At 60.4% G+C, this 57,671-nt stretch carries 50 protein-coding genes (2 of these 50 only partly in view); 6 read left to right on the top strand and 44 right to left on the bottom strand.

Going from position 1 to position 57,671, the window contains the following annotated elements:
- Together tyrS and ACESSC_RS00815 are read right to left on the bottom strand one after the other, a co-directional pair.
- A protein-coding gene (tyrS, locus tag ACESSC_RS00820) for a tyrosine--tRNA ligase (protein ID WP_346963639.1) crosses the window boundary here: on the bottom strand, positions 1-1,187 show its 5' portion. It extends 25 nt beyond the left edge of the window; 1,187 of the gene's 1,212 nt are visible here — the first part of the coding sequence; it begins with the start codon at positions 1,185-1,187; its stop codon lies beyond the left edge, outside the window.
- A 96-nt stretch (positions 1,188-1,283) separates the two neighbouring features.
- Complete coding sequence (locus ACESSC_RS00815) at positions 1,284-3,200, bottom strand: U32 family peptidase (RefSeq protein ID WP_373160852.1); 1,917 nt, start codon at positions 3,198-3,200, stop codon at positions 1,284-1,286.
- A gap of 220 nt (positions 3,201-3,420) precedes the next feature.
- On the opposite strand from ACESSC_RS00815, the gene ACESSC_RS00810 reads away from it, so the two are divergent.
- Positions 3,421-5,637, top strand: a complete 2,217-nt coding sequence (locus ACESSC_RS00810; protein WP_373160850.1) for a transglycosylase domain-containing protein — start codon at positions 3,421-3,423, stop codon at positions 5,635-5,637.
- 184 nt (positions 5,638-5,821) lie between these two features.
- Here ACESSC_RS00810 and ACESSC_RS00805 read toward each other — a convergent pair whose 3' ends face one another.
- The 23 genes from ACESSC_RS00805 to yqeB all read right to left on the bottom strand — a co-directional run bounded on the left by ACESSC_RS00805 (position 5,822) and on the right by yqeB (position 20,408).
- A complete protein-coding gene (locus ACESSC_RS00805) occupies positions 5,822-6,259 on the bottom strand; it encodes an arginine repressor (protein WP_006235280.1) in 438 nt (145 codons plus the stop codon).
- 132 nt (positions 6,260-6,391) lie between these two features.
- On the bottom strand, positions 6,392-7,432 hold the full coding sequence (locus ACESSC_RS00800; RefSeq protein ID WP_373160848.1) for a glycosyltransferase family 2 protein: 1,041 nt from the start codon (positions 7,430-7,432) through the stop codon (positions 6,392-6,394).
- Between the two features lie 161 nt (positions 7,433-7,593).
- Positions 7,594-8,418: a tRNA pseudouridine(38-40) synthase TruA gene (gene truA, locus ACESSC_RS00795; protein ID WP_117629206.1), complete on the bottom strand. Its 825-nt coding sequence runs from the start codon at positions 8,416-8,418 to the stop codon at positions 7,594-7,596.
- 92 nt (positions 8,419-8,510) lie between these two features.
- On the bottom strand, positions 8,511-8,978 hold the full coding sequence (gene rplQ, locus ACESSC_RS00790) for a 50S ribosomal protein L17 (RefSeq protein ID WP_006235277.1): 468 nt from the start codon (positions 8,976-8,978) through the stop codon (positions 8,511-8,513).
- Positions 8,979-9,008: 30 nt separating this feature from the next.
- On the bottom strand, positions 9,009-9,950 hold the full coding sequence (locus tag ACESSC_RS00785; RefSeq protein WP_006235276.1) for a DNA-directed RNA polymerase subunit alpha: 942 nt from the start codon (positions 9,948-9,950) through the stop codon (positions 9,009-9,011).
- A 32-nt stretch (positions 9,951-9,982) separates the two neighbouring features.
- On the bottom strand, positions 9,983-10,579 hold the full coding sequence (gene rpsD / locus ACESSC_RS00780; RefSeq protein ID WP_006235275.1) for a 30S ribosomal protein S4: 597 nt from the start codon (positions 10,577-10,579) through the stop codon (positions 9,983-9,985).
- Between the two features lie 19 nt (positions 10,580-10,598).
- A complete protein-coding gene (gene rpsK / locus ACESSC_RS00775; protein WP_006235274.1) occupies positions 10,599-11,003 on the bottom strand; it encodes a 30S ribosomal protein S11 in 405 nt (134 codons plus the stop codon).
- Between the two features lie 14 nt (positions 11,004-11,017).
- Positions 11,018-11,392, bottom strand: coding sequence for a 30S ribosomal protein S13 (gene rpsM, locus ACESSC_RS00770; protein ID WP_022094275.1), 375 nt, complete (start codon positions 11,390-11,392; stop codon positions 11,018-11,020).
- A 14-nt stretch (positions 11,393-11,406) separates the two neighbouring features.
- A complete protein-coding gene (gene rpmJ, locus ACESSC_RS00765) occupies positions 11,407-11,520 on the bottom strand; it encodes a 50S ribosomal protein L36 (RefSeq protein ID WP_006363204.1) in 114 nt (37 codons plus the stop codon).
- A 150-nt stretch (positions 11,521-11,670) separates the two neighbouring features.
- Positions 11,671-11,889, bottom strand: coding sequence for a translation initiation factor IF-1 (gene infA / locus ACESSC_RS00760; protein ID WP_035137443.1), 219 nt, complete (start codon positions 11,887-11,889; stop codon positions 11,671-11,673).
- 104 nt (positions 11,890-11,993) lie between these two features.
- Positions 11,994-12,782 (bottom strand): type I methionyl aminopeptidase, encoded by a 789-nt coding sequence (map, locus tag ACESSC_RS00755; RefSeq protein WP_006235270.1) that lies wholly within the window; start codon positions 12,780-12,782, stop codon positions 11,994-11,996.
- Entirely contained in the window at positions 12,779-13,405 is a 627-nt protein-coding gene (locus tag ACESSC_RS00750) for an adenylate kinase (RefSeq protein ID WP_055252238.1), read from the bottom strand. The genes map and ACESSC_RS00750 overlap by 4 nt, the downstream gene beginning before the upstream one ends.
- 18 nt (positions 13,406-13,423) lie before the next feature.
- Positions 13,424-14,710: a preprotein translocase subunit SecY gene (gene secY / locus ACESSC_RS00745; RefSeq protein ID WP_089573561.1), complete on the bottom strand. Its 1,287-nt coding sequence runs from the start codon at positions 14,708-14,710 to the stop codon at positions 13,424-13,426.
- Positions 14,704-15,153, bottom strand: a complete 450-nt coding sequence (gene rplO, locus ACESSC_RS00740) for a 50S ribosomal protein L15 (RefSeq protein ID WP_006235267.1) — start codon at positions 15,151-15,153, stop codon at positions 14,704-14,706. Before rplO ends, secY begins: the two co-directional genes overlap by 7 nt.
- A gap of 3 nt (positions 15,154-15,156) precedes the next feature.
- The gene (gene rpmD, locus ACESSC_RS00735; protein ID WP_006235266.1) at positions 15,157-15,339 is read right to left on the bottom strand and encodes a 50S ribosomal protein L30; all 183 of its coding nucleotides are present in this window, start codon (positions 15,337-15,339) and stop codon (positions 15,157-15,159) included.
- Positions 15,340-15,341: 2 nt separating this feature from the next.
- Complete coding sequence (gene rpsE, locus ACESSC_RS00730; RefSeq protein WP_055252236.1) at positions 15,342-15,866, bottom strand: 30S ribosomal protein S5; 525 nt, start codon at positions 15,864-15,866, stop codon at positions 15,342-15,344.
- Between the two features lie 14 nt (positions 15,867-15,880).
- Complete coding sequence (gene rplR, locus ACESSC_RS00725; RefSeq protein ID WP_006235264.1) at positions 15,881-16,249, bottom strand: 50S ribosomal protein L18; 369 nt, start codon at positions 16,247-16,249, stop codon at positions 15,881-15,883.
- Between the two features lie 75 nt (positions 16,250-16,324).
- Entirely contained in the window at positions 16,325-16,861 is a 537-nt protein-coding gene (gene rplF / locus ACESSC_RS00720) for a 50S ribosomal protein L6 (protein ID WP_117564182.1), read from the bottom strand.
- A 33-nt stretch (positions 16,862-16,894) separates the two neighbouring features.
- Positions 16,895-17,293 (bottom strand): 30S ribosomal protein S8, encoded by a 399-nt coding sequence (rpsH, locus tag ACESSC_RS00715; RefSeq protein ID WP_006235262.1) that lies wholly within the window; start codon positions 17,291-17,293, stop codon positions 16,895-16,897.
- Between the two features lie 119 nt (positions 17,294-17,412).
- Positions 17,413-17,598 carry a type Z 30S ribosomal protein S14 gene (locus ACESSC_RS00710; RefSeq protein ID WP_022094280.1) on the bottom strand — a complete coding sequence of 62 codons (186 nt, stop codon included), beginning with the start codon at positions 17,596-17,598 and terminating at the stop codon, positions 17,413-17,415.
- A 79-nt stretch (positions 17,599-17,677) separates the two neighbouring features.
- The gene (gene rplE, locus ACESSC_RS00705; protein ID WP_006235260.1) at positions 17,678-18,235 is read right to left on the bottom strand and encodes a 50S ribosomal protein L5; all 558 of its coding nucleotides are present in this window, start codon (positions 18,233-18,235) and stop codon (positions 17,678-17,680) included.
- Between the two features lie 325 nt (positions 18,236-18,560).
- The gene (locus ACESSC_RS00700) at positions 18,561-19,604 is read right to left on the bottom strand and encodes an XdhC family protein (RefSeq protein WP_349103051.1); all 1,044 of its coding nucleotides are present in this window, start codon (positions 19,602-19,604) and stop codon (positions 18,561-18,563) included.
- Positions 19,605-19,613: 9 nt separating this feature from the next.
- Positions 19,614-20,408, bottom strand: a complete 795-nt coding sequence (gene yqeB, locus ACESSC_RS00695; protein WP_089573559.1) for a selenium-dependent molybdenum cofactor biosynthesis protein YqeB — start codon at positions 20,406-20,408, stop codon at positions 19,614-19,616.
- Between the two features lie 102 nt (positions 20,409-20,510).
- On the opposite strand from yqeB, the gene yqeC reads away from it, so the two are divergent.
- Positions 20,511-21,248: a selenium cofactor biosynthesis protein YqeC gene (gene yqeC / locus ACESSC_RS00690; RefSeq protein ID WP_349103053.1), complete on the top strand. Its 738-nt coding sequence runs from the start codon at positions 20,511-20,513 to the stop codon at positions 21,246-21,248.
- A gap of 79 nt (positions 21,249-21,327) precedes the next feature.
- Here the strand turns inward: yqeC and hydA are convergent, their stop codons facing one another.
- The 6 genes from hydA to dpaL all read right to left on the bottom strand — a co-directional run bounded on the left by hydA (position 21,328) and on the right by dpaL (position 28,704).
- Positions 21,328-22,695, bottom strand: a complete 1,368-nt coding sequence (gene hydA / locus ACESSC_RS00685; protein ID WP_373160842.1) for a dihydropyrimidinase — start codon at positions 22,693-22,695, stop codon at positions 21,328-21,330.
- A gap of 9 nt (positions 22,696-22,704) precedes the next feature.
- The gene (locus ACESSC_RS00680; RefSeq protein ID WP_373160840.1) at positions 22,705-23,319 is read right to left on the bottom strand and encodes a nucleotidyltransferase family protein; all 615 of its coding nucleotides are present in this window, start codon (positions 23,317-23,319) and stop codon (positions 22,705-22,707) included.
- 177 nt (positions 23,320-23,496) lie between these two features.
- Positions 23,497-24,447 (bottom strand): carbamate kinase, encoded by a 951-nt coding sequence (arcC, locus tag ACESSC_RS00675; RefSeq protein ID WP_373160838.1) that lies wholly within the window; start codon positions 24,445-24,447, stop codon positions 23,497-23,499.
- A 14-nt stretch (positions 24,448-24,461) separates the two neighbouring features.
- Positions 24,462-25,664, bottom strand: coding sequence for a knotted carbamoyltransferase YgeW (ygeW, locus tag ACESSC_RS00670; RefSeq protein ID WP_055252229.1), 1,203 nt, complete (start codon positions 25,662-25,664; stop codon positions 24,462-24,464).
- Between the two features lie 201 nt (positions 25,665-25,865).
- Positions 25,866-27,251, bottom strand: coding sequence for a YgeY family selenium metabolism-linked hydrolase (locus ACESSC_RS00665; protein ID WP_118259144.1), 1,386 nt, complete (start codon positions 27,249-27,251; stop codon positions 25,866-25,868).
- Positions 27,252-27,489: 238 nt separating this feature from the next.
- Positions 27,490-28,704, bottom strand: a complete 1,215-nt coding sequence (gene dpaL, locus ACESSC_RS00660) for a diaminopropionate ammonia-lyase (RefSeq protein ID WP_055252227.1) — start codon at positions 28,702-28,704, stop codon at positions 27,490-27,492.
- A gap of 277 nt (positions 28,705-28,981) precedes the next feature.
- Between dpaL and ACESSC_RS00655 the strand changes: the two genes are divergently transcribed.
- Together ACESSC_RS00655 and ACESSC_RS00650 are read left to right on the top strand one after the other, a co-directional pair.
- Positions 28,982-29,635 carry a helix-turn-helix transcriptional regulator gene (locus ACESSC_RS00655; RefSeq protein ID WP_117564173.1) on the top strand — a complete coding sequence of 218 codons (654 nt, stop codon included), beginning with the start codon at positions 28,982-28,984 and terminating at the stop codon, positions 29,633-29,635.
- Between the two features lie 123 nt (positions 29,636-29,758).
- On the top strand, positions 29,759-30,742 hold the full coding sequence (locus tag ACESSC_RS00650) for a hypothetical protein (RefSeq protein WP_373160837.1): 984 nt from the start codon (positions 29,759-29,761) through the stop codon (positions 30,740-30,742).
- 37 nt (positions 30,743-30,779) lie between these two features.
- On the opposite strand, the gene ACESSC_RS00645 is transcribed toward ACESSC_RS00650, so the two are convergent.
- From ACESSC_RS00645 to ACESSC_RS00605, 9 genes are all read right to left on the bottom strand, one after another.
- Positions 30,780-32,102, bottom strand: coding sequence for an ATP-binding protein (locus tag ACESSC_RS00645; protein WP_373160836.1), 1,323 nt, complete (start codon positions 32,100-32,102; stop codon positions 30,780-30,782).
- A 288-nt stretch (positions 32,103-32,390) separates the two neighbouring features.
- Complete coding sequence (locus ACESSC_RS00640) at positions 32,391-34,514, bottom strand: GmrSD restriction endonuclease domain-containing protein (RefSeq protein WP_373160834.1); 2,124 nt, start codon at positions 34,512-34,514, stop codon at positions 32,391-32,393.
- A 547-nt stretch (positions 34,515-35,061) separates the two neighbouring features.
- Complete coding sequence (locus ACESSC_RS00635; protein ID WP_373160832.1) at positions 35,062-35,766, bottom strand: hypothetical protein; 705 nt, start codon at positions 35,764-35,766, stop codon at positions 35,062-35,064.
- Positions 35,763-37,136 carry an ISL3 family transposase gene (locus ACESSC_RS00630; RefSeq protein ID WP_373160830.1) on the bottom strand — a complete coding sequence of 458 codons (1,374 nt, stop codon included), beginning with the start codon at positions 37,134-37,136 and terminating at the stop codon, positions 35,763-35,765. The genes ACESSC_RS00635 and ACESSC_RS00630 overlap by 4 nt, the downstream gene beginning before the upstream one ends.
- A 6-nt stretch (positions 37,137-37,142) precedes the next feature.
- Entirely contained in the window at positions 37,143-40,568 is a 3,426-nt protein-coding gene (locus ACESSC_RS00625; protein WP_118225868.1) for a DEAD/DEAH box helicase family protein, read from the bottom strand.
- 2 nt (positions 40,569-40,570) lie between these two features.
- Positions 40,571-41,881, bottom strand: a complete 1,311-nt coding sequence (locus ACESSC_RS00620; RefSeq protein WP_117655014.1) for a restriction endonuclease subunit S — start codon at positions 41,879-41,881, stop codon at positions 40,571-40,573.
- On the bottom strand, positions 41,878-43,953 hold the full coding sequence (locus tag ACESSC_RS00615) for a class I SAM-dependent DNA methyltransferase (protein WP_117655015.1): 2,076 nt from the start codon (positions 43,951-43,953) through the stop codon (positions 41,878-41,880). Before ACESSC_RS00615 ends, ACESSC_RS00620 begins: the two co-directional genes overlap by 4 nt.
- A 218-nt stretch (positions 43,954-44,171) precedes the next feature.
- Positions 44,172-46,535: a hypothetical protein gene (locus ACESSC_RS00610; RefSeq protein WP_373160828.1), complete on the bottom strand. Its 2,364-nt coding sequence runs from the start codon at positions 46,533-46,535 to the stop codon at positions 44,172-44,174.
- Positions 46,536-46,907: 372 nt separating this feature from the next.
- Complete coding sequence (locus tag ACESSC_RS00605; RefSeq protein ID WP_373160826.1) at positions 46,908-47,642, bottom strand: 3'-5' exonuclease; 735 nt, start codon at positions 47,640-47,642, stop codon at positions 46,908-46,910.
- 83 nt (positions 47,643-47,725) lie between these two features.
- Between ACESSC_RS00605 and ACESSC_RS00600 the strand changes: the two genes are divergently transcribed.
- Together ACESSC_RS00600 and ACESSC_RS00595 are read left to right on the top strand one after the other, a co-directional pair.
- Positions 47,726-47,851: a hypothetical protein gene (locus ACESSC_RS00600; protein ID WP_255413237.1), complete on the top strand. Its 126-nt coding sequence runs from the start codon at positions 47,726-47,728 to the stop codon at positions 47,849-47,851.
- 639 nt (positions 47,852-48,490) lie between these two features.
- The gene (locus ACESSC_RS00595; protein WP_373160824.1) at positions 48,491-49,489 is read left to right on the top strand and encodes a hypothetical protein; all 999 of its coding nucleotides are present in this window, start codon (positions 48,491-48,493) and stop codon (positions 49,487-49,489) included.
- A gap of 469 nt (positions 49,490-49,958) precedes the next feature.
- Here ACESSC_RS00595 and xdh read toward each other — a convergent pair whose 3' ends face one another.
- From xdh to ssnA, 4 genes are all read right to left on the bottom strand, one after another.
- Complete coding sequence (xdh, locus tag ACESSC_RS00590; protein WP_373160822.1) at positions 49,959-52,736, bottom strand: selenium-dependent xanthine dehydrogenase; 2,778 nt, start codon at positions 52,734-52,736, stop codon at positions 49,959-49,961.
- Between the two features lie 12 nt (positions 52,737-52,748).
- Complete coding sequence (locus ACESSC_RS00585; protein ID WP_055252516.1) at positions 52,749-53,228, bottom strand: 4Fe-4S binding protein; 480 nt, start codon at positions 53,226-53,228, stop codon at positions 52,749-52,751.
- Positions 53,229-53,239: 11 nt separating this feature from the next.
- A complete protein-coding gene (gene ygfK / locus ACESSC_RS00580; RefSeq protein WP_373160820.1) occupies positions 53,240-56,239 on the bottom strand; it encodes a putative selenate reductase subunit YgfK in 3,000 nt (999 codons plus the stop codon).
- Between the two features lie 150 nt (positions 56,240-56,389).
- Positions 56,390-57,671, bottom strand: the 3' portion of a protein-coding gene (gene ssnA / locus ACESSC_RS00575) for a putative aminohydrolase SsnA (protein ID WP_373160819.1). Its footprint extends 74 nt past the window's final position; only the last 1,282 of its 1,356 coding nucleotides appear in the window; the start codon falls outside the window, past its right edge — the gene reads right to left on this strand; its stop codon occupies positions 56,390-56,392.

Here is a 57,671-nt window from a genome sequence, read left to right as displayed (position 1 = left end):
TTGCCCACGGAGAGGGTGTCGCCCAGCTTGAGGGCGCTGGGGTCGATGTTGTAGCTCTTGGGAGCCACGGCCTTGCCGTTGATCTTGACGCCGCCGCCGTCGATGTCGCGACGGGCCTGGCCGGCGCTGGCCGAAAGGCCCAGGTCCTTGAGCAGGCCGGCGAGGTAGATCTGGCCCTCGTCGTTAACAGTCAGCTCAATGTGCTTCTCGGGGAAGTCGGCGAGCTGGCCCTCCTTGAACACGCGGTCGAACTCGGCCTGAGCCTCGTCGCCTGCACCGGCGCCGTGGTAGGTGTCGCACAGGTCGCGGCCCAGAGCGCGCTTGAGCTCATAGGGATCGGCGGAGCCGTCGGCCAGGGCAGCGTCGATCTTGTCGACCTCGGCCGGGGTGAGCGAGCTCGCCAGGCGGTAGTACTTGCCGATCATCTCGTCGGGGATGGACATGGTCTTGCCGAACATATCCTTGGGCGCGTCGGTCAGGCCGATGTAGTTACCGTAGGACTTGGACATCTTACGGACGCCATCGGTGCCCTCGAGCAGCGGCATGGTGAGCGCGATCTGTGGCTCCATGCCCATCTTCTCCATGAGCTCACGGCCGGCAAGCAGGTTGAAGAGCTGGTCGGTGCCGCCCATCTCCACGTCGGCCTTGATCTGCACGGAGTCGAAAGCCTGCATCACGGGATACAGGAACTCATGCAGGGCGATCGGCGTCTGAGACTGGTAGCGCTTGGTAAAGTCGTCGCGCTCGAGAATACGGGCGACGGTGAACTTGGAGCACACCTGCAGCAGACCGGCCAGATCCATCGACAAGATCCAGTCACCGTTGTGCACGATGGTGGTCTTCTCGGGATCCAGGATCTTCATGGCCTGGCTCACGTAGGTCTCGGCATTGGCCTCGATCTGCTCCTGCGAAAGCTGCGGACGGGTGGAATTCTTGCCCGAAGGGTCGCCAATCAACGCGGTACCGTTGCCGATGATGAGGGTGACGTTGTGGCCCAGGTCCTGGAACTGACGCATCTTGCGCAGCGGCACGGCGTGGCCCAAGTGCAGGTCGGGGCTGGTGGGGTCGACGCCGAGCTTGATGTTGAGGGGCTCGCCCTTCTCAAGCTTCTTGCGAAGGTCGGCCTCGGGAACGATCTGCGCGGCGCCCGAGGTGATGATACGCATTTGCTCGTCAACAGACAGCATTGGGTATCCTCCTTTTGCTATAGCACCCTCGCCGAAAACGGCGGTGCTGGAAGTCCATAAACTCTCTTATGATAACAAACTGACGCGACGCAGCATCTACGACAGGAAAATCCTCGTCCTGCCGCATGCGTCGATGGCAACTGGCAGACGCGTACCGTCACGCTCGACCAGATATCGCACCTGCCGACGACGCAAGCAGTCGCGGCAACGGACCTGCCCCGTCGCATCGGTGGCACAGACGCCCTCGGCGGTCAGCAGGCAGTGCTCGCACACCATGAGCTCGGGACGGTCGGCGTCGACCGGACCCAAGACGCCGGGTTCAGCAGCCAGCTCGGCGATACGCTCCCTGTCATTGCTGAGCAACTCGGCAGGCAAGTATACCCACCTCGCGCCAAGCCCGCGCAGCCAGGCAAGCGTGGCCCGATTGGCGCAGAACACCGGCGCCGCCACGTCAAACGTCGTGCCCAGCTCGCGGGCCATCGCCACCTGTCCCAGATTGCGGCAGACGACGCGCCCGGCACGTTGCATAAGCGCTCGAGTCCGCTCGGCGTCGCCTGCACGGCACACTTCGTCGAGCACCACCGTCGCATCGGACAGATCCCACTCATCGCGCGGATCCAAATCCATCAGCTCCCAGGCAAAGACCATACGAGCAAAAGCCTCATGCTTTGCCGGCTCCGCCGGTCCCGCCAACTCCGTCGGTACATCGCCATCTGCCAGAACGCCCTCAAACGGCAGCACCTCAACGGACTGCTCAGCAGGCGCGACTGCATCTGCCTCGACCCGCATGCGCTCCAACACCGTTGCCGTCTGCCCCAGCACGCCGGCACTGCGAATCAGATAGACCTCGCAGCCCGCGTCCACCTTGCGTTTGCAATGCACGACGATGCGCTCTCCCGCAGCGGCATCCACGGGGCAAGGCACCTGTGGCCAGCGCTTGGGCACATCGGGACGCGCGTCGGCACCCGGGTAAAATCGGATCTCGAGCGTATCGCCCGCCGCCACGGCGGCATCAAGCTCAACCGTCACCTCTTCGTGACCCACCGCCACCAAGTGGCCCACGCGCACGCCCTGGTTGATCGCGCGCTCAAAGCTCATGAGCTCGGCGCCCGAACGACCCCGCAGATACGCATCGGTAAAGCCGCGGTTGAACGACCTTCCCAGCTCGCGCTCAAGCGCCGGCACCGCATCGGCATCCCATGTGCCGTCGCGCAGCATATTGAGCGCCCGACGCCACACCCTCACCACGTTAAAGACGTAGTCGGGATTCTTCATGCGGCCCTCGATCTTGAGCGCTGCCACGCCGGCGGCAACAAGCTCGGGCAGATGCGCGATGCCCAGATAGTCACGCGGACAAAGCAGGCGATCCCCTTCGACAGCGACAACACTCTGCCCCGCCTCGTCCACCAGGTCATAGGATAGACGGCACGGTTGCGTGCAATCACCGCGCATCGCAGAGCGGCCACGTCGAAGGGCAGAGAACCCGCACGCACCCGAGTATCCAATGCAAATAGCGCCGTGGCAGAACACCTCGATGGGCACGCCAGTAGCACAAAGCGTCTCAATCTCTGCAACGCTCAGCTCGCGCGCAGTCGTCACGCGCTCAACGCCCAACTCCTTGGCAGCCAACTGCACGGCACCCTCGCTATGAGCGCCCGCCTGAGTGGACAGGTGAATCTCGACCCCCGAAATCGCCGCACGTAGCGCGCAAGCCAGCCCGGCATCGGCCACAATCAACGCATCGGCACCCAACGCGTGCGCATGCGCCCCCAACGCCACGGCGTCGGCAAGCTCATCATCGAACACGAATACGTTGAGCGTCACGTACACACGCACGCCATGGGCATGGGCCACGGCACAACCGCGCGCGAACTCATCATCGTTAAAGCCATGCGCGCTCACTCGAGCGTTGAATCCGTCCAGCCCCGCATAGATGGCATCGGCACCCGCCGCAATCGCCGCGAGCATCTGGTCGAGCCCGCCAGCAGGCGCCAGCAGTTCGGGCAGCGCCACTCCAGCCGCCGCCAACTCGCTTTCGCATTGTCCGCTCGGTTCCATCGGCCGAATCGCCATCGGTAAACTCCTCACCAAGGTATGCATTCACTCTGAAAAATGCCGTCATCCAGCATACACGAGGCCCCGCGTGCCTCGTTTGGTTTATCGTGTAATAACTTATGTCCATCCTGCCCGACGCATACCCGCCGCCTGGCACGACATACTTGGAGGTCAATATATGGGTCCTCGCCAACGACAGGGACACGGTCGCTCTAAGACGCACGCCCTGCCCGTCATCCTGCTCTCGCTTTTGGGCTTTTTGCTCATCGCGGGCGTAGCATTTGGCATCGGCATGATCGGCAACGTCAACCGCTGGCTGTCCGACCTGCCCGACTACACCGACGCCAACGCCTATCTGGTCAGCGAGCCTACCGAAATTGTTGACTGCAACGGCAACAAGATCGCCAGCTTCTATACGCAAAACCGCAAGTCCATCACCAAGGACCAAGTGTCCCCGTACGTGCTGCAGGGCACCGTTGACGTTGAGGACGAGCGCTTCTACGAGCACGGCGGCATCGACCTCTGGGGCATTGCACGCGCATCGGTGGCAACCCTCACCGGCGGCCACGAGGGCGCATCGACCATCACCCAGCAGCTGGTTCGCAACACCATCTTGCAGGAGGAACAATTCGACTCGACCATCGAGCGTAAGGTGCGCGAGGCCTATATCGCCATCAAGATGGAGGATATGTACTCCAAAGACGAGATCCTCATGATGTACCTCAACACCATCTACTACGGCCATGGAGCATATGGCATCGAGGCCGCCGCCGAGACCTATCTGTCCAAAACCGCCGCCGACCTCACCCTGAGCGAGGCCGCGCTGCTGATCGGCCTTCCCAACTCGCCCTCGCAGTACGACCCCACGGTTAATCCCGACTTGGCGCTGTCCCGCCGCAACAAGGTTCTGGACAACATGCTGCGTCTGGGCCACATCACGCAGGAAGAGCACGATGCCGCGCAGGCTGAGCCCATCACGCTTAACGTGACCGAGATTTCGGGCAGTGGCGTCGATGTGTACTCTCAGCCCTACTTTGTCGCCTACGTTAAGCAGCTGCTTGAGCAGGAGTTCTCCACCGACGTGCTCTTTAAGGGCGGTCTGACCGTCAAGACCACCATCGACCCCACCATGCAGCAGGTGGCCGAGGAGGCCGTGCGCTCGCAGCTCGACACGCTTTCGCTCGACGGACTGGACATGGGCATGGTCGTCGTTGACCCCAAGACCGGCTACATCAAGTGCATGGTGGGCGGCTACGACTACAACGCCGACGAGAATCACGTGAACCACGCTACGGCAAAGCGCCCCGTGGGCTCCACGTTTAAGGCCTTTACGCTGGCAACTGCCATCCAAAACGGTATGAACCCCAACGTCACCCTCAACTGCAACTCGCCGCTCAAGGCCAAGGGCACCACGACCGAGGTGCAAAACTACGGCAACCAGAGCTATGGCAACATCACGCTCAAGCAGGCAACGGCATACTCATCCAACACCGGCTACATTCAGGTGGCCGAAGCCATCGGCAATGACAAGATCATGTCGCTCGTCAAAAAGCTCGGCATCGACCCCGCCAAGGACAACATCGAGGACGTTCCCGTCATGACGCTCGGCACCGGCTCGATCTCGCCACTCGAGATGGCCGCCGCCTACGCGACGTTTGCCAACGGCGGCTACTATCGCCAGCCGATCGCCATCACCGAGATTGATTCTCGTACCGGTTCGGTGCTGTACCAGCACACCGACAATCCCTCACAGGTGCTTACCGAGGGCGAGGCCGCCGCGGTCACCGATGTTCTGTCCGGCGTCATGAAGGGCAGCGGTACGGGTGCTGCCGGCGCCCTGAGTGTCAACCAGCCCTATGCCGGCAAGACGGGCACCACCGACAACACCACCAACCTTTGGTTCTGCGGCTATACCCCGCAGCTGGCGTGCGCCCTGTGGACCGGCTATTCCGCGGGCGAGATCCCCATCCAAAAGTACGGCACGGACCTGCTGGGCGACAGCACCAACCTGCCTGTCTTTAAGCGGTTTATGAACACCGTTCTGACCGGTACCGAGCGCGAGGAGTTTGCGACCGGAACGGCGCCCACCTACAAGAACAACAGCGTCTGGAAGTTCTACGGCACCAACAACACCAAGAAGTCGGAGAACGACGACAAGGACGAGGACGAAGAGGAAGAGGAAACCACCACAACAACTACCACGACGACCACGACCACCGAGACCACGGGCGGCGACACCACCGGCGGCACCGGTACGACCGGTGGCTCGACGGGCGGCTCCACTGGTGGCTCGACGGGCGGCTCCACTGGTGGCTCGACCGGCGGCGATGGCGGCACGCCTACGCCTACGCCCACTCCCGACCCCTCGCCCACGCCTGACGATACGGTCGGCTAAGAAGTACGCGACTAAAGCCAACAAGGCCCCGAGCAGCTTATTGAACTGCTCGGGGCCTTTTAGTTTGAAGCGACCTGGTGGGCGGTCTTTATACCGGCAAACAAAAAGGGGTACCGACCAACGTCGATGCCCCTTACAAGCCACTATGTCAGCGCACGCAATGCCGAGCGCACGGCCCGCACACCTACTTGCGAGAATTGCTCAGCTTATTGATCAGCGCCTCGAGACGCTCGCCGTCCTCGGCCGTCTGGGCAATAACCAAAATCGTATCGTTGCCGGCAAGCGAGCCAAGCACATCGGGCAACTCTGCCGCATCAACGGCGGCGGCGATGCCGGAAGCCGTGCCAGGCTGAGCCTTGATCATAACCAGATTATCGGTACGCAGAACGCCCGTTACGAGCTCGGAAACCATACGCTGCAGGTGCAGGTCCTCTGCCAGAACATAGATGCCCTCAGGGAGCTTACGCAGCCCCATATCGGCAATATCGCGAGAGACAGTCGCCTGCGTGCAATCAAAGCCCATAGCACGGAGCTCATCGACCAGCACGCGCTGCGTGCGGACATCCTTATTGCGCACAATATCTCTAATGGCATCCTGGCGCCCATTGCGTTTTTTAGCCATACAAACCCTCTCTCCAAAAGATGGCGGAGACAATCAATCAGTGATTGAATAGTTTAACGCTATTTGAAGGCTTTTGTGTATAAGAACGCATTTCGAAACAATTCTATGCAAGTTTGTTTCGTAATGAGCCGTTTAGGCGGTTTTTGCGCCCGTCCGGTTAAGAAAAGCTGCCAGATGCGTACACATCACGCAGCGCGCGGGCTTGGCGCTGGCGATCGGCCCAAACAACAGACCGAGTCCCCGATGGTTATCCTTGAGCGCGGCGACCATCTGACGGGTTCGAGGCGCCTCGAGCATATCACGCATGCGGGCGGAACGCTCGATTGACGACACTCCATGCGGGCTCAGACACAAATTCTCGATGCAGGCGACCAGTCCGGCAAAGTAGAACTTTTGGCTTGCCAGCTTGAGCCGACCACCGCTATCTGCTTCCGAGAGTGAGTCCGCAAGCTCGTCGAGCGCCCGGGCGTCATCGGATACCTTGGCATACATGGTGGGATCAAAGGCATCTGTAAGCTTAGGCGCCGCCGCGTGGAAACAAGCGTCGCCGCATCCGGAGACGCGCTGTGCCTGCGAGAGCGCGCACGCCATAAACCCAACCGTGCGAAACGTCTTATCGCACAAAAGACATGCCTCAAACAGTGAACGGCTGTACATCACGCCAGAGACTTGAGCAACCAAGCCGCCTAAAATCAACTGGGGCAGCCCAGTCACCATAGAAGACTCGTCTTCTATGGCAATAGAGGCAGCATCCAAGACGCGCGAATGACGCTCGCGATGCGCATCGTATCGATCGAGCGACACCGAGGGGAGCACAATGTCTGCCGCAGTATCGCACGCGATATCGACCATCTTGGAAAGGGCCTGCGGAGCAAACCACTCATCGGCGTTCATGGCGATGATTTGAGAGCCGCGCGAGGCATCAAAACCGGCACGAAGACAAGCGCCGCGCTTCGCGTCCTCGACGTCAATCAAATCAATATGGATGTCCCTGTCGGCAGCAACTTGAAGCGAATGGCGCACACCGGGCACAGCATCGCGGCAGACAACGACAATCTGCAAATCATAGAGGTCTTGGTTCTGGATACTCTCGAGCGCACGCATCGCATAGCTGGGCGAACCTTCTACCACAAGGATCACCGAAAGTCGCGGATGCGAACAACGTCGAACCAAGTTTTCCATCCTCTCGATAACACCAAATCAAACTGTCGTTCATGGTACACCCGAGCTATAAAAGCAACGAGCCGCCTAACATGTTGCACGCCAAGAACAGATGTTGCACACGCGCAGCTCACACATAGTATGTGCAAGGCACAGACGCGCCGAGCACTCCCCTAGTCGAGAACGACAAGCTCGTCGGGGCCGTAATCCACACCCATAAACGTAAGGCCGCAGGCAGGCGCCGTGGGACCCGCAGCGGTTCGGTCACGGGCGTCAATAACCTCGCGCATCCACTGGGGATCGCGACGATGCATGCCAATCTCCACGAGCGTTCCTACAATGGTACGCACCATCGAGTGCAAAAACGCATTGCCCTCGATAGTGAAGGTCAGGATATCCTCGCCAAAAGCGACCTCGTGGCCAAACTCCGCACGCATCACGCAGCGGTGCGTGGGCTTGCCCACAGCAGAGGCAACCTTGCAAAAGCTCTTAAAGTCCTGCTCGCCCAAAAGCGCAGGGCAGGCGGCCGCCATCGCATCGACGTCGAGGGGATAGCGATGCCACCACACCGCACCGCGCGAGAGCACGGGGCGCGCATCGCGATCGGCAATACGGTACGTATACGTACGGGACCGCGCGTCAAAGCGGGCAGAAAAGCCCCTACGGGCCTTGTAGACCTCGTTTATGGCGATATCTTTGGGCAGGAGGGCATCCATAGCCCTCAGCCACCTACGGCGCGTCAGAGCAAGCTCAGCGTCCGTTACGGGCACGCTAATGTACTGGGCCACCGCATGCACGCCGGCATCGGTACGACCCGCACACGTCAGATCGATCGGGCGGCGCAGCAGCGTCTCGATAGCGCGGCGCAACTCGCCCGCAACGGTCGTCTGGCCCGGCTGCTCGGCAAATCCGCTATAGGACGAGCCATCATAGGCAACACAGAATACAAGCGTGGCATCGAGCTCAGGAATCGAATTGAAATCAGACGGCGCGGTCATGGGCGCTCCCAACAAACAATCAACGGTATCGCGACAAAAAAAGAGGGGTACGCGAACGTACCCCTCGAATATAGCCTATGCAGACGGATTGTCTACTCAGCGGTCTCCTCAGCAGGAGCCTCCTCGACGGCCTCGACCTTCTTGGGAGCAGCGGCCTTCTTGGGGGCCGGAGCAGCCTTCTTGGCCTTAGGCGTGCAAGGCTCGGTGACGAGCTCCATGATAACGATAGGAGCGTTGTCGCCCTTACGGTTGCCGAGCTTCATGATGCGGGTGTAACCGCCGTTGCGGTCCTGCCACATGCCCTGGGCAGCCTTGTCGAAGATCTCGGCAACGAGCTGCTTATCGCCGAGCTTGGCGATGGCCAGACGACGAGAGTGCAGGTCGCCCTTCTTGGCCCAGGTGATGATCGGATCGACGACCGAACGCAGCGCCTTAGCGCGGGTCTCGGTGGTCTTGATGCGGTCGTTCTCGAAGAGGGCCTTGGCCAGGCTCTTCTTCATGGCCTTGGTGTGGCTCGCATCGGTGCCGAGCTTCAGGCCCTTCTTAACGTTGTGACGCATGGTCTAGTTTCTCCTCAAATATGCGAAGCATTAAGCCTTCAGGCTCAGGCCCATGGACTCAAGCTTGTCCTTCACTTCCTCGATCGACTTAACACCGAAGTTACGGATGTTAAGCAGATCGTTCTCCGAGAACTCAACGAGCTGACGGACCGAGTGAATGCTGGCGCGCTTAAGGCAGTTGTAGGAACGGACGGAAAGGTCCAGATCCTCGATCTGCTTGTCCAGCTCGGCGTTGTCGTTGGTGACCTCGGGAGCGAAGATCGAAGCCTCCTCCTCGACCTCGGGGGTCTCGGCAAGGTTCATAAAGGCGGCCATATGCTGGTTGATGATATTGGCAGCCTGGACCACGGCGTCGCGCGGGGCGATGGAGCCGTTGGTCTCGATCTCGAGGACAAGGCGGTCGTAGTCGGTGTGCTGACCGACACGGCAAGCCTCAACGAGCTTGGCGCAACGGGAAACCGGCGAGTACAGCGAGTCGACGTGGATCACACCGATGGGATCGTTGTCGCGCTTGTTGGCCTCGCCAGAAACATAGCCGCGGCCATAGCCGATGCGCATGCTCATGGTGAGATGGCCACCCTCGGTGAGCGTAGCGATGTGCTGCTCGGGGTTGACCAGCTCAAACTCGGACGGAATAAAGAAGTCCGCACCGGTGACCTCGCAGGGGCCGTCAACCGAGATGGTGGCGGTCGCCTCGTCGGTCGTGCCGAGAGCCCTGAAGACAAGACCCTTGACATTCAGGACGATGTCGGTGACATCCTCGACCATGTTAGGGATGGTCATGAACTCGTGCTGCGCACCATCGATCTGAATAGCCTCGACGGCGGCACCCTCGAGCGAGGACAGAAGAACGCGACGAAGGGAGTTACCCAGCGTATCGCCGTAGCCACGCTCGAGCGGCTCGACGGAGACACGAGCAGACGTCTCGTTGATCTCTTCGACCTGAACCTGAGGCCTAATGAATTCTGACATGTATTACCTCCAGCCTCAGCAGCCCGGATGGACTACTTAGAGTAGAGCTCGACGATGAGCTGCTCGTTGATATCACCGCTGATCTGCTCACGCGTCGGCAGAGCGAGCACGTTACCAGACAGCTTCTCGATATCGACCTCGAGCCAGCCAGGGACCTCAAAGCGCTCGGAGGAAATCAGAGCCTCCTTGATGGGGAGGAGGTCACGGAACTTCTCGCCGACAGCGACGACGTCGCCGGCCTTGACGCGGTAGGACGGAATATCCACGCGCTTGCCGTTCACGGTGAAGTGACCGTGACGGACGGACTGACGAGCCTCTTTGCGGGTGCGGGCGAAGCCAAGACGGAAGACGACGTTGTCAAGGCGAGACTCAAGGATGATCATGAGGTTCTCACCGGTGACGCCGTTCATCTTACGGGCCTTGTTGAAGTAGCCGTGGAACTGCTTCTCCAGAACGCCATAGATGAACTTGACCTTCTGCTTCTCGCGCAGCTGCATGCCGTACTCAGATTCCTTGCGACGGCGCTTGGGCTGACGGATAGATTCCTTCTTGCTGCTGTAACCGAGCTCAGCGGGATCGATCCCGAGCTGACGGCAGCGCTTAAGAACAGGAGTCCTGTCGATTGCCATATTGATACGATCCTTTCAGTTACACGCGGCGACGCTTCTTGGGGCGGCAGCCGTTGTGCGGAATGGGGGTCTTGTCCTGGATGCTCGAGACCTCGAGGCCAGCAGCCTGGAGGGAGCGAATGGCGGTCTCACGACCGGAGCCGGGGCCCTTGACGAAGACGGAAACCTTCTTCATACCGTGCTCCATGGCCTGCTTGGCAGCAGCCTCGGCAGCCATCTGGGCAGCGAACGGCGTGGACTTACGGGAGCCCTTGAAGCCCACCTGGCCAGCCGACTTCCAGGAAATGACGTTGCCCTGGGGATCGGTGATCGAAACGATCGTGTTGTTGAACGTAGAACGAATGTGAGCCTGGCCCACGGAAATGTTCTTACGGTCCGCGCGCTTCAGACGGGCAGCGCGAACGTTCTTCTTAGCAGTAGCCATCTATCTAGCGCTCCTTATTTCTTCTTCTTAGCACCGATCTGACGCTTCGGGCCCTTGCGGGTACGAGCGTTAGTGTGGGTGCGCTGGCCGCGGACCGGGAGGCCCTTGCGGTGACGAAGGCCGCGGTTGCAGCCGATGTCCATAAGGCGCTTGACGTTCTGGTTGCGCTCACGGCGGAGGTCGCCCTCAACCATGATCTGGTTCTTATCGATATAATCACGGATGGCGTTAACCTCATCCTCGGTGAGGTCCTTAACGCGCGTATCCACGTTAACGTTGCACTCGACGCAGATCTTCGTCGCAGTGGTGCGGCCGATGCCGTAAATGTAGGTCAGACCGATCTCAACGCGCTTCTCACGCGGGAGGTCGACACCATTAATACGGGCCAACGTAGTCTCCTCTCTTAACCCTGACGCTGCTTATGACGGGGGTTCTCGCAAATGACGAGGACCTTGCCATGGCGCCTAATGATTTTGCACTTATCGCACATCTTCTTGACCGAAGGACGTACCTTCATCGTTCTTCCTTTCGGTAGCGCTCAAACTACTTCCCTACTATCTACTCGCCCAGCCGCAGGCGTTTAAAACTATGGCTGGTCTTCACACACAATCCGACCGTAGGTTGAGCTAAGCCTGCAGTCGGAAATGGAGTGCGTGTATGCATGCCGCTATTTGTAGCGATAGGTGATGCGGCCGCGGGTCAGGTCGTACGGGGAAAGCTCCACGACAACCCTGTCACCGGGGAGAATACGGATGTAATTCATTCGGATCTTGCCAGAAATGTTGCACAGAACCGAATGACCGTTCTCGAGCTCAACCTTAAACATGGCATTGGGCAACGGTTCCTTTACCGTACCCTCGAGCTCAATTGCGTCTTCCTTCTTCACAAGCAATCATCTTTCTCTAGAAAACGACAGCGATTGAGTATTCTACAACACGTATGCACGCATCGTAATAACTTCGTAATGGCTCCACAACTAAGTGGAACTTGTTACATTTCTCCGCCTTGGAGCGAACACCAAGCACCCTGGGCATCCGTGGTGAGAATCACCGGACCGTCATTGGTAATGGCGACGGTGTTCTCGTAGTGCGCGGCGGGCAGGTGGTCGTTGGTCGTAACAATCCAACCGTCGGAGCCCGTGCTCACATGGTTGGAACCCATCGTAACCATCGGCTCGATGGCAATGACCATGCCGGCCTGGAGGCGAACGCCCCTCCCCTTCTTTCCATAGTTAGGAACGTTGGGGTCCTCGTGCATCACGCGGCCAATGCCATGACCCACATAATCACGAAGCACGCCGTAACCGTGAGACTCGGCGAGGGACTGAACGGCATAACCGACGTCCCCGATATGGTTACCGGGAACAGCCTGCTCGATGGCAGCCTTAAGGCAATCGCGCGTGACCTCGCACAAAGCCTTGGCTTCGGGCGTGGGGGTGCCGACGAAAAACGTCCATGCGTTATCGCCGACCCAACCGTCGACAACGGCTCCCGTATCGATGGAGATGATATCGCCATCGCGCAGGATCATGTCGGGGTTGGGAATACCGTGGACCACGGCATCGTTGATCGATGCGCAAATGGTCCCCGGGAACCCGCCGTAACCCTTAAAGGCCGGGGTGCCGCCATGCATGCGGATAATCTGCTCCGCGAGCTGATCGAGCTCAAAAGTCGAAACGCCGGGGCGCACCATGGCCCCAACGTGGCGGAGCGCCATCTTAGATAGCGCTCCTGCCTTCTTCATCTGCTCGATTTGCGTTGCAGACTTAATCTTGATCATAGACCGAGAGCCTCTTTGACATCCCCGTACACGGTCTCGCGAGCCTGGTCACCGTTGACCGACTTGAGCAGACCCTGGCCACGATAGTAGTCGACGAGCGGGCTCGTGGACTTCTCGTAGACGTCGAGACGGTTCTTGATGGTCTCGGGCTTGTCGTCGTCGCGCTGATACATCTCGCCTGCGCACTTGGGGCAGGTAGCATCGGCAGCGGTGCCGGTGTAACCGCAGGCGCGGCAGGTGCGACGCGAAGACAGACGATCGATGATGACCTCGGGGGCCACGTCGACCAGAAGGGCGCAGTCGATCTCGCGACCCATAGCGGAGAGCTCGGAATCGAGCGTCACAGCCTGGGCGGTGTTGCGCGGGAAGCCGTCGAGGATGAAGCCCTGCTGGGCGTCATCGGCAGCAAGGCGCTCCTTGACAAGGTCGATCACGAGCTGGTCGGGAACGAGCTCGCCAGCGTCCATGTACTTCTTAGCCTGAATACCAAGCTCGGTGCCGCCCTTGACGGCAGCACGCAGCAGGTCGCCCGTGGAAATGTGAGCGACGCCAAACTCGGCGACGAGCTCCTGTGCGACGGTACCCTTACCGGCACCCGGAGCTCCGAGCAATACGAGGTTCATGAGCAATCCTCCTCTAGCCTATTTAAAGAATCCATCGTAATCATACATCTTGATCTGGCCTTCGAGCTTATCGACCGTGTCGAGCACGACACCGACCATGATGAGGATGGACGTGCCACCAAATGCCTGGATCAGATGGTTACCCGTGAAGGAGAAGATGATCGAAGGCACGATGGCGATGAGCGCCAAAAAGACAGCGCTGGGAAGCGTAATCTTGTTGAGCGCGTTCTTGATGTAGGCCGCGGTAGCCCTACCCGGTCGCACGCCCGGAATAAAGCCGCCCTGCTTCTTAAGGTTGTCGGCCGTGTCATCGGGATTGAACACCATGGAGGTGTAGAAGTACGCGAAGAACACGATGAGGACAACGTTAAGCACCCAGTTGAGCCAACCGGTCGAAAGCGCGGAGGCAACTGCCTGAATCCAGCCGATGCCGGGGAAGAACACGGCAATCTGAGCCGGGAAGTACAGCAGCGCCGAAGCGAAGATGATCGGCACGACACCCGCGGTGTTGACCTTGATGGGCAGGTAGGTGGTCTGGCCACCCATCATGCGACGGCCCACGACGCGCTTAGCGTAGGAGACCGGGATGCGGCGCTGGCCGCGCTCAAGGAAAACAATCAGCGGGATAACCAGCAGGATGATGGCGCAGATGATCACCATGGTGATGATGCCACCAGCATTGCCCTCGGTGCTGGAGAAGATCGCCTGCGGCAGACCGGCCATGATGTTCGCAAAGATGATCAGCGACATGCCATTGCCGATACCGCGCTGGGTGATGAGCTCACCAATCCACATGATCAGCATGGCGCCCGCGGTGAGCGTGCCGACGACCATGAGGTCGAAGATGATCTCGGGAGCGCCGGCGCCATTGAAGCTGATGCCGAAGCTCTTAAAGAGGAAGAGGTAACCCACGGAGTTGAGGATTGCCAGAGCCAATGTGAGGTAACGCGAATACTGCGTAATCTTGGTCTGACCGACCTCGCCCTCGCGGGCAAGCTCATGCAGGGAAGGCACAACGGCCTGGAGCATCTGGAGGATGATCGAGCTGGTGATGTAAGGCATGATGCCCAGCGAAAACACCGACACATAGCTCAACGCGCCGCCAGAGAAAAGATTCAGGAGGGCCATAGCACCTGCGGCGACCGAATTATTATCGGTCGAGAAAAGGCCCAGCATCCCCTGGAAGGGAATGCCGGGCACAGGAACGTGCGCACCAATGCGGTACACGACGAGCATAGCTATGGTAAAAAGAATCTTTTCGCGCAATTCTTTGATGCGGAAAGCATTCTTAAGACCATTTAGCACGGCAGCTCGACCTTTCCGCCGGCGGCCTCGATCTTGGCCTGCGCAGAAGCGCTGACCTTGTCGACCTTGACCGTGAACTTCTTGGTGAGCTCACCATTGCCGAGCACCTTGACGGGCTCGAACTCGCTCTTGGTGATGCGAGCGGCCTTAAGAGCGGCACCGTCGATCACAGCGCCATCCTCGAACTTACGCTCGAGACGCTCAACGTTAACAGCGGTGTACTCGATACGACGGGGATTGCGGAAGCCCGGAAGCTTGGGCAGGCGCATAGCCAGCGGAGTCTGGCCACCCTCGAAGCCGGCACCCTTGGTGCCACCAGAGCGAGAGCCCTGGCCCTTCTGACCGCGGCCAGAAGTGGTGCCGTGACCCGAAGAATTGCCACGGCCGACGCGCTTGCGGTTCTTGGTGGAACCGGGCGCGGGAGTAAGATCGTGAAGCTGCATTTGCTACTCCTCTACAATCTCGACAAGGTGCTTGACCTTGAAGATCATGCCGCGGACGGACTCGTTGTCAGCAATCTCGCGAACCTCGCGGATCCTGTGGAGACCGAGGGCACGGACAGTACGGACCTGGTCCTGCTTGCAACCGTTGGTGCTGCGGACCTGCTTGATCTTGATGGTGTCAGCCATGCTTAGTTCTCCTTACCGACGAACATCTCGGAGACCGTCAGGCCACGGCGAGCCGCGACGTCCTCAGGGCTGGAGAGCTCCTTGAGGCCCTCGACGGCAGCCTTGATGATGTTGAGGCCGTTGTCGGTACCGAGGGACTTGGACAGGACGTTCTTGATGCCAGCAAGCTCGAAGAGGGGACGCACAGCGCCGCCGGCGATAACGCCGGTACCCTCGACAGCGGGCTTGATGATGATGCGGCCGGCACCAAAGTGGCCGAGAACCTCGTGCGGGATGGTGCCCTGCTCGGTCACCGGCACGTGGAACATGTTCTTCTTGGCATCGAGAGACGCCTTGGAGATGGCCAGGGGCACCTCAGCGGACTTGCCCATGCCAACGCCGACGTTGCCCTTGCCGTCGCCAACGACGACGAGAGCGACGAGGCTCATGCGACGACCACCCTTGACGGTCTTCGACACGCGGTTGATGTAAACGACGCGCTCCTCGAACTCGGAGGCCTCGCGCTGCTGCTTCTGATTACGAGCCATGTGCTACATACCTCCTAGAACTCGAGACCGGCGGCACGAGCACCGTCGGCGAGGGCCTTGACGCGGCCATGGTAGATACGGCCACCGCGATCGAAGGCGACCTTGGTGATGCCGGCCTCGATGGCGCGCTTGCCAACGAGCTGACCGACCTTCTCCGCAGCCTCCTTGTTCGAGGTGTGGGTGCCCTTGAACTCGGCCTCGAGGGTCGAGGCAGAGACGAGCGTCAGGCTAGAGCCCTTGCTGTCGTCGATGATCTGGGCATAGATGTTGGCGTTAGTACGGGTCACGCGAAGACGCGGACGCTCGGAGGTACCCGAGACCTTGCCGCGAACACGACGCTGACGACGCTTGAGGCCTTCCAGCTTCGCCTTATGCTTGTTCATACGTAAACTCCTAAAAAGGTTGATCTTGCCAGCACCTGACGGGGTGCTGGTCTTATGCGAGTGAGTCGGTTACGACTACTTGGCGGCCTTACCCAGCTTGCGGCGGATGTGCTCGCCAACGTAGTGGATACCCTTGCCCTTGTAAGGCTCGGGAGGACGATGGCCGCGGATCTCAGCGGCGATCTGACCGACCTGCTGCTTGTTGATACCCTTGACGTTCACGTGGGTGTTGTCGGGAACCTCGAAGGTGATGCCCTCGGGAGCCTCGACGATCACGGGGTGCGAGAAGCCCAGGGAGAACTCAAGGTTCTTGCCCTTCTGCTGCACGCGGTAACCGACGCCGGCGAGCTCGAGCTTCTTCTCGAAGCCCTCGGAAACGCCAACAACCATGTTGTGGATGAGGGCACGGGTGAGGCCGTGGCGGGCACGGGTCTCACGCTCGTCGTCGGGACGGGAAACGGTGAGGACGTTGTCCTCGATGTTGATAGCGAGCTTCTCAAAGACATCGAGCTCGAGCTGGCCCTTGGGGCCCTTGACGACAACGTTGTTGCCGTTGACTGCCACTTCGACTCCGGCGGGAATCTGGACAGGCTTATTACCGATACGAGACACGGTGATCTCCTTTCCTTCTACCTACCGAGCGAATTACCAGACGTAAGCGATGATCTCGCCGCCGACGTTGTGCTTGCGAGCATCGCGGTCGGTCATAACGCCATGGCTGGTGGAAATAATGGCGGTACCAAGGCCACCGCGGACGCGGGGCATGTCGGCAACGCCGGTGTACTTACGCAGGCCCGGCTTGGAAATGCGGCGAATGCCGTTGATGACCTTAGCCTTCTTGGGACCATACTTAAGCGTGATGTGCAGAGTCTTCTGGGGAACGGTGTCCTCGACATCGTAGCCCTCGATGTAGCCCTCCTCGTGCAGAACACGAGCGATCTCGACGAGCTTCTTGCTGCTCGGCATGGAGACCGTGGCCTTGTTCACAGAGTTAGCGTTACGGATGCGCGTAAGCATATCTGCGATCGGGTCTGTAAGGTTCATACAGATTCTCCTTCGTTCTTGATGAACACGTGCTCTTGGTTCTTCGCCGCCCTTAACGGCAAAGCCTAACTAGCGCGTTTTCCCTGTTCCAAACGGATGCTTGAAACGCTGGTAGTGACTTACCAGCTGGCCTTCTTAACGCCGGGAAGCTCGCCCTTGAGTGCAAGCTCGCGGAAGCAGACACGGCACAGGCCGAACTTGCGGTACACAGAGTGCGGACGGCCGCAGCGCTGGCAGCGCGTGTACTCACGAGTAGAGAACTTCTGCTTGCGATTGCACTTGACGATCATCGATGTCTTAGCCACTTATATCCTCCTCACATAGAGTATTGTTCGCCCCAAGCGCCGCCCCCTTCTGGGAACGGCGCTCATAGGGCAGGTGAACCTATTTCTTGAACGGGAAACCGAAGGCGTCCAGAAGGGCCTTGGCCTCCTCATCGGTATTGGCGGTGGTCACGAAAGTGATGTCCATACCACGCTGGTGATCGACGGAGTCGAAGTCGATCTCGGGGAAGATGAGCTGCTCGGTGACGCCCATGGAGAAGTTACCACGGCCGTCGAAGCTCTTGGCGGAGATGCCGCGGAAGTCGCGGATACGGGGAATCGCGACGGAGGTCAGACGATCGAAGAACTCCCACATACGGTCGCCACGCAGGGTAACCTTGCAGCCGATCGGCATACCAGCGCGCAGGCGGAAGGTAGCGATGGACTTGCGGGCACGGGTGATCATCGGCTGCTGGCCGGTGATGGCGCGCAGGTCGCGCACGGCACCGTCGATGGCCTTGGAATCGGTAGCGGCCTCGCCGACACCCATGTTCACGACGATCTTCTCAAACTTGGGGATCATCATGACGTTCTCGTACTGGAACTTGTCCTGAAGCTGCTGCTTGACCTCGTTGTTGTACTTGGTCTTCAGACGCGGCACATACTTCTCTTCTGCCATTGTTCACTCCTTCTTGGGGTTTTAAGCACGGGGCGTGGCCACGATGGGTTGTCCTCGTGCCTCCTGGCTGCATCCGCGCCGCTCATGGCATTTCGCGGTTTGGACTCGACACAGCAGGAGCCGACAAAACAATCGGTACTATACGCGCATCGGGAGCGTTTTTCCAGAAAAACCTCGTCTGCCTGCACAACTCCACAACTCCCCCGCACAAACCGATCCGCATGCGACGGAGGAAAATGGCAGTTGCGGTGAAATAGGGACTGTTTGACGGCTTAACTGGCTTAAACAGCCCGCATTTCACCGCAACTTATTGATGGGGATGCGACTAGCGCTTGCGGGGGACGAGCTTGGTGCGGCGCAGGTGGATCATCTCGGCAGCGATGGAGATGGCGATCTCCTCGGGGTCCTCGGCCTCGATGGCGACACCAATCGGCAGGTGCAGCCCGTCGATCTGCTCCTGCGTAAAGCCCTCCTGCTCCAGGCGGGCGCGCACAAAGGCGGTCTTGCGGCGCGAGCCCAAGCAGCCCAGATAGGCGGGTTTGGCGCGCATGGCCTGAATCACCACATCGATATCGGACTTGTGACCCGCCGTGGCGACGACCACCAGGTCGCGCGGGCCGATGGGGCACAGCTCGCTCAGGTTCTTATAATCGACCAGACGACGGTCGTAGACGCCGGGCACCCATTCGGGGGTCAACGTGCCGGGGCGGTCGTCGCAAGCCACGACGGCAAAGCCCGCCGCCGTGAGCACCCGCGCCGTCGCAGCGCCCACGTGGCCGCAGCCAAAGATATAGGTCAGGCCCTCGGGGCAGAGCGTCTCGATGTGCGCCGTGGGAATCTCGGAGGCGGCGTTGGTGTAGGTGACCTTACTCCCCTCCTCCACCAGCGAAAGCCCGGGGCAGCCCGCAATGGTGCGGCGCGATTCCTCGCCATGGTACTCGGCCACATCGCCCTCGAGCACGCTCGCGATAAACGGCTCAAAGTCGATGACGAAGTCGCCGATGCGCCGATAGGCCAAGATGTCGGCAACCGACTGGAACAACGGCGCCTGCGATACATCCAGGCGCAGATAGCACAGGCAGATGGCTCCGCCGCAGATCATGCCGGTATCGGAGTTCTCGCCGCCCATGGTGTAGCGGACCAGACGCGACTGTCCCGCGCTCAGGAGCTCGCGCGCCTCATCCAGCGCAAAGAGCTCAATCTTGCCGCCGCCGATAGTGCCCGCCTGGCTGCCATCGGCAAAGACGGCCATCCAGGCGCCCACACCGCGCGGGGACGACCCCGCCGTACCGGCCACGACCACCAGCTCGCACGTCTCGCCAGCACGCAGGGCGGCAAGCGCCGCATTCACAACATCGAGCTTTTCCATTGCCGCCTTCTATCCTCTAAAGACATCGGTGAGCATAGCGAGTGCCTCGAGCACGCCGCCGCCGACCGACGTCGCTTTGTCCGAAATGTAGTTGATATAGCTGGCATCGCCGCGCGGGTCGACATCGGCGCATTTAAAGCCCTCAGTCACCTGCACGCCGTTCGCCAAAAGCCCGCGCAGACAGCCATCGATCTGCGTGCACATGGGCGTATCGCCCGCGTAGCCAATCACGTCTCCGGCGCTCACGATGTCGCCGATTGCGCGGTCGGACCGAAACACGCCGGCGGCGGGGCTGTGGATAACACGTTCCTTGCCATAGCCGGCGATAATGCCCGGCACGCCCGTGTTGGGCTGGGGCGAACCTTGGGTAATGACACGGCCGAGAAAATGCCCGCGCATGGTCTCGACCACGGCGTCGCAGTCAACCGGCGCGGTAAAGCCCGGCCCCACAGCGATGACGGCAGGCGCCATGTCGCGCGTGGTGCCCAAGTTGCGCTTAGCCAAAATCGCGTCGACCACAGCCGCGGGTTTCAGCTCGCCGAGCATCTTGGCCTGAGGGTCCACCACAACAGCGACGTCTCCAGCCTCGGTAATCTCAAGCGCCTCAGCCGGCGTCCGTGCCAAGCGAGCGCGAATGCCTTCGACCTCGACCTCGCCCAGGCGAATGGCCTCGCAAAAACAGATTGTGCGGCGGATGCACGTGGGAACCGCGATATCGGCCATAACGACCGAAACGCCGGCGCGCACCAAGCGAGCGGCGACGCCCGTGGCGATATCGCCGGCGCCGCGAACATAAACGAGCATTCCCGGGGCACCTCCCTGTGCTACGGTTTGAGCAGAGCAAAAGCGGTTCGGCCGCTACTCTGATGATTATTTATTATCACAGTATTATACGGCGGTGAACAGATGGAAACGGTTAGCGGCAATCTTGCCTCCGCGCTCAGGATCGAGTCGGGCATTACCGCGATTATCGGCAGTGGCGGCAAGTCGACGCTGCTGAAGACGCTGGGTCTCGAGCTCATGCGCGCTGGCGGCCGCGTGCTCCTCTGTACCACCACGCACATGTTTCCCGTCGCCGGCGTGCCATGGGACGGGTCGAGCCGTCGCCTGGACGCCGCGCCTTGGAAGCCGGGGACCCTACATGTTCCCGGCTGCACCTGCGAGGCATGCGCGGGACTTGTCCGCGGAAGCATCTGCCAGACGGGTGTTTTGGACCCGGAGACAGGCAAGCTCTCCGCCCCCGCTGAGCCGCTCGACCAGCTGGCGCAGCGCTTTGACTATGTGTTGGCCGAGGCAGATGGCAGCAAGCGACTCCCGCTCAAGGCACATGCCGCCTGGGAGCCGGTAATTCCCGCCGCCGCGACAAACGTTGTCTGGGTCGTCGGCGCCTCGGGGCTGGGCAAGCCCGTCGCCGAGGTTGTCCACCGCCCCGAGCTCTTCTGCGAGCGCTGCGGCTGCGAGCCCACCGACGCTGCCACCCCAGAGCGCGTCGCCCAGGTGCTCAATGCCGAGCTGCAGATGCTGAACCTCAACAATGCCCGTATCATGCTCAACCAAGCCGACACGCTTGCCGACCCAACAATGGCAGATCGCTTCGAGGCAGCCCTCAACCGCCCCCTCATCGCCACCAGCCTCCAGGGGTAGCAAATTTGGGACGGGGCTCTTTTTGCTACCCCGTCCCAAAAAATCATCTCCCAAATTAGCTACCCCGGCGGTCTTCCCGTTAGCGGGGCACGTAGCGGCCGGGTTGGGCTCCGGTGGGCTCGCCGTCGCGTGCCGCCAGCACGCCGTTCACAAACACGGCCTTGGCGCGGCCATGTGCCTCAAAGCCCTCGAGCGGCGTGTAGTCCACGGCCTGATGCTGCGTCGCGGCGCTGATCGTCCAACGCGCGCACGGATCCCACACGCACACGTCGGCATCGGCGCCCTCGGCAAGACAGCCCTTGCGCGGATACATGCCAAAAACGCGCGCCGGATTCTCGCTCATCAAGCGGCACAGATCCTCGGGACCCAGCTGTCCCTCAAAGCTCGTGGCAATCGCAACGGGGCGATGCTCCACGCCGGGCCCGCCGTTGGGAATCGCGCGGAAATCATCGCGTCCTCGGTCCTTTTGCCCGTGCAGGTTAAAGCTGCAATGATCGGTCGCAATAGTATCGATCTCGCCAGCCGCAAGCGCCTCGCGCAGCGCGGCACGGTCACCGGCATGGCGCAGCGGCGGGCTCATCACGTACTTGGCGCCCGCAAAGCCGTCCTCGCCCTGCTCCAGATAGCAGGTGTCGTCGAGCATCAGATACTGAGGGCAGGTCTCGACATAGATGTTCTTCTGCCCGTGCGCTTTGGCAGCGCGAATGGCCTCGAGCCCCAGCTTGGTCGAAAGGTGCACCACGTTGACCGGAGCGTCCCCGGCCAAGTGCGCCAGATACAGCAGGCGGCTCACGGCCTCGGCCTCACACACGTCCGGACGGCTGAGCGCATGGCCCTCGGGCCCGTGGATACCCTGCTCAAACACGCGCTTCTGCAGCGCGTTGACCAACGTGCCGTTCTCGCAATGCACGCACAGGATACCGCCCACGCGCTTGAGCTCCTCCAGCACCTCGAGCGTCTCGGCATCGTCCAGGCGCAGATGGTCGTAGGCAAAGTAGGTCTTAAACGACGACACGCCCGCCTCGCGCATGGCCGAAAGATCGGCGCGGTTGCGCTCATTCCACTCGGCAAGCGCCATATGGAAGGCATAGTTGGCGGTGCAGGTGCCGTCGGCGCGATGATGCCACTCGACCAAGGCATCGGGCATGGTCACGCCGCGATCGGCCGTCGCGTAGTCCACAATGGTCGTCGTGCCGCCGCAGGCAGCCGCGCGCGTGCCGGTCTCAAAGCTATCGGCTGTCCAATCCATGCCGGTCCAGCACTGCATGTGCGTGTGCCCATCGATAAAGCCCGGGAACACCCAGCAGCCCGCAGCGTCCTCGACGGTATCGCCCTCGGCCGGCTCAATCGCCGCGGCAATCCGCACGATCTTATCGCCATCCATGGCAAGATCGGCGCGGCGAAGCCCCTGGGGCGTCACGAGTGCGCCGTTTTTGATGATGATCATAATTGCTCCTTATTGATTGATGCAGTTGGCCACGCGATCAAAATACGAGCAGGCGGCGATATGCTCCGTTATGCGTCGCTGTCCCTTGACGGTATCGACGTCCCACAGCTCGTAGGCACGCGCCTCGACCAGCACCACGTCGGTACGGTCCTTGAGGATCGAACCGCCGCCGTCCTTACCCTCAAGACACATAAGTGCATCGAACAGTTCCGCCGGAAAGAGCACCGGGCTCGAAGGCTCACCGTTGCACGCAAGACGCACCGGATGCTTGCGGCCACGCTCGTCAAATGCACGAACCATAGCCTCAAAAGAATCCGAACTCACGAGCGGCTGGTCGCCCGGCAAAAAGAGGCAACCTTTCCAGTTACGTTCGACTCCCCACGAAAGGCCCGCACGGACGCTTTCGCTGCGCAGCTCGCCATCGTGCAGCACGCACGGGCAATGCTTGTCATCACAAATCTGAGCGACCTCGGGCCAACGCGTCGAAACCAAAACGTCAAAGCCCCGGGGAACCGAATCAATGGTCCGGGCAATCAGCGGCTCGCCATAGATATCGGCGAGCATCTTGTTAGAGCCAAATCGCTTGCCCTCGCCCGAAGCCATAATGACGCAACCGAGTTTCATCTCCGCAAACCTCCCCTGGCTGCCTTGGACACCATAGTTGCTATACCCACCATAGCAAGCTCACACTCCGTCGGAACAGGCACGCACTCGTTTTCCAGCGAACGCCTCTTGGCTCCCCATAGCACAAAGGAGGGCACCCCGCGACGCAGGGCACCCTCCTCAATGGTGCAGATATGCCTACCCAGCGTCGCCGGTAAACGTGGTACCGGTCTTGCCGGCAAGACCGTCACGCGCCTTCTCGAGCAGCGTGATGAGCGCCGTGCGGCCCGGCTTGCTCTCGGCAAACGTCGAGGCGGCCTGGACCTTGGGCAGCATGGAGCCGCGACCGAACTCGTTGGCCTCGGACAGACGCTTTACGTCAGCCGCGGTCAGCGTGTCGAGCCACTGCTCGTGGTCGGTGCCAAAGCCAATGGCAACCTTCTCCACGGCCGTCAGGATAATCAGGGCATCGGCATCGAGCTGCTCGGCGAGCTTCTCGGCCGCAAAGTCCTTATCGATGACGGCGGCAGCGCCCTTAAGGTGGTTGCCCTGGGCCTTGGTGACGGGAATGCCACCACCGCCGCAGGAGATCACCACATGGCTGGACTCGACGAGCGACTTAATGGTGTCGAGCTCGACGATGTTCACGGGCTTGGGCGAGGCAACCACGCGACGGAAGCCCTGCTTCTCGTCGTGGATGAACTGGTAGCCGCGGTCGGCCTCCAGCTCCTTGGCCTCGGTCTCGCTCATCCACGGACCGATCGGCTTGACCGGGTCGGCAAAGGCCGGATCGTCCGCCGCAACCTCGACCTGGGTGAGCACGGTGGCGACACCCTTGTCGATATTGCGGTCGAGCATTTCCTCGCGCAGCGCATTTTGCAGGTCATAGCCAATGTAGCCCTGGCTCATGGCGCCGCAAACGGACAGCGGGCAGGGGATGTACTTCTGAGGGTTAGAGCGCGTGAGCTCTGCCATCGCGTTGGCGATCATACCCACCTGGGGACCGTTGCCGTGCACGACGACGACCTCGTTGCCCTCCTCGATCAGGTCGACGATAGCCTTGGAAGTCGTCTTGACGGCCTCCATCTGCTCAGGAAGGTTGGCGCCGAGGGCGTTTCCGCCCAGGGCGACAACAATACGCTTAGCCATTTCTCAGCCCAGCTTTAGGCCTGGAACCAACGGGCGGTGTTGCGCTCGTCGAGGGCCTTGAGGGTAGCGGCGGGATCGGCAACCTTCTGCAGGAACATCATGGCTGCGATGGCGTACGGCTTGTAACTGGCCTCCTTGTACATGCCCACACGATGCATGTCGAAGACGTCGGCGTTGACCTCGCCGTGCTCGCAGGAGACACCGGAGATGTCGGCGGGCAGCGGATGCATAAAGATGGTGTCCTGGCCGTTGGCGGTCTTCTCCATGAGCTCGGTCGTGGAGCACCAGTCCTGATGGGTGGCGTTCTGGGCGAGTAGCTCCTTCTCGAGCGCTGCGATGCCGGCGTCGTCGCCCTCGGCGTACAGGTTGGTACGCTTCTCCATGGCGGCAAACGGAGCCCAGCTCTTGGGGATCACGATGTCGGCGCCCTCGAAGGCCTCGGCCATGGTGTTGACCTGCTTAAAGGTGGTGCCGGACTCGGCGGCGTAGCCCTTAGCGCGCTCGACGACCTCGGGCATGAGGTCGTAGCCCTCGGGGTGGGCCAGGGTGACGTCCATGCCAAAGCGGGGCAGCAGGCTGATCAGCGACTGCGGGCAGGACAGCGGCTTGCCGTAAGAGGGCGAATAGGCCCAGGTGACGGCAACCTTCTTACCCTTGAGGTTCTCGAGACCGCCAAACTCGTTGATGAGGTAGAGCATGTCGGCAGAGGACTGCGTGGGGTGATCGGAGTCGGACTGCAGGGAGATGAGCGTGGGACGGTGATCCAGAACGCCGTCCTCGTAAGCCTGCTGGACGGACTCGGAGACCTCGGCCATGTAGGCGTCGCCCTTGCCGATGTACATGTCGTCGCGGATGCCGATGACGTCGGCCATGAAGGAGATCATGGTAGCGGTCTCGCGGACGGTCTCGCCGTGAGCGATCTGGGACTTCTTCTCGTCCAGGTCCTGCAGCTCAAGGCCGAGCAGGTTGGCGGCCTTAGAGAAGGAGAAACGCGTACGGGTGGAGTTGTCACGGAACAGGGAGACGGCCAGACCAGAGTCGAAAATCTTGGACGAAACGTTGTTCTCGCGCAGCTCGCGCAGGGCGTCGGCGACGATGTAGAGAGCCTTGAGCTCATCGGTGGTCTTATCCCAGGTGTGCAGGAAGTCGCTGCCGTACATACCCTTAAAATCGAGGCCGTTCAGCTGCTCGACGAGCTCGGTAAACTTAGCGTCCATGTAAATATCCTTTCCAAAGATGAAACGATCGCAATGAGTAGATGTGCTCCGGCATGCGCGTGTGGCTAGAACATGCAGAGCGCTATGACGAGGACCCGCTACCGTTGAGGAAGCATCGGAGATAACGACCGCGGGCCCCAAGTCAACAGGAGGTGCCGGGGGCATAAACTGTCCCCGGCTCAACAAAATCGAGGAATGGGACTAGTCGATCTTGTTGTTGGTCAGACCGGCGCGGAACACGGTGGCGTCGCCATCGGCCTGGCTCGGATCGTAGAGGTTCAGGGCAGCCACGTACATGGCGGCAGCGGTGACCAGGTCGTCCTTGTAGGTGACCTCGTTGGGAGCGTGAGCCTGAGACTCGGCACCCGGGCCAAAGCCGACGCAGGGGATGCCATAGCGGCCCTGGATGGAAACGCAGTTCGTGGAGAAGGTCCACTTGTCGCACAGCGGACGACCGGTGCGCTTGTCCATGCTGGGCTCACAGCCGATGCGCTCGTCACCGAACATGGCCTTGTGGGCGTCGACGAGGGCCTTGACGTGCGGAGCGGTCTCCTTGTTGATCCACGTGGGGAAGTAAGCCTCGGTCTCGTAGACCTCGCCGGTCCAGGACGGACGGTCGTACATGTACATGGAGACCTTCACGTCGTCGCCGTACTTCTTGGCGGCCGGCAGGTTACGGATCTCGTCCAGGCAGGACTCCCAGGTCTCACCGGCGGTCATGCGGCGGTCGATGGAGATGGCGCAGGAGTCAGCGACAGCGCAGCGGCTGGGGCTGGTGTAGAAGATCTGGCTGACGGTGCAGGTGCCGCGGCCCAGGAAGCGGGCATCCTCGTAGTGCTTGGGGTTGTACTTGGGGTCGAGCATCTTGACGAGACCCTTGATGTCGGTCGACTCGTCGCAGCCGTTGTTGTTGAGGGCGCGGACGTCGGCGATGATGTCGGCCATCTTGTAGATGGCGTTGTCGCCGCGGTCGGGAGCGGAGCCGTGGCAGGAGGTGCCGTGAACGTCGACGCGGATCTCCATGCGGCCGCGGTGACCGCGATAGATGCCGCCGTCGGTGGGCTCGGTGGAAATGACGAACTCGGGCTTAATGCCGTCCTTGTTGTAGATGTACTGCCAGCACATGCCGTCGCAGTCCTCTTCCTGGACGGTGCCGACGACCATGATCTTGTAGCCCTCGGGGATGAGGCCCATGTCCTTCATCATCTTGGCAGCATAGGTAGCAGAAGCCATGCCACCCTCCTGGTCGGAGCCGCCGCGGCCGTAGATGATCTCGTCGGTCTCGTAGCCCTCATAGGGATCGGCATCCCAGTTCTCGATGTTGCCGATGCCGACGGTGTCGATGTGGGAGTCGATGGCGATGATCTTGTCGCCCTCGCCCATAAAGCCCATGACGTTGCCCAGGCCGTCGACCTTGACCTCGTCATAGCCAAGGCTCTCCATCTCGGCCTTGATGCAGGCGACAACCTCGCCCTCCTCGCAAGACTCAGAGGGGTGCGAGATCATAGCGCGCAGAAAGCGAGTCATATCAGCACGATGAGACTCAGCGGCAGCCTTAATGGCATCAAAATCGAGTTCTTTAGTCATAACAGTCAACCTTTCTACAAGGGTTTACCTACAGGTAGATATTTCAGATAGATCACTTGTGCCAAGCAGCGTGAGGTCGAGCACCCGGCAAGCAAGTAAACGTAGGGCGGCGGAGCATATGTTTGCTCCGTCGCGAGTTCCGCACGCAAAGGAAAGCACTTAATGTGCTTTCCGTCTTGCGCAGGACTGTTCGAGCAGGGAGCAAACATATGCTCCGCCGCCCGGACAGGTCAGTCTGCTAGCAGGTGGGGTACTCGCCCTCCCAGACGATGCGACGGTACTGATCCGGATCGGTGTCGCCCTCGGTGGAGAAGCAGAGCACGGAGCTTGTCTTGTCCAGGCCGATGAGCTCCTTGAGCTCGGCGTACTCGGGATCGAGCATGAGGGTCTCGACCAGGCCGGTGGTCACCGCGCCGGACTCGCCGGAGATGACGCGCGGGTCGCCCTTCTCGGGAGCGCCCAGGGTGCGCATGCCGCGAGCGGTGACCCAGTCGGGGCAGGACACGAAGGCGGTGGTGTGGTTGCGCAGGATATCCCAGCCCAAGATGTTGGGCTCGCCGCAGCACAGGCCGGCCATGATGGAGGGCATGTCGCCGTCCACGATGCGCGGGTCGCCGTCGCCGGCGGCAGCGCCCTTGTACAGGCAGGCGGCAGGCGCGCACTCGACCACGACGAAGGTGGGCGGGTTATCGGGATACAGGTTGGTGAAGTAGCCCACCACGGCGCCGGCGAGCGAACCCACGCCAGCCTGGACAAACACGTGCGTCGGGCGGTTGATGGCCATCTCGCGCAGCTGCTCGGCAGCCTCGGAAGCCATGGTGCCGTAGCCCTCCATGATCCAAGACGGGATCTTCTCGTAGCCCTCCCAGGCGGTGTCCTGAACGATGACGCCGCGCTCGCAGGCATCGGCCTCGGCGGCGGCCATGCGCACGCACTCGTCGTAGTTGACCTCTTCGATGGTCACCGTGGCGCCCTCGGCGGCGATGTTATCGAAGCGGGGCTTGGTGGAACCCTTGGGCATGTGCACGACGGCCTTCTGGCCCAGCTTGTTGGCAGCCCATGCCACGCCGCGGCCATGGTTGCCGTCGGTGGCGGTAAAGAAGGTGGCCTGGCCAAAGTCCTTGGCAAGCTGATCGGAGGTCAGGTAATCGAAGGTGCACTCGGCAACGTCCTTGCCGGTCTCGTCGGCAATGTAGTTGGCCATGGCAAACGAACCGCCCAGAACCTTAAAGGCGTTGAGGCCAAAGCGATAGCTCTCGTCCTTAACGCACAAGTTGGACAGGCCCAGGCGCGCGGCCTGGCCATCCAGGCGGGCAAGCGGAGTGACGGTGTACTGGGGGAACGACTGGTGGAAGGCGCGGGCCTTCTTCACGTGGTCGAGGCTCATGATTCCCAAGTGCTTGTCATCGCTCTTGGGCATCGTGTTGCCCGCCCACTGGATCTTATCGGCCATACGGTGAACTCCTTAAGTCCTCTCTTGCCGGCCCCCGCATACGCGTTTCAGCCCATTCCCATTCATGCGACTGAACTTTTATGTGGATGCCAAACAAAAAGTTTGTTAGCACTGTTCTATCACACTTTTTGATTGGAAAACCTAACAAATTGTTTGTTGCCGTAATCGGTACCTTTTCGCCGCCGAACGGTCACATAACACAGCGACGCTTTCGTTATTTGCGAACAAGTGGGGTTTATGGCACAGTGAGCCCAAACTAATTTTTAGGAAGGCACCCATGACCCCCGCACAGATTGAGTTCTACAAGCGCCTTGCACACGGCCTAGCGCTCCAATTTGGCCCCAACTGCGAAGTCGTCGTCCACGACCTGGAGACCGAGGACGTGGACCGCTCCATCGTAGTGATCGAAAACGGCCACGTCAGCGGGCGCAAACTGGGTGACGGCCCCAGCCATATTGTGCTTGAATCCATGCACGAGGGCACCGCCGACGTGCACGACCGCGAGCCGTACCTCACCAAAACCGCCGATGGCAAGCTGCTCAAGTCCTCGACCATCTTTATCCGCAACGATGAGGGCAAGCCCGTCGGCATTTTGGGCATCAACTTTGACATTACGCTTATGAAGGCTTTTGAGCGTTCGCTCGACGCCTTTACCGGCACCGGCGGCACGGGCTACACCGAGCCCGAGCCCATTACCAAGAACATCGGCGACCTGCTCGAGGACCTGCTGCACGAGTGCGAGCAGTTTGTGGGCAAGCCCGCGGCACTTATGACCAAAGATGAGCGCATTCGCGCCATCGGCTACCTCGACCGTCGCGGCGCCTTCCTCATTTCCAAGTCGAGCGAGCGCGCCTGCGAGTTCTTTGGCATCTCTAAGTACAGCTTCTATAGCTACCTCAATGAGGCCAAGGCGGCGGCCGGCGACAAGTAGGCACTCGCCTGGATTGCCCCTCCCCTTTTGGGCGCGAGTTCTGGAAAGCACGAATCCAAGACCGAGCCACTTGGGAAGTTCCATATAATCGATGTCATTAGTATTTCGAAAGGGTGGAACAGAATGGCGTTGAGCAAGGCATCATGCACCGGTCGCGAATTGATTCCGGCAATTGGTGGACATGTGCACCGCATGTTCGATGAGGGTGAAGACGACCTGTTTTCGCTGAGCCTTGACGACGTGATGGATGATCGCCCGTGGACCGCCGACGAACTCATGGGCGGTGGGGCTCGCCCGTCAAGCCCCAATTCCGCACTTGCGCCTAAGCCCGCATCTGCGCCGACTCCTGCGCAGCCGCCTGTTTCGACGCCCGCGTCTACGCCCGCACCCATTTCGGCGCCCACACCCACTCCCCGCCCCGCAAGCGACCCGTCCGAGACGGCGGCATTTCTCGCTGCAGCGACGCAGGGCAAATCGGCCGACAGCACCGTTATGTACAGCGCCCAGCAGTTGCCTGTTCCCGCGGCACGCAAGCCTCCGGCCACAAGGCTCGATGAGCCCGTTGCCCATCAGGTTGCCTACGATTCCTGGGCTGCAGCCGATCTGGATGAGACCTCTACCGGCATGCCGGCGCTCGACGTTCCAGTTAACCCGCTTTTTGCCGCCAACACGAGCGCCGCGGGCTATGAGGGCGGTGCGGCATATTCCGATTATTCCGATGGCCATGCTGACGCCGGTCGCATCGAGACCGAGGATTATGGCACCACATCGAGCGATTATCTCAACGATCCGTACGCTGCCACGCCTGCACCGGAATATGACCCGGAGGCCGCGTCCGCACCGGCGTATACCAAAAGCACGGGCGAAGAGCGCTTCGCCGATTATTACGCCGAGGAAAAGGCACTGCGTTTCTCGGAATTTCCGCAGGCAGTCAAGGTTGCCTTTATCGCCATTGTCATTGCCCTGCTCGGTGTCATTGCGTTTGAGGGATTCCAGCTGTTCCGCGGCCCCACCCAAGCGGAGTCGGAGACCCAGCAAAAAGAGGACGACAACCAGTATCTGGACATCAACACCCTCAAGGGCGATCCCAACGACGGGGACGAGTAGCGGGGGTTAAGGGAGGGCCGGAAGAGCCGGCGGCATGTTACGGCTCCAAAAGCCCTGCCATAAAGATGGGCAGATACAGCACGTCACCATCGCGGTGAAGATTACATTCCGCAAGTACCAGGGCGCGATCGATTCCGTAGCCCTTCGTCGCGAGCGCGTTGTCGAGCGCCGCATGGGACTTAAAGCTCTTGCCCGACTTGACCTCGATGGCAAGAACCTCCCCATCGAGCGTCTCCTCCACAAAATCGAGCTCGCCGACTTTTTTAGACGTAAAGTAGCGCAATCTGAATCCGTGGGCTTTGAGCTCTTGGGCAACGAAGCCCTCAAACGCCGCCCCCATGTTCATGCCAAAGGCGTCTTCCGCCCCCCCATCAAAAACGCCTTGGGCGACCCTTTTGGAATACGACGACATGAGCATTCCGGTGTCCAAGTAAAACAGCTTGAACAAATTTCGTTGCTCCCCCAATAAAAGGGGTGCCACGGGCGCCGTTACGTTATACACGGGAAGCGCGACACCCGCCTCCGATAGCCAGAGAAAATGATCTGTCACCTGCGAAAAACGTTTGACACCGTTAATCGATGACAGTTTGAATCGCTTGTTTTTGGAGCCGGCCTCGCTGGGAATCAGATCATAGATATCGCGAATAACCAAGCGTAGCTCAGGCGGAGCGTACTTTGCGATGTCATCGCGATACAGGGCGTGAAGATCGCGATGGATGTTTCGAACCTCGTCGACATTGCGCGTCGCCAAGAAGGAATTGACCGCGTCGGGCATGCCCCCCACCACCACATACTGATGGAACAGATTGAGCAAGCGGTCATACAGATAGCCGGGGAGCTCCTTTTCGTCCTTTAGACAACCCCTGAGCATGTCAAACGCTCCGGCAGCAACGCCGCTTGCCCAGCAGAACTCCTCAAAGTCGAGCGGGTACATCTGGACCTGCTCGACATACCCCACCGGCAGGGAATCGATGCCCTCGAGCCCAACACCAAGGAGCGATCCGGTAAGGATGTATCGAAAGTCGCCGCGCTGGACCAGGTATTTGATAAACGTCACTACGTTGGGGCATCGCTGCACCTCGTCGATAACCACAACGGTCTTGTTCGCAACCATCGGCTGCGTTGCAGCAATAGACATGCGCATAAGCAGGTCATCCGCGCTTTTTGCCGCCAAAAACGAATCGCGCACGGACGCGTCGGCGATAAGGTCGAACGTCACGACATTTTCGAACGATTCGTTTGCAAAGACGTTGACCAAATATGACTTTCCCACCTGTCGGGCACCCTTGACCAAAAGAGCCTTGTTAGGCGACGAGGCAAGCCAAGATTCAAACTGTGCTTTCGCTTTTCTTTGCAGCATAAGCGCACCCCTTATTACGTGCTGTTTTATCACTAGGATACACTTTTCCGTGGTTGCTAGGTGCTCATTTCGACACTTTTTCGAGGTTTTAAAGTGTGTATTACGACACTTTTCCGTACTTTTATACCAGCCAATATTGCACTTTTCCGGATTTAGGCCGAATAATTGCCCGCGATTCCGACACCAACCGACCAAGAGCAGCCTCTCCCACCAGATGCGCTTTACGGTGAAGAGCCACCAACAAATCTGAGGCAATGAAGGCCGGGGGGCCAATCCCCGGCCTTCAACCTAGCACTGCTTTATAAGATCGAGCACCGCGGGAATGTCATCGGCATTCCGAAGGGCAACATAGGTTGGTAGGCCCGGGCCAAATCCGCCCTGTGTGCGTTTGTCCTGACACATGTCCTCTGGATCAATTAAGTCGTCCACGCTCTTTGCCAGGCCGACGGCAATCCAACCACCGTTGCTGGTCCTGCTTTCTAACACGGCATGCAGTTTTCGCTTGCCCGACCTGAAGCCTACATAGTACTTGGCTATATAGGACTCCCACGAAGGGTTACCACTCAGAACGGACTCGCGCACCTCATCGAAAAGCTTCTGGTTGAGTCCGCCTTCGGCAAAAGTGGGGTGATTCTCCTGCAGAGTCCAGACAGGAGCCTCGTCAGACTCCCCGCGAGAGGGGCGATACTTGTCGACGACATCTGCCGGAAGATCGGGATACTTCCATATCTCGCACGCCTCTTTCGCCAGCTCGTCCGCACGCTGCCTAATCTCCTCCTCACCCCATTTTCCATGCGAGGCGATCGACTTGTTTAGGTAGAGTGGGCTGCACATAAGTCCCACGTCCGGAAGATTGAGCTTGTCCGAGAACGACCGGTTTGAGTACTCCTGGTTGTAGCCCGTCAGCGTTAGATTTCCCAAGTTGTTGCACAGCCTGTCGTGGATGTCTTCCCAGTTCTCGCCAAGCGATTCCTTCCAGCCGTGCTCATCATCAATCGTCTGGGGCATGACATGCTCGATCTGGTAATCGTCAGCCGAGATGGACTCCTTCGGGTGGTGCCAGTTCTCCATGCGTTCCAGGTAATAGCGCTTTTTGGAGAAGCGGTTGTAGCAGTCACGCGTCTTAAACTCCTCGACAAAATGCTCGTCTGTCGGGAAGTACGCGGTCATACCACTGCTATGGATAAGGAGCATCGCCGTAACGTACTCCTCTATATCGTCCTGTTGCTCAAGGTTGCGATACATACCGGCAAAGAAATTATTTAGGCCCGTGGTAAGCCTGCCGCAAACCGCCCGTCTGAACAGAAACGACTCGATAGTCTCGCAGATACGTAGAAACGCGTTGCGGTCTAGCTTATTTCCCTCGTAAACCGAGTAAAGCAGCATCAAAAGGGGCCTAATCTGCCTCACATCAAGGCTTGCGATCCTGCTGAACACCCGACGTAGGTCAGTATCCTTTTCTTTGCCGAGGAACAGACTGGCATACCTTTGCGCATACTCGCGCAACTCTTTGAGCAGGTCCTCGGTGTTTCCATCGTAGTCATCGGTGAAGTAGCGTTTAAACTCGTAATAAGCCTCATTCTCCTTTGGCTGCCTATTGGGAACCTTGAGCCATAGCCAGTACCAAATGAAGGCGTTAAACTCGCCCTCGCCCCCTTTTCCAAACAAACGCTCAATGGGATGCCAGTAGCCCTCGTAGAGCTTGGTCTGCTCGTCGTTAGGAAGCGACATGAGAACATAGTTGCGTATGAGATCGATGGGCATGAGGGGCTTACCCTTGGAGTTCATAGACTCAAATATGAGCTGGGCATTATCGACGCCAGCGGTGAGCTTTGTGTCGATGACCTGCACGCGGTTTAGCCCCGCCCAAAGCCTTGCAGGATCGAATGATTTACCGCGCATCTTTTCACGGAAGAACGAATGGTTCTCGACAATGCGATCAGATTTTTCATCTGGTATGGGAGACCTAGACACGATGGAGAACAGCGTCTCTTTATCGTCCTGCGAGAGTACCAGCTTGTAGCGCGCCAGACCGTTGTAGTCATCATCGTTAAAGAGATAGTTCTTTCGCAGCGCTGAGATCTTGAGATCGCCAAGGAAGCCGGCCTTGTCGGGATTACCCTCCAGATAGTCAGCCAAGGCAGCAATCATCAACGAAAACGTCGTCATGCGCTGCTGCCCGTCAATCAGAAGCACGCGCGAAATGCTCGTGGCAGAGCTCTCGGACTCGGGGATATAAAGCATCGACCCCACGAAGTGCGATACGCCATCACGACCCGCTCGCATGACGTCATCCCAAAGCACCTCGCACTCTTTTACGCTCCACGAGTAAACTCGCTGGTACACGGGAATGACGAACTGCATCTTCGCCACGCCCATAAGGTCGAGTAGATTTGCCTCGGTTGCTTTCATTTGCGCTTGCTCCCCTTTTCTTGTTTACGCCGTTTGCAGTCAGTCCTCCACTGTGCGGAGGGCGCTAAAGACGAGAGCATCGAAGCACTGAAGCAACCGGGATGCTCATATCGTTAGATTCTACAACGAAAGCAAACACTTACGCCGTCATGGTGGCGCGCGATCGCTGCACGCCATTCCCCAAAATCATACGATGTCAAAAGACTGACACTTGTGTATGCCTTTTGACATTGCCACAGTCTTACGGGCTTCTTGTCTCATATGCCAAGAGCGGATATCTAGATCGCTGCCTCTCCCGCCCAAAGGAGCTCGACAAGAACTGATCGAAGGGCAAATCAAACATCGAGCAAGTCGCCGACCTGCACTCAGCCTCGACAAGTGGCATCGAACACAAGCTCACCGGCATAAATCTTGCGTTAAAAACAAAAGGGTATGTAAAATAAATGGTTGGAAGTTGGTAAATTACCGGTTGGCAAAGTAAGAACCGGGCTATCAAGTTCCAACCATTTATTTTACAAATGGTATTGGTACAACTCCAACCACATATTTAACGAACGGGACGTTGGATTAGCGGTCTAAAATCCGTCACGCCTCTGCGGTCTACCCCCGACTTGATGGTCCTTTCACAATCCCGTTCGGGATCTTCTTCGAGGAAAGACACAACGCCCTTGGCCATGAGGGAAACGAGGCCTTCGAGCTTGATGACGCAATCGTATGCGCACCCCTTCAGGTTCTCCGTACCCGTCCCGGTATGGCCATAGCTCGCGACGATCCCATGAGTGTCGCCGTGAACGCATACCCCGATAACCTTATAAGGACTATAATCCTCCCCTCTGCCTTCGATGACTGATGATCCCGCATGGATAACGGCGCAACGCAGTTGATAGAGGTCTGAAGCTGTGAATATACCTCGCGCCTCTATAACGTCGAACTCCTCGCTTATCTCACTTTGACTCTTCTCGTCTTTTCGCTCTGCCGCCATCTTTTCGCCGGTATTGGGAAGCTCCAGGTATTTAACGCACCAGTCGATGTATCGCATGCCGACGGCTTTTGCGCAGACGTCCGGTATGGTCACGACGAGGTTCAGTGCCGCGAGGAGAAGCCCCGCATCGAAGGCCTTCTCGCATTCCTCCACGAGCCTGCTTGGTGTGCGATGGATTACGGTCGGAAAGCCGTATTCGCTGGCATCGCATTTCAGGCCGCCTGAAGGCCTTGGCTCCCAGGCTGCAATTTCGTCGAGCCTCGAATTCACAGCATCTCTCCCGTCGTTGCGTCGACCTCCACTCCCGACCTCGGGTCTATGAACTCATCGACGGCCTCGTCCTCGCGGTCGGGCTCGGTCACGAAGAGCGGACCGGGTGCATCGATGCGAGGGCCGATCGTGAGCCCGTTGCTCGCGATGATGCGGTCGAGGTTCTGCCTGCGGTAGAGGGTCCTTGCCCGGAGCGTCTCGAACGAGTATCCGCGCCCTCTCATGTCCGTCTCGTTTATGAGCCGGTTCGCGCACTCGGTGTAGCCGTTCGAGATACGGCTGGGGCATTCCCAGTAGTTGAAGATGAACTCGCGGTGATTCTGAACGGTCCGAGCAAGGGCTCTGAACGGATCGAACTCCCTGCCATCGGGAATTTCCCGAATCCAGGCGTCGAACGCCGCCTCAGCCTCCTCGCGTGAGGACGGATGGTCGTCGTAAATGCCGAAGAAGTCCTCCTTGAGGTCGTACGCGGTCATCAGCGTCGAGTAGGAGGAGTCTTCCCGTAGCGCCCTTAGGGCCGACGCCTCGTAGAGGCTGAGGTCGCGCGTCCGCTTCCTAAGGACGTAGGCGAGGCCCTTCTTTAGCTCAAGGCGACCCTTCCTGTCGAGAGCTCCCTGGAGGCCCTTGCGGACCGCGTCCAAGGCCTCGTTGGCTCCCTTCACGACATGGAAGTGGCCGATGACCCATGTCGCGTTCGGGGTGTATTTGGCTATGCTCCTCCAGAACGGCCGGTACATGTCGCTCGAAACCCATCGTACGCGCTCGAGGCCCTCCAACGAGGAGAAATAGGCGTCGAGGTCGGACTGCGTCCTGCCGGGCACCATGTCGAAGACCGTCCTGTGCTCGAGATCAGTGATCACGGTCACCATGCCGACCCTCTTGAGGTTCTTCTCGTCTATGCCCAGGAACGCCGGCACTTTGAAGCGAAGCCTCGAGGCGTTCTCGCGGACGTAGTCCTCGAAGACGCTCTTCACGGTGACGTGCGAGAGCGGGTACTCCTCGGCGACCTCGCGGAAGGTGAGCCTGAGCGAGCGTTGGGCGATGTCGGCGTATGCCGCCTCCGTCATCCGGTGACTCTCGTCGATCCCGCCTATCGCCGGGCGCCACACGTAGCCGCACTCCGGGCATCGCATCCGCGGGAACCCTATCTCGAGCCTCGTCGGGATGCCCAGGTGTGGCGTCGACACAACGCCGACGGTCCTCGCGCCGTGGCTGTGCAGCGTCCCGCCGCACTCGGGACACGATGCGGGGACGGGCCCGCGGTATCTCAGGTCGAACTGCTGGAGCCTCCTACCGCAATCGACCTTGGTCGCGCTGCCGATGAGCTCGCAGTCCCGGACACCAAGCAGCTCCTCGACGTAGCCTGCCACGCCCATCTACTTTCCCCTCGAGAGGTAGGAGGCGAGCTCGGCGATGTCGTAGCGCTTCCCCTGCGAGATGAGGTCGTACACCTGGTCGGCCAGGGGCTCGATCGCCTGCGGGTCGTCGAGCGCCTGCTCGGCGAGGTCTCCAAGCTCGTTGCTCATCATCGACATGAGGGCCCTGATGACGATGTTGCGCAGGCGCCCGTCCGCGAGGACGGCCTCCTTCGTGTTGCTCGTGTTCGTGATCTGCGTGTTGGTCACGGGGTCTGCCGCCACGGCATCGGAGACCGCGTTGACGGCTCGGGCCTTCACGAGGGGGTCACCTTCGTCGCCCCACGTGCGGTTCAGCCTCTCCACGATCCTCGCCATAGTGTCGCGCTTGGGCGCGGTGCCTGAGCCGCCAGCGCCCATCGGCATGAGCTCGCCGCCTTCGACCCCCTCGGGGACCTTCTGGGCCGATATGCGGAAGTCCCGAAGCACGAGGCCGCGCACGTCGACGTCGTCGAGCGAGGTGCCCGCGATCCTGTGGCCGAGCAGCTTTGCGAAGCTGTAGAACACCTCGAGGTCGGGGTCGCCGAAGTCGAGCGCCTGGGACAGGAACGTGTAGGCGGAGCAGTACTTGGAGAGCTTCTTCCTGAAGGTCATCAGCTCCGCGACGCGTCCCGCCGCCTCGTCCGCGCTCCTCTTGGCCCTCTCCGTCCCCTCGGCCTCGCCGGCCGCCTCCGCCCGGTTGGCGCACTCCAGCCAAGTCTCGTAGGAGTCCCTGGCCGCCGCGAACCTCTCGCGGAAGATCTCGGCGGGCCCGGAGACGGCGGAATAGAGGGCGGTCCTGTAGGCATCGCTCTCCTCACCGGCTGCGAGGCCCTTGGACCTGTAGAGCGCCTCCTTGAACCCCTCGACGTCTCGCGTCGCGTACACGTCGGCCGCGTCGAGGGCGTCCTTCAGGTCGTAGACGATGTTCGGGTCCTGGGCCGTGCTCATCGTCGCGCCCTTGTCGTAGGTCTTGAAGGCGGCGAGAACCGTCTCGGGGTCGTTCACGAAGTCGACGACGAAGACCCCGTCCTTGCCGGAGCACGTCCTGTTGACGCGCGAGTAGGTCTGCACGATCTCGATGGCGTTGCCGAGCGGCTTGTCGACGTAGAGGGCGACTAGCTTCTTCTGGTCGAACCCGGTCTGGAACTTGTTGGCCACGATGAGCAGCCTGCTCTCAGGGCGGTCAAACGCCCTCTCGACCGGGCCCTGCCCGGTCGGGTTCATGTTGGCCTCGGTGTACTCGTATCCGCGCTCGATGAGGGCGAACGGGTTGTCCTCGAGGTACTCGTCCTCGGGTAGGACGCACCTGTCGCCCAGGACCTTCTGGGAGAAGGCGACGAGCGGCTCGCCGGGCACCTTGAAGCGCAGCTTCGGCTCGACCTTGGCGGGGTCGAGGTCCGGACGGGCGCGGAGGTACGCCTCTATCGCGTACTTGTAGCGCACGACCTCGGGACGCCCGGAGGTGACGATCATGGCCTTGGCCTCGCCGTTCAGGAGCGGAGCCACGTTGTCGACGAAGTGGTCGATGATCCACTTGGCCTTCTCCATGACGTTCGTCGGGTGGAGCGAGCGCCACTTGGCGATCTTCCTCCTGGCGCGGCGCTCGTCGACGAGTCTGCCGTCGGCGTCCTCGGACTCGTCCTCGATCCTCGTGAGGGTGCGCAGGGGCACGTATCCCGAGAGCGGGTCGATGATGTAGCCCTCCTCGATCGCCTGCCGCATCGGGTAGAGGTGGAAGCTGCCCATGACCGGATTGCCGTCCTCGTCCTCCTCGCCCGTGGGCGTGCCGAACAGGGTCTTTGTCTCGGCCTTTGGGGTCGCTGTGAACGCGAGGAAAGAGACGTTCGGCGGCATGAGGTTGCTCGCCTGCATCTGGGCGAAGTAGGCATCCATGACCGACCCGCCGTCGTCCGAGTCCTCATCGAAGTCGAGCATCCTCTCGAACTTCAGCTTGTCCGCCGCCGCGTTGAAGGCGGTCTTGAGGGACGCCGCCGAGCTGCCCTCCTGAGAGCTGTGCGCCTCGTCGACGATCACCGCGAATCCGGAGCCGTCAAGCTCGGGCAGCGCCGCGATGTCCGGCCACGCGTAAAGGAACGTCTGGATGGTGACCACGACGATCTCCCTCTTCTGCCGAAGGGCCTCGACGAGCTGGGAGCTCTTGGAGCCGTCGGCGACGGCGCTGCCCCTCTCGTCGCGGCCGACCATGACGACCTGACCGGTCACCTTGGAGAGCTGGGAGATGGTCTTCTTTATGTTCTGGTCAAGCGACAGCCTGTCGGTGACCACCACGACGCTGGAGAACATCTTCTCTCCGTCCGCGCGGCGGAGCCTCGCGAGGTCGTGCGCGGCCCAGGAGATGGTCTCGGTCTTGCCGGAGCCGGCCGAGTGCTCGATGAGGTAGCGGCGTCCCGCCCCATGCTCCCGCGCGTCGGCCAGGACCTTCCTCTCTGCGTCAAACTGGTGGTAGCGCGGGAAGATCTGGGTCGCCGTCTTGCGCCAGCGGCCCGTCGCGTCCTGCCTGTCCTCGACCTCCTCGAAGACGAAGCGGTCGAAGATGGACAGCCAGTTGTCTCGCTGGAGGATGGTGTCCCAGAGGTAGTGGGTCCTGTACTCGCCCTCGGGCGCGTCCGGGTTGCCGGCCCCGCCGTCGCGGCCCAGGTTGAACGGGAGGAAGCGGGGCTTCGCCGACCTGCTCGGGAAGGGGCCGAGGTTCGTGCACATCCAGACCTCGTCCTCGGAGACTGCGAAGTGGACCACGGCGCCCCTCTTGTACATGAGCAGCGAGTTCTTCCTGCCGCCGTCGGGCTCTATGGGCCTGCGCTCGTCGACGTACTCGTCGATGGCGTCACGCACGGTCTGGGTGAGCTCGGTCTTGACCTCGCCGGTGGCGACGGGGATGCCGTTGACGAACAGAGCGAAGTCGAGAGACTTGCTCCCGGCGGTCTGGTAGTGAACCTGGTGCATGAAGCGCAGGATGTTGGCGTCGTAGCGCTCCCTCGCCCCGGGCACGCGCTCGTCGTCCGGGTAGCCAGCCATGCACTCGATGGTCTGGTAACCGGCCACCTGGAATCCCTTGCGTAGCGTGAGAACGGTACCGTTTCTCTCCAGGCTCTTCACGAGCGCGCGGCGCAGCTGGTCCTCCCACCTCGCGCCCTTCTCTCGGCGCATCTTGTCGAGCTTCTCCGGCGCGGTGGCCTCGAGCCAGGCGACGAAGTCGTCGAACACGAGTGCGTCGTTCGGGTCGAACCCCGTATCGTCAGGTGAGAGGGCCCAGCCCGCGCCGCCGAGGGCAGCGACCTTTCGGGAGATGTAGCGCTCGAAGGCATCCTCCTGGTGAATCTTGCGGCGGCCGCTGTACTCGACGTCGCGGCGCTCATATGCACTGTCTATGTCGACTCTTGTCATGGCTATGCCTCCGTGCAGTCGATCTTGCCGGTGACGGCGTGGTGGATGACGGACTTGCGGTACTCGCCGAGCTTCTCGATGAGCTGCTCCTGGCGTGAGATTGCCTCGTCGATGGCCACGCAGCGCTCGTCGAGGTAGGCCGCTATCCTTTTTTGCTCTTCTAAAGGTGGTAAAGGAACGACGAAGTTGTTAAATGCGTTGGTTTGTAGTCGCATGCGCCCCTTGTCAGCAACTCCATTTGCTGAACCGAAAAACACCCGATTGAGGTAGCACATCTGGAAGAGGTAGAGGTAGTAACTCGGGTTGCTTACCGCAAGGTCACGGGCTGAAAACACTCGGTAGTCAGGACTTGTCACTCCTTCATAGCGAGATATATCCACCCAACCTGTTAAGAGGTCCATGTGGTTCATCGCAAAATCGCCAGGATGTACGAGTTGATAATGTGAGTATGTTTCAGCAAATTGCCCTTTTCCTGTGCTGAAATCTTTGGGCCTAATTCCATCTTGTGTAATCGACAGAACTGTCAATCCTTCAACCCCGGCAATTCGTTTTGTAATTTGAAATAGAGCTTTGAGCTTGGAGGTCTGCCAATTAGAGGGAATTTGATCTACCCACTTAATGTCGCTGTCTTTCATCTCTGCGGTTGGGTCGAGGCCCTTTGTCACAGCATGCGCGATGAGGGACTTCTTGTACTCCTTGAGCCTCTCTATGACCTTTTGGCGCTTCTTCACGTCATCGTCGATGGCCGCGCAGCGCTCGTCGAGGTAGGAGACGATACGGCGTTGGACATCACAAGGCGGGACTGTGACGTAGGTCTCGTGCAGGTTGCCTTGGTTAACGTGAAAAACTTTCACATCGATCAAGTCGCGCCGAATCTGCCAGCGCCACATGTCGGTAGAGAAAAGATATGCAAGGTACTTATTCTCAACCTCGTCAACCGGAGAGAGGAGCAGGGTATCGCCTCCGGGATTAACCGGCCGCTCAGAATCGTTGTATATGCAGTCTCCGCACCCGGCAAGGTCCTCTGATGTGCAGGCGAAGATAAAGGAACCTTTCTCGGAATATTTCAGCCCTTTTGGAACCATGCCCGTAGGGACGTGCTTTATGAGCTCTTCGTGGATACCGAATCTATTGTTTAACTTCGAATGCACTTGGGCGTAATTGACGACGGGAGCTCCTTCGTCAACTAAGTCAGCCCTAGTGACGGTCATTCCCTTGCTGCTCATAAAAAGCCTCGGCAACGGCACCATGTTCCAGCCGTCCGGCACCTCACCGAACCACTCAGCACTGTTTATCTCCCTTCTCGTCCTCATGCCAGGAACCCCCTCATGAGCGAGCCGAGGCCGTCCTCGAGCTCGAGAATCTCCTTCGCGATGACCTCGGGGGCACGGGGGCTCTCGTACTTGTAGAAGTACCTGTTGAACGAGATCGACGTGCCGACCACGCCCACCCCACCGTCGCCAAGCGGGTTGGCCGTGAGACCCGTCTTGTTGTCGAACTTGGGCTCGTCCCTTACCGACCCGTCCACCACGGCGTCGGGAGCGTAGGGCAGCACCTCGCTCGCCATGTAGTCGTCGATTTCCATGCCGATTGGAATGTTTTCCGTGTCCTTGAGCTCGGGGTCGAACACCGGGTTGCCCTTCGCATCGACCGCCGGCTCCGCGGAGGGGTCTTGCCGACCGAACACCTTGACGAGTGCCTCGACGAGCTTCGTCTTCTGTGGCTTGGGCTTCTCGATCGCTTTGTGAAGCTTCTCGGTCGCAGCCAGGACCTCGCTGTATGTGAGCGAGGCGCCCTCGTTCTTCTCAACCCAGGAGCGAATGGCGGCGCGGCTCGCGTCCGACAGCTTCTCCATGGGCTTGCTGAGGGTAAAGAGGGCATCCAGCCCATCGGCCGAGGGCTCAATGACAACGCGCAGCGGGCGCTGCGTGGTCACCTTGCGGTACATGAAGTCCTCGACGGGAACGATGACCGACCTGCCGTGGTCGTGCCCGTCTACGTAGGTGCGCACGATCCACGCGGCCTGGTCCTCGCCGACCTCGTAGCGCTTGTTCCCCTGGCTCTTGCGCAGGGCGGTCTTCTCCTCCGAGGCGTCGATGAGCTGCACGTACCCCTTGCGGTTCTCCGGCTTGTGGTTGTTGAGCACCCAGATGTAGGTTGCGATGCCCGTGCGGTAGAAGATCTCGGTCGGCAGCTTCACGATGCAGTCAACGAGGTCCTCGCTGAACAGCCAGCGGCGGATGCCCGATGGCCCGCTGCCGGCATCCCCGTTGAACAGCGGGGAACCCGAGAGCACGATGGCCGCCTTGCCGCCGCCTTCCTCGGGCGGCGCCATCTTCGCCGCGACGTTCTGCATGAAGAGCATGCTGCCGTCGTCAATGTCGGGCTTGCCGGCGCCGAACCTGCCCTCGAAGCCGCGTCCCATCTCCTCGAGGACGACGTCCTTCTCCTTCTTCCACTCCTTGCCGTAGGGCGGGTTCGTGAGCTGGTAGTTGAAGGTGCGTCCCTCGAACCTGTCGTCGTCGAGGGTGTCGCCGAGCATGATGCCGGCCGACAGGTCGGTCATCTGGTCGAGCACGTCTCCCGAGCCCCCGGCGATGTTGCGCAGCATAAGGGCTGCCTTGCCCATGGCCCATGTCGCGTCCTCGAGCTCCTGGCCGTAGGGGACGATCTTGGTTGGGCTGCTGAAGTGCCCTTTGTCGTGCCACTCGTCGAGCTGGTCGAGCGCGTCGCAGATGAAGCCGCAGGTGCCGCAGCTGCCGTCGTAGAGCGTGCGGATGTCGCCGTTGTCGGCGTTGAGCAGCGTGTCCTCGTTTGCGAAGAGCAGCGCGGTTGCGAGGCGGGCGACGTCCTTGGGCGTCATGAAGTCCTCGGCGTCCTGCGAGATCTCCTCGCCGTATCGCTGGATGAGGTGCTCGTAGATGTCGGTCATCATGCGGTCGGAGACCGTCTCGGGCCCGAGGTCGAAGCCCGAGAAGCGTGTGCACACCTCGTAGAGCATGCCCTTCTCGTCGAGCTTCTCGCAGGTCTGCCGCATCTCGAAGCGCTGCAGGACCTCGCGGGCGTTCGCGGAGAAGCCGTTGATGTAGGCCATGAGGGCGTCGCAGGTCTTCGTCGCCCCGAGGTTGGAGAGTGTGAAGCTCGTGACGTTGTAGAAGCAGTGGCCGGAGAGGGCGCAGTACTTCGGGTCGTCGTCGTCCCAGACCCCCTTGGCGGCCTGTCTGCTCACGGCCGCCCGCGTCGGCTCGAGGGCGCACTCGAAGCGCCTCAGCACGGCGAATGGGAGGATGAGCTTGTTGTAGTCGGCGGGGCGAATGACATCACGCACGTAGTTCGCGATGCTCCATATCTCGTTCACGTAGTCGAACGCGGTCTTATCGGCCATGGTTGGACCTCTCTGCGAAAAATAGAATTCCAACCATGTATTTTACAACCGAAAGCCATGATTTGAGCTTTCGGCCAACCAATAGTTTAACAAATCTGGTAAGTGGTATCACCAATCACTGATTTATTGACCCAACCAGTAATTTTACATACCCAAACAAAATAAACCCCGGCGACTCATATCAGAGGCCATTCCCGGGGCATCAATATGCAGTGTACCTATTCATCACCCGATGCCGGCAAGCTGTTGAGCGGCTCACCCTCACCGGCGGTGCCAAGGCGCCTCTGCATCTTCTCGATCTGCTTAAGGGTCGAAGTCAAATACCCAAGACCCTTCTTCAGTTGCTTAAGCAACTTGCCATCCTTGCGATTTCCCTTTCCGTTCTCCTTCTCTACATCTTCTTCAATGCCAGCGATGCCGCGCTGCACGGCCTCGGCTGCTTTCCGCACCAAAATGGCCCCCTCATGCGGGCAGCGGTCAGTAGCCACATCAAGAAAAGCAAGGAGCCTCGAACATTCGACGAGTACGAACTGCGCGTAGTCCTCCCCCATCGATGCCGCCAAGGCAACGCCGCCGGAACCCAATAGACCAAGCGCGGCACCGCCGCCCGTAATCAAAGCAGTGCCACCGGCCATGCCCATGCCGCCGGCGGCCAAGGCCCCACCGCCAGCTGCAGCAAGACTCGCATTGACAAGCGCAGCCCCGTGAAGGCCGGCAAATGAGCCTCCGAAGATACCGACAGCAATATCCGGAGCGAGTACCGCGGCCGCCCCTCCTGCGCCTACGGCCGCCGCCACGACAATGACGCCGCCCACCAAGAACTTTGGCAATGTACCTGAAAGCTCGCGGAAGCGTGTCCCGCAACGTTTCTCGAGAGAACGTATGGCGTCCAAATCAACCGCGTCTTGTCTCCTGGGAAATTCGTGTTTAACCCAAGATCCACTCTCCTTCAAACCTTTGTATTCCTTTTTCTCTTCATCTCCCATCTGGGAATAGGGGCGAAACTCAACCAACTCCTGTGCAACAAGCAAGGCACGCACTTTACCGCCTCGCCGCCGCGAAACTGTCTCAAGGGCTCCGTACGCATCTTCCTCGCTCAAAAAGTAGCCGTCTGCATCAATGCCTAGGCCATCCGCGACCGAATCCTGCCACGCGCGGGCCCAGCTCCTCTTTTGCCCTTTGCGCACTTCGTTCTTCTCGTTCCCGCAGTCGTAGTTGATGGCGGCAAGCTTCAGCGAGAAGGCAATCCTCGTCGTTTCTCTATCTAGGCTATAAAAGTGAAATCCATCGAAGATATCCTGGCGGCGCCTGGCGCGCTCAGTCCAAGCCTCGGACATTTCCTCCGCCATATAGCCCCAGTCGGCATGGAGGGCAAACGCAAAGCGTCCAACTCCAACGTAGTTTATTCGCAAGAAGAGCTTCTGGGCGAACACGACCTTGTTCCCCTCGCATTCGATACCCGCCCTGGCCGCCGCCGTCGCTAGATTCACCAAAACGAACGAAGTGCTCGAAACCGTGACCATGCGAGTGAGAACCCTGCTGTTATAGGGCATGAAATGCGAAGCCTTGAGCTTGTGCAAGCCGGAAACCTTGCTCACTTCGCAACGTTCCAGCTCGGCCTTGAGCCTTGAAAGCATGTAGAGACAACGAACGATAACCTCGTTGGCCACGACTGCTGGCACCTGGCTTAAAGCTTGATCGAGCAGGCCGACTTCCGTCCGAAGGTCGAAGCGAATGGGCTTGCCGTCCTCGGTTTTGAACGCCGTTCCGTTAAACAGCTTTGAGATCCATTGCTGAATGCGAATATCCTCGCCCTTATAGGCAATCTGCATGTCTTGAAAAACAGGCAGGGAGGAGAGCTCCTTTAGCAGGGACAGCACGACGCCGGGAATGCCCGTCCCCTTACCGGGGTTTGAACTAGACCCCGCCATGTCGCTCACGAGATGCATCGCCCAGAACAGAGTGCCAAACGCGATCTTCTCTGGAACGTTCCTGCCTACAAGAGGGCAGTCGGGATCGAAGGCGGCGGCAGGCAGGTCAAAGGCGACAAACCGGCCGGCCGTATCGGTACCATAGCCTTTGCAGGTGAATTGCGAGAGGATCGAACACGCAAGGCCAACCAAGCTCGGGTGGTGCGAGAAATCCCGCAGATGATGTTGGAGCCCGCCGCCAAACTCGGCAGTCAGCTTGTCCGTGGCAAGAGGAAACTCTTTCTCTAGAAAGCGAATAGCGTCTTCTAGAGTTGCATCCGCCTTTGTCATACCCGCAGACTTGGCAATCGTAAGAACGAATTTGCCAACCTTCTCGTCGCTCCACTCTTTGGCACCCTCTAGGTTGAAGTCTTTCTGCCAAAGGATATTCAACGCACCCGTGAGGAGCCCGCTAACGGCTGCAAGTTCATAGTCGAGCTTCGTAGCCCTTTCAGCCCGAGGGTCAAAATCAAAGAGGACCTCCTCCCCATCGGGAGCGTCCTTAAAACCAACCAGCACGGCGCTACCGTTCAGCGGCACAGATGTAACTTTGGGCAGTTGAGGCATGGCGTAAACTATCTCGCCAGCACTAAAAACAAGTTCGTCTGCCATACCGGCTTCCTCCTGCAAACGCGTAAAATCAGATTGCTCTACGCCGCCAAATCCCTCTCGTAGAAGTACTCAATAATCTCGATGATGCAGTTGCTAAGAACCTCGTCGGGACAGTTCGCCTCTGGCAGCCTGTATGCCTCATTGTGCACGATAACGCGCGCAGCGTCACGGGTCTATGCCTGCCCATCCAGCGAATCATGTTAGCAAGCCGTTCTCCGATAGTAGAAGTCATCTCGATGTCCACGCTCTTGACCTGCTTGGTCTCAGCGGGTGTCGGCGTGTCCTTGAGTAGGATCCCAAACACAGCCATCTGCTGCTGATCCTAGAATCCTTCGCGCAACCATTCCTTCTGTTTGTCCCCAAATGAGCCACCTACCTCCCCTCCGCCTTCAGCTTTAGCAGCAGGTCGCCCAGTTCGGGGCACTTGCTGGAGAGGCGCGTCTGGGCTCGCTCGCCCATCCCCCATCGCTGGCGGACCTCCTGGGCGCATGGACTCACGTGATAGTCCCCATCCATCACCTGCTTGAGCAATTTGGCGGTCACGCGCGCATCGGCGAGGGCGCTGTGGGCGTGGCCTGTCGACTCGTCGAACTCGATGCCAAACCACGTCGCTGCGTCACTCAAAGAGACGCACCCGTGGCTGCTCATGTCCATGATCGAGGTGTAAAACGCCTGCAGGTCGGCCCAGTCCGTAGGAAATGCGGAAAGATCGATGTGCTTTGCTTGGCACTCGATCAAAAGCTGTCGACGATCCGCCCCGCTCCAACAGACCACCTGGGCGGAGTAGCGCCCGATCAAATCGCTGAGCCTTTTGATCACCATGTAGAGCGGATCGGCCATCGCGGTGCCCACGGCCGATATCCCTGTGAGCTCGCGGACGGGGAACGCAACGCCTTCGGTAAATTCCGTCTGTACAAACTGCGAGAACTCGCCCATAACGTTGCCGTGGTAATCGAGCTTGACGGCGCCGGCCTCGATAATCTCATTGCACAGTCCACGGCGCTGACGCTGCTTTGGCACCGGCGCAAACTCAAAGTCCAGCACGATCTGGCGCGCAAAGTTCGTCGTATCGATAGCCGAGACACCCGGCATCTTTTCAGCTGACACGGTTAGGGCCTTTCTCCGCCAACTGCCGCTTGCTACATAAACGGCTACATTGCCGTAAGGATAGGCGTCCGTGCGGACATGAAATGACCGATCTGATTGATTTCGTGAAGCTCCTGACCGCTTTGGTCTCGCTCCTCACGGCGCTTATCGGGCTTACCGAGGCACTCAAGCAGCGTGCGAAGCATAAAAAGAGGGATCGACGCCGCTAAGGCATTGACCCCTTAAACTAAGTAACGGCGCTGCCCAGCTCTTCACCACTTGGGCTGCTGTCGACTTTATTCGACCCACGGACGCCAGGTCTAACAAATGGTTTTTCGGTAACGAAATCTCGGCGCCCGCTGCGGTGCCATTGGGGATTATGGGATGCGCTTTCCGCTCGAGGCCTCAACCGGAAACGGCATCCCGTTCTGAACGTCGAATCCGGGACGCAGTTTCCGTTTGGGGACCGTTCCGGAAAATGTATCCCGTTCTGGAGCCAAATACTGGGTCGTAGTTTCCGCCAAGCATGCCATCCGGAAAGCGCGTCCCGTTCTGAGCCTGAATTCTGGGATGAACTTTCCACTGAAGCATCTACTGGAAAATGCATCCCGTTCCGAGGCTTAATTCTGGGATGCACTTTCCGCGGAGAGACTACCGTTTTTCGAAAAAGTACACGTCCCGAAACTTACCAAGACTTCATATCCAGCCACCGTTCACGGTCGCCGATTACCGCCCACCGATTCAAACAAGAAATATGTCGCCAAAAGCAGGTCATCTACCTGCATGGTTAGATTTTGGTCAGCTTTTGGTCAGCTGAGCGGCAAGTTCCAGCTGATACGTTTTTGCTACCCAAAAGGAGGCGGTAGCTCATGACCCATTGCAATGACCAGCTCATCGACCAACTGCTCACTCAAGCCGAACAAGAGGGGCGCTGTCTGATTCCCCCGAGCACGGCGATCCGAAAAGCGCTCCTTCGGCGCACCGGCGGCACGGTTGTCTCGCCCATGCCGGGGTTGTTTGCGCGAAAAACGCGCTGGGATGAACTCAACCGAGCGCAACGCCATTGCGAAATCCTCCGCGCCCTTGCGATCATCCACCCCGATTGGACGTTCTGCTCGTTTTCGGCCGCCTGTCTGCTGGGGCTCGAGGTCTCGTGGCGACACCTGAATGTCGTGCATGTCTGCAGCTCGACAAAGCCGTCGGCTCGCCCGGGCGCACATATTCAGCGGCACCAGATTGAGCCGGCCGGAGCAATACGCAGAGCCGGCATATCGGTAACGCCGCCCATCCAAACGGTCACAGATTGCCTGTTGCAGACCGGTTTTGCCGACGGCATGCCCATTGCCGATTCGACGATCTCAAAGCTCGGCCTTGCGCGGGAACAGCTGATGGAGGCCGTCGAGCAACGAGCGACCGCCCGCAATGGTCGCGCGATTCGCACCGCCCTCACAACACTTCGATATGCCGACGCCCGCGCCGAGAGTGGTGGAGAATCGGTCGCCCGAGCCGTCATGATCGAGACGGGCTTTGCACCCGACTGGCTTCAATACGAGCTGACGGACCCCTTCGATTCGGCCAAACCCATACGAACGGACTTTGCCTGGGAGCGCCAGGCGCAGGAACTCACGCTGGGCGAGCTCGACGGGCTCATCAAATATACCGACCAGACCATGCTGGCCGGACGCACCACCGCCGAGGCGCTCGTTGCCGAACGGCAGCGCGAGGCGCACCTATCGCTCTACGGCCACCCTCTGCTGCGCTTTACCATGAACGAGGTCCGCCCGGCAGGAATGCTCGCCAAAAAGCTGCAGACGGCAGGCATCCGCCAGACCATGCTCCCGACATGGCTCAACGATATTGAGCTGTAGGGGCTGCTGAGCTTATGCCCGTCTGCCTGCCAAACCGGGACACGCTTTCCGGTTGGCAGCACCCGCGGAAACCATGTCCCAGACTAAGTGCTCAAAATGGGATGCGCTTTCCCGACGAAGCTCCTTGCGGAAAGCGTGTCCCAGAATGAAGACTCGGAATGGGATGCAATTTCCGCCTGAAGGCGATTCGGAAAGCGCATCCCATTCTGAGCATCGATTCCGGGTCGCAGTTTCCGGTTGAGGGCCGTTCCGGAAAGTGTGTCCCATTCCAGGCGCGGATTCCGGGATGCACTTTCCGTTTGAAGCTCCAACCGGAAAGCGCATCCCATTCTGAGCGCCAATTCCGGGACGCAGTTTCCGCTCCAAACAAAAGGCCCCGGCTCGCGATGGAGCCGGGGCCAAAGGCGCAGCGTATGCAGTTGATGCTGAGCATGGACAGCCCGTCAGTAATGGCCGTCCGCGCTCTACTCTACCCGCGGTGACGAGCGCGGCTGTACGGCGTATCCACCATGGGCAGATCCGGACGCAGCTTGCCGTCGAATGCGCGATAGGCGTTCTGCACGGCGGGCGCCGTGGGGATCGTTGCAATCTCGCCGATGCCCTTGCCGCCGTATGCCACGGGCAGCAGTTCGTCCTTCTCCACGTAGATGGCGTGGATATCCGGAATCTCGGGCGCACGGAACAGCCCGAGCGTGCCGTACCTTGCCTGGGGCACGCAGTCCTTGAGCGGCCAGTCCTCGGTAAGCGCATAGCCCATACCCATGAGCACGCCGCCTTCGATCTGACCCTGGATGGAGATGGGGTTGACCACCTTGCCGGAATCGTGCGCGGCATAGACCTCGCTTACACGACCGTCATCGTCCAGAATGACCACATGTGTGGCAAAGCCGTAGCAGATGTGGCTCTTGGGGTTGGGAACATCGGCGCCCAGCTTGTCGGTCGGCTCCAGATACACGTAGCCAAACTCGCATCCCTCGAGCGCCTTGATGGTGGCCGCAGGGTCCTGAGGATGCATACCCTGGCCGGCGACGAGTTCCTGTGTGCGCAGCTGGTAGGCGCGACCGTCGTCATACTCGATCTTGACGCCGTCGCCGTGCGCGCTCACCGGGGCGGTAGGCGCAGGCTTGCCGGCCTCGATGCCAACCATGGCGTCGCGCAGCAGGAAGGCGGCGCCGCGCACGGCCTCGCCGGTCACGACCGTCTGGCGCGAACCAGACGTGGTGCCGGAGTCGGGAGCGTTCTCGGTGGAGCACTCGCCGTTGGCGATGCAGCTCAGCGGCAGACCGCATGCCTCGGCAACGTCCTGCAAAAAGACCGTGTTGCAGCCCTGGCCGATGTCGGACGTGGCGGCGTAGACCACGGCGCGGCCACCCTCGACGCGAATCTTGCAGCGGCCGGCATCGGGCAGGCCCACGCCCACGCCGGCGTTCTTCATGGCGCAGGCGATACCGGCGTGTCCGGGATGCGCATAGTAGGCATCCTTGACCTCGAGCAGTGTCTCCTTAAGCGCCGTGGAGCAGTCGGCAATCTGGCCGTTGGGCAGAACCTCGCCCGGCTCGATGGCGTTGCGGTAGCGAATCTCCCACGGATCCAAACCGACCTTTTCGGCCAGCAGGTCGATCAGGCTCTCGAGCGCAAACTCGGATTGGCAAACGCCAAAGCCGCGGTACGCACCGGCGGGCGGGTTGTTGGTGTAGTAGCCAAAACCGCGAATGTCGGTGTTCTGGTACTTGTAGGGGCCGACGGCATGCGTGCAGGCACGCTCGAGCACCGGGCCGCACAGCGACGCGTAGGCGCCGGTGTCAAAGTTGATCTCGCAGTCCAGACCGGTAAAGATGCCCTCGGCATCGCAGCCCAGCGTAAAGGTGCCGTCCATCGCATGACGCTTGGGATGGAAAGCGAGCGACTCGGCACGCGTGAGCTTGCACTTCACAGGACGCTGGAACTTATATGCGGCGAGCGCGGCCAGGTGCTGGACCGAAACGTCCTCCTTACCGCCAAAGCCGCCACCCACGAGCATGGTCTCGACGACCACACGCTCGGGTTCGCTATCCCAGCCAAACATGTGGGCGCACTCTTTGCGCGTATCGTAGGCACCCTGGTCGGTCGACTGCACCTTGACGCCGTTCTTGTACGGGAAGGCGACGGCGCACTCGGGCTCCAAGAAGGCATGCTCGGTAAAGGGCGTGGTAAAGCGCTGCGTCACGGTAAATGCGCTCTCCGCCAACGCCTTGGCGGCGTCGCCGCGCGTCACATGGCGGCTCTGGCACACGTTGTCCTTGAGCTCTACCGTGTTGCCAAAGGCAAAGAAGCTGTCGTGCAGGCGCGGGGCGTCGGCAGCCCTGGCCTCGACAATGTTACGCACGGGCTCCAGCGGCTCGTAATCGATCTTTACGAGCTTCTTGGCCTTCTCGAGCGTCGCCTTGTCCTCGGCGACCACCAGCACGATGGCATCGCCCACGCAGCGGGTGATATCGCCCACCGCGATCATGACGTCCCAGTCCTGGATAAGGTGGCCGACCTGGTTGACCGGCACGTCCTCGGCGCGTAGGATACCCACCACGCCGGGCAGGGCCTCGGCCTTGGAGGTGTCGATGGAGAGCACACGGGCGCGCGGGTACTTGGAGCGCACGGCGCTGGCGTAGGTCAGACCCGGTTGATCGAGCTCGTCGATGTCATCGGGGTATTTGCCCTCGCCGAGCACCTTCTTGCGCACGTCGATACGGAAGGCGCGCTTGCCCACACCGTAGTCGTCGCCGCGCTCCAGGCCCTCGTCGATCTGCTTTTCGCCGCGGAGCACCGCAGCGGCCAGCGAAATGCCCTCGATAATCTTCTTGTAGCCGGTGCAGCGGCAGACGTTGCCGCGGATGGCGTACTTGATCTGCTCCTCGGTGGGCTCGGGGTCCTCGGCGATGAGCGCCGCACCCGCCATGACCATGCCGGGGATGCAAAAACCGCACTGCACGGCACCCACGGCGCCAAAGGCGTACACAAAGACCTCGCGCACGTCCTGGGGCAGGCCCTCGACGGTCACGATGTTGCGGCCGGCGGCAAGAGCGGTGGTCAGAACGCACGCCTTCACGGCCGCACCGTCCACATGGATGGTGCAGGTGCCGCAGGCGCCCTCGGAGCAGCCGTCCTTGGCGGAGTGGATATGCAGGTCGTCGCGCAAGTAGCGGAGCAGCGGCTTGTTCTGAGTCGTCGTGCGCTCGACGCCGTTAACGGTAAAAGTGAATTCCTGTGCCATGGTGATTCCCTTCTACACGCCGGCGGCGATGCCGGTGCGGTCGTGGATGGCACCGTGCGGGCAGACGACGGCGCACATGCCGCACGACAGGCAGTCCGCGCCGTCGATATGGGCGCAGTTGTCCTCGATACGGATAGCGCCGGCAGGACACTTTTTGGCGCACATGCCGCAACCGATGCAGCTCGTGTCGCAAATCTTGCGCGCAATGGCGCCCTTATCGGTGTTGTTGCAGCGCACCAGGATGTTCTGGTAGCCGGGAACGAAGGCAATCACGCGCTGTGGGCACGCCATGCCGCACAGGCCACAACCCGTGCACTTTGAGCGATCCACGCGGGCGATGCCATCGACCAGTGCAATGGCACCGTGGGGGCAGGCCGTGACGCAGGCGCCACAGCCAATGCAGCCTTCGCTGCAGCGGGCGTCGCCGCCTGCGGAGGCGCAACCGCTTCCGCAGGCAACGTAGGCCACGTTATGTTGAATGGATTTGGCCATAAGAGACTCGCCTATTTCTTAAGAAGATACGGATAGCTGTCGCGCACGGCCTTGATGGTCAGGCGGACGGCCTCGGGAAGGCCGGTGTTGACGGCATCGACCGAGACGGTGCGGACCGTGCCGGCGACGCGGACCTTAAAGTGGTCCTCGTCCACGGCCAGGAAGCCCTCGTTCTCGGAGTTCTCCATGTCCTGCTCGCTCCAGAACAGGGTGAGCTTGTCCTTGTAGGGACGACCCTCCTGGTAGGGGCAGAACACAGCGCAGTTGCCGCACTCGTTGCACATGCCGTCGACATGTACCACCTGATGCTTGGCCAGGCCCGGCACCTTAATAGCAACGTTGGCGCGGTTGGGGCACACGTCGCAGCAGACCTCGCACACCGAGCCGCAGCCCAGGCAGCGGGTCTTGGTGCAGTTGCGCTTATCGCGGCAGAGCGTCCCCTTGCGCTCGTAGCAGGTGTCCTCGCGGCCGGCCTGCTCGTTGCAGTCGGCGTACTTGTTAAAGTCCACGCCAGCGATGGCACGGGCGACCTCGGCGGCGTCGGCAATAGCCTCGACCACGGTGGCAGGACCGCGGCGGCAGTCGCCCGCAGCCCAGACGCCCTCGACGCCGGTGGAGGTGGCGGCAAGGCGACCGCGACGGTCGTGCTCGACGCCCGCGGCATCGTACAGGCTGGCATCGATGCCCTCGCCCACGGCGCAGATCACCGTGGTGGCGGAAAGCTCGACGGTCTCGCCCGTGGCGACGGGGCTGCGACGGCCGCTTGCATCCGGCTCGCCAAGCTCCATGACGTCGCAGGTCAGCACGGCGCCGTTGAGCGCCTTGGGCGCCAGCAGCTCGCAAAACTCAACGCCATCGGCAAGAGCAAGATCGAGCTCTTCCTCGTCGGCGGGCATCTGCTTCTTGGTACGGCGATACACCAGGCGCACGTTCTTCACGCCTGCCAGGCGCTTGGCCACGCGGGCGGCGTCCATGGCGGTGTTGCCGGCACCAATGACCACGACGTCCTCGCCCAGCTCAAGCTTCTCGCCCTTCTTGGCGGCCTCGAGGAACTCCAGCACGTCGAGCTCGGCACCCTCGCCCAGGCCCGCAGAGCCGGGCATCCAGGCACCGGTGGCCACGACCACGTCGGTAAAGCCCTGGGCCTTGAGCTCGTCGATGGACTCCACGCGGGCGTTGAGCTGAACCTTGGCGCCAAAGGCCAGGCAGAGCTCGGCGTCGTGCGAGATATCGTCGCTCGCAATGCGGAACTCGGGGATCACGTGACGGACCACGCCGCCGAGCGAATCGCGGGCCTCGAAGATAGTGACGGGCACGCCGGCACGTGTCAGGAAGAACGCCGTCGCCAGGCCGGCCGGGCCGCCGCCGATAACGGCAACGTTGCGCTCGCCGTCGTTGGCGATGGCCTGGGCGCGCAGCTTGGGCAGCACGGCGGTCATGGCCTCGCGGGCGGCCTTGAGCTTGCTGGCGCGAATCTGGGCGCCCTCGGGCTCGTAGAATGCACGCTCGCAGGCACGGCCGCAGGGATGCGGGCAGATGGTACCGGTAATGAACGGCAGGGCGTTGCGCTCGATGATGATGTTGAGCGCGTCCTCGTAGCGGCCCTCGTCAACAGCCGCCAGATAGGCAGGGATATCCTGCTGGATGGGGCAGCTCGTACGGCACGGCGTGGTAAAGCAGTCGGAAAGCGGGCTCTTGCCAGCGACCTTGCGGTCGGGCAGCGGACGCAGCGGCTTCTTGTAGAGCGGGTTGGTGAGTGAGTCGGTCTGGATCGCGGTCACGGCCTCGAGAGAGACGCCCGCGAACGGCTTGCCGTCCAGATCGGTAAACTCGCCGGCCATCTGGCTAAAGCGCTCGTAGCCACCGGGCTTGAGCACGTCGGTCGCCAGGGTGACGGGCCAAATACCGGCATCATACAGGGCGCGGATGTTGTAGACCGTGGCACCACCGGAGTAGCTGATGCGCAGCTTGCCGTCAAACTGCTCGGTAATGCGGCGGGCGGCCTCGATGGTCAGTGAGAACAGCGAACGGCCGGACATGTACATCTCGGTGGAAGGCAGCTCGTTCCTCGTCACGTCGACGGGGAACGTGTTGGTCAGCTTGACGCCAAACTCCAGGCCGCGCTCGGCGCACAGGGCAATCAGGCGCTCGAACATGGGCACGGCGTCGGCCCACTGCAGGTCCTCGCGGAAGTGCGTATCATCAAAGACGATGTAGTCAAAGCCCAGCTCGTTCAGACGCTGGCGGGCAAACTCATAGCCCAGCAGCGTGGGGTTGCACTTGATGTAGGTGTTGAGGCCCTTCTCGGTGATGAGGTAGGTCGCGATGCGCTCGATCTCGGCGGGCGGGCAGCCATGCAGCGTGGACTCGGTGATGGAGTTGGAGACGCGTGCCGGGATGGACTCGACAAACGCGGCGTCGACATGCTCAAACTTGTCCAGGTTGGCGAGTGCCCAGGCACGGCACTCGTTCCAGACGTCGGAGCCGCTGGCATCCTTCATGCCCTCGATGTAGGCGTCGACCTTGGGGCTCTTAATGCCCTCCAGGTCATAGCCCACCGACATGTTGAAGACAAAGCCGTCCGGGCTGCCCAGACCGTACTCGCGAGCGATCAGGTGGCAGGCAAACCATGCCTTCACGTACTCGGCAAAGGCCTGCGGAACCTCGAGCTCGGTAGACCATTCGCAGTTGTAGCACTCGTCCTGAGCCACGATGCAGGGCTTGTTGACGCACTTGGAGAGCTCCTCGCCGTCCATAACCTGGACGGTCTTGAGCTCAAAGAAGCGAGAACCGGCCACATAAGAGGCCACGATGTTCTGGGCCAGCTGCGTATTGGGACCGGCAGCCGGGCCAAACGGAGTCTCGATGCGCTCGTCAAAAATGGGAAGCGCACCCTCCTGGTTGGTCGCGACCATCTTACGCACGCCAAAGATGGCGTCCTGGGTCTTGTGCTCCTCGATGATCCAGTTCATCAGCTGCGAAAACGGGATCGGCCTCATGATGTCGCTCATAGTGAGCTCCTCTCTGTAACGCCCGGCGAGACCGCGCGGCGGGCGCAAATACGGTGTAGCGCTAGCACAGCGCCGGCGACCCCGCGGAGGCCGCCTATGCGCGCGTCGGATGCGGCGAAACATCCGACGCGCGCGAATCTCCAATTGGAATTAGTACACGCGATCGTTGAGCGTGCTCCAGAGCTTCTTGGACTCGGCCATGGTCCACGCGTTGATCTTGTCCTCATCAATCCCAACGAACTCACGATCCTTGTACAGGACGCGGCCGTTGATGATGGTGGTGCGGCAGTTTTTGCCCATCATGCCAAAGAGCATGTGGCCGTCGATATTCTCCTCGCTCAGCGGCGTAAAGGGCTTGTAGTCCATGACGATGACATCGGCGGCAGCGCCGGCCTCGAGCACGCCGAGCTTGCGATCGAAGTACTTGCTCGCCATCTTGGCGTTGTTCTCGAACAGCATGGTCATGGCCTCGCACCAGCCCACGTTGGGCATGGCGGCGTTGTGGCGCTGAATGATCAGGAAGACCTTAAGGCTCTCGAGCATATCGTGGGTGTAGGCGTCGGTGCCCATGCACACGGGGATACCGCGGCGGAAGAACTCGAGCACGGGGGCGCAGCCCACGGCGTTGCCCATATTGGATTCGGGGTTGTTGACGAGCCAGGTACCGGACTCCTTGACGATATCCATCTCGGCAGGCGTCACGTGGATGCAGTGGCCGAGCATGGTGTCGGGACCCAGCAGATTGTGCTGCAGCAGGCGCTCGACGGGGCTGATGCCACCGCGGTTGAGGCGGGAGTCCCACACGTCATTCATGCCCTCGCACACATGGATGTGGAAGCCGGTCAGGCCGTTGTTGGCCTCGGCCATCTTATCCATGGTCTCGTCCGACAGCGTAAAGGTGGCATGTCCGCCAAACATGGCGGCGATCATGTGGTTGTCGTTATCGCGACGCTCCTTGGCGGCCCACTGGGCAAACTCGGCGTTCTCGGCAATGGCCTGGTCGCATTTTTCCTGGCCGCGGCGGTCGGAGACCTCGTAGCACAGGCACGAACGCATGCCCAGCTCCTGAGCTGCATCCCTAATGGTAAAGAGGCTTCCCGGGATTTCGCAGAAGCTCGCATGGTGATCGAAGATCGTGGTGACGCCATCGCGGATGGAGTCAAGAATCGTGGCATAGGCGCTGGCCTTGGTGCCGTCGAGCGTCAGGTTGTCGTCGATCTTCCACCACTGCTGCTCAAGATTCTCCAGGAAGTTGGTGGGGTTGCAGCCCTTAATGGCAAGGCCGCGGGCCAGACCCGAGTAGATGTGGGTGTGGCAATTGATGAGTCCGGGCATGATGAGGTTGCCCTGGGCGTCGACGTACTCGGCATCCGGGTACTTGGCCTTGAGCTCGCACTCGGGACCTACTTCGACGATCGTATCTCCGTCAATG

The sequence above is a fragment of the Collinsella aerofaciens genome, assembly GCF_964243765.1.
Classification (GTDB): Bacteria; Actinomycetota; Coriobacteriia; order Coriobacteriales; family Coriobacteriaceae; genus Collinsella; species Collinsella aerofaciens_BU.
The sequence above is the reverse complement of the archived record's forward strand: the minus strand, read 5'-3'. Positions and strand labels throughout refer to the sequence as shown.

What these genes read in the sequence shown, in the direction of transcription:
- rpmJ (WP_006363204.1), bottom strand. Translation starts at nt 11,520, where the DNA reads ATGAAGGTACGTCCTTCGGTCAAGAAGATGTGCGATAAGTGCAAAATC.
- ACESSC_RS00585 (WP_055252516.1), bottom strand. Translation starts at nt 53,228, where the DNA reads ATGGCCAAATCCATTCAACATAACGTGGCCTACGTTGCCTGCGGAAGC.
- ACESSC_RS00655 (WP_117564173.1), top strand. Translation starts at nt 28,982, where the DNA reads ATGACCCCCGCACAGATTGAGTTCTACAAGCGCCTTGCACACGGCCTA.
- ACESSC_RS00625 (WP_118225868.1), bottom strand. Translation starts at nt 40,568, where the DNA reads ATGACAAGAGTCGACATAGACAGTGCATATGAGCGCCGCGACGTCGAG.
- ACESSC_RS00805 (WP_006235280.1), bottom strand. Translation starts at nt 6,259, where the DNA reads ATGGCTAAAAAACGCAATGGGCGCCAGGATGCCATTAGAGATATTGTG.
- ygfK (WP_373160820.1), bottom strand. Translation starts at nt 56,239, where the DNA reads ATGAGCGACATCATGAGGCCGATCCCGTTTTCGCAGCTGATGAACTGG.
- rplQ (WP_006235277.1), bottom strand. Translation starts at nt 8,978, where the DNA reads ATGCGTCACAACGTTAAGAAGGGCCTGAAGCTCGGCACCGATGCGAGC.
- rpsD (WP_006235275.1), bottom strand. Translation starts at nt 10,579, where the DNA reads ATGGCAATCGACAGGACTCCTGTTCTTAAGCGCTGCCGTCAGCTCGGG.
- rplE (WP_006235260.1), bottom strand. Translation starts at nt 18,235, where the DNA reads ATGGCAGAAGAGAAGTATGTGCCGCGTCTGAAGACCAAGTACAACAAC.
- rplO (WP_006235267.1), bottom strand. Translation starts at nt 15,153, where the DNA reads ATGCAGCTTCACGATCTTACTCCCGCGCCCGGTTCCACCAAGAACCGC.
- ACESSC_RS00640 (WP_373160834.1), bottom strand. Translation starts at nt 34,514, where the DNA reads ATGAAAGCAACCGAGGCAAATCTACTCGACCTTATGGGCGTGGCGAAG.
- arcC (WP_373160838.1), bottom strand. Translation starts at nt 24,447, where the DNA reads ATGGCTAAGCGTATTGTTGTCGCCCTGGGCGGAAACGCCCTCGGCGCC.
- ACESSC_RS00650 (WP_373160837.1), top strand. Translation starts at nt 29,759, where the DNA reads ATGGCGTTGAGCAAGGCATCATGCACCGGTCGCGAATTGATTCCGGCA.
- map (WP_006235270.1), bottom strand. Translation starts at nt 12,782, where the DNA reads ATGATCAAGATTAAGTCTGCAACGCAAATCGAGCAGATGAAGAAGGCA.
- hydA (WP_373160842.1), bottom strand. Translation starts at nt 22,695, where the DNA reads ATGATCATCATCAAAAACGGCGCACTCGTGACGCCCCAGGGGCTTCGC.
- yqeC (WP_349103053.1), top strand. Translation starts at nt 20,511, where the DNA reads ATGGAAACGGTTAGCGGCAATCTTGCCTCCGCGCTCAGGATCGAGTCG.
- ACESSC_RS00810 (WP_373160850.1), top strand. Translation starts at nt 3,421, where the DNA reads ATGGGTCCTCGCCAACGACAGGGACACGGTCGCTCTAAGACGCACGCC.
- yqeB (WP_089573559.1), bottom strand. Translation starts at nt 20,408, where the DNA reads ATGCTCGTTTATGTTCGCGGCGCCGGCGATATCGCCACGGGCGTCGCC.
- ACESSC_RS00785 (WP_006235276.1), bottom strand. Translation starts at nt 9,950, where the DNA reads ATGTCAGAATTCATTAGGCCTCAGGTTCAGGTCGAAGAGATCAACGAG.
- rpsE (WP_055252236.1), bottom strand. Translation starts at nt 15,866, where the DNA reads ATGGCTCGTAATCAGAAGCAGCAGCGCGAGGCCTCCGAGTTCGAGGAG.
- ACESSC_RS00610 (WP_373160828.1), bottom strand. Translation starts at nt 46,535, where the DNA reads ATGGCAGACGAACTTGTTTTTAGTGCTGGCGAGATAGTTTACGCCATG.
- rplR (WP_006235264.1), bottom strand. Translation starts at nt 16,249, where the DNA reads ATGAACAAGCATAAGGCGAAGCTGGAAGGCCTCAAGCGTCGTCAGCGT.
- rpsH (WP_006235262.1), bottom strand. Translation starts at nt 17,293, where the DNA reads ATGAACCTTACAGACCCGATCGCAGATATGCTTACGCGCATCCGTAAC.
- ACESSC_RS00680 (WP_373160840.1), bottom strand. Translation starts at nt 23,319, where the DNA reads ATGAAACTCGGTTGCGTCATTATGGCTTCGGGCGAGGGCAAGCGATTT.
- ACESSC_RS00665 (WP_118259144.1), bottom strand. Translation starts at nt 27,251, where the DNA reads ATGACTAAAGAACTCGATTTTGATGCCATTAAGGCTGCCGCTGAGTCT.
- ACESSC_RS00700 (WP_349103051.1), bottom strand. Translation starts at nt 19,604, where the DNA reads ATGGAAAAGCTCGATGTTGTGAATGCGGCGCTTGCCGCCCTGCGTGCT.
- dpaL (WP_055252227.1), bottom strand. Translation starts at nt 28,704, where the DNA reads ATGGCCGATAAGATCCAGTGGGCGGGCAACACGATGCCCAAGAGCGAT.
- rpsK (WP_006235274.1), bottom strand. Translation starts at nt 11,003, where the DNA reads ATGGCTACTGCTAAGAAGAACGTTCGCGCTGCCCGTCTGAAGCGCGCG.
- rpmD (WP_006235266.1), bottom strand. Translation starts at nt 15,339, where the DNA reads ATGGCTGACACCATCAAGATCAAGCAGGTCCGCAGCACCAACGGTTGC.
- ACESSC_RS00620 (WP_117655014.1), bottom strand. Translation starts at nt 41,881, where the DNA reads ATGAGGACGAGAAGGGAGATAAACAGTGCTGAGTGGTTCGGTGAGGTG.
- ACESSC_RS00615 (WP_117655015.1), bottom strand. Translation starts at nt 43,953, where the DNA reads ATGGCCGATAAGACCGCGTTCGACTACGTGAACGAGATATGGAGCATC.
- ACESSC_RS00600 (WP_255413237.1), top strand. Translation starts at nt 47,726, where the DNA reads ATGACCGATCTGATTGATTTCGTGAAGCTCCTGACCGCTTTGGTCTCG.
- xdh (WP_373160822.1), bottom strand. Translation starts at nt 52,736, where the DNA reads ATGGCACAGGAATTCACTTTTACCGTTAACGGCGTCGAGCGCACGACG.
- truA (WP_117629206.1), bottom strand. Translation starts at nt 8,418, where the DNA reads ATGACCGCGCCGTCTGATTTCAATTCGATTCCTGAGCTCGATGCCACG.
- ygeW (WP_055252229.1), bottom strand. Translation starts at nt 25,664, where the DNA reads ATGGACGCTAAGTTTACCGAGCTCGTCGAGCAGCTGAACGGCCTCGAT.
- ACESSC_RS00750 (WP_055252238.1), bottom strand. Translation starts at nt 13,405, where the DNA reads ATGAACCTCGTATTGCTCGGAGCTCCGGGTGCCGGTAAGGGTACCGTC.
- ACESSC_RS00595 (WP_373160824.1), top strand. Translation starts at nt 48,491, where the DNA reads ATGACCCATTGCAATGACCAGCTCATCGACCAACTGCTCACTCAAGCC.
- ACESSC_RS00645 (WP_373160836.1), bottom strand. Translation starts at nt 32,102, where the DNA reads ATGCTGCAAAGAAAAGCGAAAGCACAGTTTGAATCTTGGCTTGCCTCG.